This window comes from Bradyrhizobium elkanii WSM2783 (assembly GCF_000472865.1).
In the GTDB taxonomy this organism is placed as follows: domain Bacteria; phylum Pseudomonadota; class Alphaproteobacteria; order Rhizobiales; family Xanthobacteraceae; genus Bradyrhizobium; species Bradyrhizobium elkanii_A.
In genome coordinates, this window is sequence record NZ_AXAP01000041.1 from 1 (window position 1) to 55,958 (window position 55,958).

General features: G+C 62.3%; 56 protein-coding genes and 2 pseudogenes (1 of these 58 running past the window's edge). 32 read left to right on the forward strand and 26 right to left on the reverse strand.

The window, feature by feature from the left end; all coding sequences use genetic code 11:
- Positions 1-394 precede the first annotated feature (394 nt).
- A pseudogene (locus YY7_RS0129350) lies at positions 395-613 on the reverse strand (transposase); the annotation flags it as partial.
- Between the two features lie 208 nt (positions 614-821).
- Here YY7_RS0129350 and YY7_RS0129360 point away from each other — a divergent pair.
- The 3 genes from YY7_RS0129360 to YY7_RS56870 all read left to right on the forward strand — a co-directional run bounded on the left by YY7_RS0129360 (position 822) and on the right by YY7_RS56870 (position 4,618).
- Positions 822-2,411: a porin gene (locus YY7_RS0129360; protein WP_028166352.1), complete on the forward strand. Its 1,590-nt coding sequence runs from the start codon at positions 822-824 to the stop codon at positions 2,409-2,411.
- A 254-nt stretch (positions 2,412-2,665) separates the two neighbouring features.
- Positions 2,666-3,742: a SphA family protein gene (locus YY7_RS0129365; protein ID WP_080663900.1), complete on the forward strand. Its 1,077-nt coding sequence runs from the start codon at positions 2,666-2,668 to the stop codon at positions 3,740-3,742.
- Positions 3,743-4,021: 279 nt separating this feature from the next.
- Positions 4,022-4,618, forward strand: a complete 597-nt coding sequence (locus YY7_RS56870) for a nucleoside deaminase (protein WP_283807025.1) — start codon at positions 4,022-4,024, stop codon at positions 4,616-4,618.
- 137 nt (positions 4,619-4,755) lie between these two features.
- On the opposite strand, the gene YY7_RS0129380 is transcribed toward YY7_RS56870, so the two are convergent.
- The 6 genes from YY7_RS0129380 to YY7_RS0129415 form a co-directional block, all read right to left on the reverse strand.
- Positions 4,756-5,124 (reverse strand): hypothetical protein, encoded by a 369-nt coding sequence (locus tag YY7_RS0129380; RefSeq protein ID WP_028166354.1) that lies wholly within the window; start codon positions 5,122-5,124, stop codon positions 4,756-4,758.
- Positions 5,125-5,475: 351 nt separating this feature from the next.
- Positions 5,476-5,694: a hypothetical protein gene (locus YY7_RS0129385; RefSeq protein WP_051396991.1), complete on the reverse strand. Its 219-nt coding sequence runs from the start codon at positions 5,692-5,694 to the stop codon at positions 5,476-5,478.
- Positions 5,695-6,240: 546 nt separating this feature from the next.
- Complete coding sequence (locus YY7_RS0129395; RefSeq protein WP_028166356.1) at positions 6,241-6,468, reverse strand: hypothetical protein; 228 nt, start codon at positions 6,466-6,468, stop codon at positions 6,241-6,243.
- Positions 6,469-6,627: 159 nt separating this feature from the next.
- Complete coding sequence (locus YY7_RS53160) at positions 6,628-6,810, reverse strand: hypothetical protein (protein ID WP_035691218.1); 183 nt, start codon at positions 6,808-6,810, stop codon at positions 6,628-6,630.
- 167 nt (positions 6,811-6,977) lie between these two features.
- Positions 6,978-7,175, reverse strand: coding sequence for a hypothetical protein (locus YY7_RS0129410; protein WP_028166357.1), 198 nt, complete (start codon positions 7,173-7,175; stop codon positions 6,978-6,980).
- A 1,136-nt stretch (positions 7,176-8,311) separates the two neighbouring features.
- Entirely contained in the window at positions 8,312-9,460 is a 1,149-nt protein-coding gene (locus tag YY7_RS0129415; RefSeq protein ID WP_028166358.1) for an acyl-CoA dehydrogenase family protein, read from the reverse strand.
- Between the two features lie 112 nt (positions 9,461-9,572).
- Between YY7_RS0129415 and YY7_RS0129420 the strand changes: the two genes are divergently transcribed.
- From YY7_RS0129420 to YY7_RS53170, 4 genes and pseudogenes are all read left to right on the forward strand, one after another.
- Entirely contained in the window at positions 9,573-10,481 is a 909-nt protein-coding gene (locus tag YY7_RS0129420; RefSeq protein ID WP_028166359.1) for a LysR substrate-binding domain-containing protein, read from the forward strand.
- A 130-nt stretch (positions 10,482-10,611) separates the two neighbouring features.
- Positions 10,612-10,839: a hypothetical protein gene (locus YY7_RS53165; RefSeq protein WP_035691221.1), complete on the forward strand. Its 228-nt coding sequence runs from the start codon at positions 10,612-10,614 to the stop codon at positions 10,837-10,839.
- Between the two features lie 251 nt (positions 10,840-11,090).
- Positions 11,091-11,258, forward strand: a pseudogene (locus YY7_RS64500) (serine hydrolase); the annotation flags it as partial.
- Positions 11,259-11,325: 67 nt separating this feature from the next.
- Complete coding sequence (locus YY7_RS53170; RefSeq protein ID WP_051396992.1) at positions 11,326-12,387, forward strand: serine hydrolase domain-containing protein; 1,062 nt, start codon at positions 11,326-11,328, stop codon at positions 12,385-12,387.
- A 78-nt stretch (positions 12,388-12,465) separates the two neighbouring features.
- Here the strand turns inward: YY7_RS53170 and gcvA are convergent, their stop codons facing one another.
- A complete protein-coding gene (gcvA, locus tag YY7_RS0129435; protein ID WP_245287452.1) occupies positions 12,466-13,374 on the reverse strand; it encodes a transcriptional regulator GcvA in 909 nt (302 codons plus the stop codon).
- 89 nt (positions 13,375-13,463) lie between these two features.
- Between gcvA and YY7_RS0129440 the strand changes: the two genes are divergently transcribed.
- The gene (locus YY7_RS0129440) at positions 13,464-14,276 is read left to right on the forward strand and encodes an SDR family oxidoreductase (RefSeq protein ID WP_245287453.1); all 813 of its coding nucleotides are present in this window, start codon (positions 13,464-13,466) and stop codon (positions 14,274-14,276) included.
- Between the two features lie 52 nt (positions 14,277-14,328).
- On the opposite strand, the gene YY7_RS0129445 is transcribed toward YY7_RS0129440, so the two are convergent.
- Complete coding sequence (locus tag YY7_RS0129445) at positions 14,329-14,892, reverse strand: GrpB family protein (RefSeq protein ID WP_028166362.1); 564 nt, start codon at positions 14,890-14,892, stop codon at positions 14,329-14,331.
- Between the two features lie 389 nt (positions 14,893-15,281).
- Between YY7_RS0129445 and YY7_RS0129450 the strand changes: the two genes are divergently transcribed.
- Complete coding sequence (locus tag YY7_RS0129450) at positions 15,282-16,817, forward strand: L,D-transpeptidase (protein WP_028166363.1); 1,536 nt, start codon at positions 15,282-15,284, stop codon at positions 16,815-16,817.
- A 55-nt stretch (positions 16,818-16,872) separates the two neighbouring features.
- Here YY7_RS0129450 and YY7_RS0129455 read toward each other — a convergent pair whose 3' ends face one another.
- Together YY7_RS0129455 and YY7_RS0129460 are read right to left on the reverse strand one after the other, a co-directional pair.
- Positions 16,873-17,763 carry a DUF4239 domain-containing protein gene (locus YY7_RS0129455; RefSeq protein WP_155255367.1) on the reverse strand — a complete coding sequence of 297 codons (891 nt, stop codon included), beginning with the start codon at positions 17,761-17,763 and terminating at the stop codon, positions 16,873-16,875.
- A 448-nt stretch (positions 17,764-18,211) separates the two neighbouring features.
- Positions 18,212-18,493, reverse strand: a complete 282-nt coding sequence (locus tag YY7_RS0129460) for a hypothetical protein (protein WP_155255368.1) — start codon at positions 18,491-18,493, stop codon at positions 18,212-18,214.
- Between the two features lie 447 nt (positions 18,494-18,940).
- On the opposite strand from YY7_RS0129460, the gene YY7_RS0129465 reads away from it, so the two are divergent.
- Genes YY7_RS0129465 through YY7_RS0129475 form a run of 3 tightly spaced genes read left to right on the forward strand, consistent with a single transcriptional unit; the run spans position 18,941 to position 22,102 of the window.
- Positions 18,941-19,954, forward strand: coding sequence for a catalase (locus YY7_RS0129465; protein WP_028166366.1), 1,014 nt, complete (start codon positions 18,941-18,943; stop codon positions 19,952-19,954).
- Between the two features lie 4 nt (positions 19,955-19,958).
- Positions 19,959-20,675 (forward strand): hypothetical protein, encoded by a 717-nt coding sequence (locus YY7_RS0129470; RefSeq protein WP_155255369.1) that lies wholly within the window; start codon positions 19,959-19,961, stop codon positions 20,673-20,675.
- The gene (locus tag YY7_RS0129475) at positions 20,672-22,102 is read left to right on the forward strand and encodes a Dyp-type peroxidase (protein WP_028166368.1); all 1,431 of its coding nucleotides are present in this window, start codon (positions 20,672-20,674) and stop codon (positions 22,100-22,102) included. Before YY7_RS0129470 ends, YY7_RS0129475 begins: the two co-directional genes overlap by 4 nt.
- 219 nt (positions 22,103-22,321) lie before the next feature.
- On the opposite strand, the gene YY7_RS0129480 is transcribed toward YY7_RS0129475, so the two are convergent.
- Positions 22,322-22,786 (reverse strand): DUF3455 domain-containing protein, encoded by a 465-nt coding sequence (locus tag YY7_RS0129480; protein WP_245287455.1) that lies wholly within the window; start codon positions 22,784-22,786, stop codon positions 22,322-22,324.
- 187 nt (positions 22,787-22,973) lie between these two features.
- A complete protein-coding gene (locus tag YY7_RS0129485) occupies positions 22,974-24,188 on the reverse strand; it encodes an NADP-dependent isocitrate dehydrogenase (RefSeq protein WP_028166370.1) in 1,215 nt (404 codons plus the stop codon).
- A gap of 371 nt (positions 24,189-24,559) precedes the next feature.
- Here YY7_RS0129485 and YY7_RS0129490 point away from each other — a divergent pair, with 371 nt between their 5' ends.
- Complete coding sequence (locus tag YY7_RS0129490) at positions 24,560-25,771, forward strand: TrmJ/YjtD family RNA methyltransferase (RefSeq protein WP_028166371.1); 1,212 nt, start codon at positions 24,560-24,562, stop codon at positions 25,769-25,771.
- On the opposite strand, the gene YY7_RS53175 is transcribed toward YY7_RS0129490, so the two are convergent.
- Both YY7_RS53175 and YY7_RS53180 read right to left on the reverse strand, forming a co-directional pair.
- Complete coding sequence (locus tag YY7_RS53175; protein ID WP_080663903.1) at positions 25,669-27,087, reverse strand: diguanylate cyclase; 1,419 nt, start codon at positions 27,085-27,087, stop codon at positions 25,669-25,671. The genes YY7_RS0129490 and YY7_RS53175 overlap by 103 nt on opposite strands.
- 57 nt (positions 27,088-27,144) lie before the next feature.
- Positions 27,145-29,103: a sigma 54-interacting transcriptional regulator gene (locus YY7_RS53180; protein ID WP_051396993.1), complete on the reverse strand. Its 1,959-nt coding sequence runs from the start codon at positions 29,101-29,103 to the stop codon at positions 27,145-27,147.
- A 173-nt stretch (positions 29,104-29,276) separates the two neighbouring features.
- Between YY7_RS53180 and YY7_RS0129505 the strand changes: the two genes are divergently transcribed.
- The 5 genes from YY7_RS0129505 to YY7_RS62115 all read left to right on the forward strand — a co-directional run bounded on the left by YY7_RS0129505 (position 29,277) and on the right by YY7_RS62115 (position 33,528).
- Positions 29,277-30,659, forward strand: coding sequence for a CmpA/NrtA family ABC transporter substrate-binding protein (locus YY7_RS0129505; protein ID WP_028166372.1), 1,383 nt, complete (start codon positions 29,277-29,279; stop codon positions 30,657-30,659).
- Between the two features lie 28 nt (positions 30,660-30,687).
- Positions 30,688-31,527, forward strand: a complete 840-nt coding sequence (gene ntrB / locus YY7_RS0129510; protein WP_028166373.1) for a nitrate ABC transporter permease — start codon at positions 30,688-30,690, stop codon at positions 31,525-31,527.
- A 4-nt stretch (positions 31,528-31,531) separates the two neighbouring features.
- Positions 31,532-32,458 carry an ABC transporter ATP-binding protein gene (locus tag YY7_RS0129515; RefSeq protein WP_028166374.1) on the forward strand — a complete coding sequence of 309 codons (927 nt, stop codon included), beginning with the start codon at positions 31,532-31,534 and terminating at the stop codon, positions 32,456-32,458.
- A 64-nt stretch (positions 32,459-32,522) separates the two neighbouring features.
- Positions 32,523-33,011, forward strand: a complete 489-nt coding sequence (gene cynS / locus YY7_RS53185) for a cyanase (protein ID WP_051396994.1) — start codon at positions 32,523-32,525, stop codon at positions 33,009-33,011.
- Positions 33,012-33,369: 358 nt separating this feature from the next.
- Positions 33,370-33,528 (forward strand): hypothetical protein, encoded by a 159-nt coding sequence (locus YY7_RS62115; protein WP_245287454.1) that lies wholly within the window; start codon positions 33,370-33,372, stop codon positions 33,526-33,528.
- A gap of 17 nt (positions 33,529-33,545) precedes the next feature.
- Here the strand turns inward: YY7_RS62115 and YY7_RS0129530 are convergent, their stop codons facing one another.
- Positions 33,546-33,869, reverse strand: coding sequence for a DUF1476 domain-containing protein (locus YY7_RS0129530; protein WP_028166375.1), 324 nt, complete (start codon positions 33,867-33,869; stop codon positions 33,546-33,548).
- 334 nt (positions 33,870-34,203) lie between these two features.
- On the opposite strand from YY7_RS0129530, the gene purC reads away from it, so the two are divergent.
- The 5 genes from purC (at position 34,204) to YY7_RS0129555 (ending at position 38,584) form a co-directional block, all read left to right on the forward strand.
- Positions 34,204-34,971: a phosphoribosylaminoimidazolesuccinocarboxamide synthase gene (purC, locus tag YY7_RS0129535; RefSeq protein WP_008974302.1), complete on the forward strand. Its 768-nt coding sequence runs from the start codon at positions 34,204-34,206 to the stop codon at positions 34,969-34,971.
- Positions 34,972-34,987: 16 nt separating this feature from the next.
- Entirely contained in the window at positions 34,988-35,227 is a 240-nt protein-coding gene (gene purS, locus YY7_RS0129540) for a phosphoribosylformylglycinamidine synthase subunit PurS (RefSeq protein ID WP_028166376.1), read from the forward strand.
- Entirely contained in the window at positions 35,227-35,928 is a 702-nt protein-coding gene (gene purQ, locus YY7_RS0129545; protein WP_028166377.1) for a phosphoribosylformylglycinamidine synthase subunit PurQ, read from the forward strand. The genes purS and purQ overlap by 1 nt, the downstream gene beginning before the upstream one ends.
- Positions 35,925-36,893 carry a tripartite tricarboxylate transporter substrate binding protein BugD gene (locus YY7_RS0129550; protein ID WP_028166378.1) on the forward strand — a complete coding sequence of 323 codons (969 nt, stop codon included), beginning with the start codon at positions 35,925-35,927 and terminating at the stop codon, positions 36,891-36,893. Before purQ ends, YY7_RS0129550 begins: the two co-directional genes overlap by 4 nt.
- Positions 36,894-36,979: 86 nt before the next feature.
- Complete coding sequence (locus YY7_RS0129555; protein WP_028166379.1) at positions 36,980-38,584, forward strand: ABC transporter substrate-binding protein; 1,605 nt, start codon at positions 36,980-36,982, stop codon at positions 38,582-38,584.
- Between the two features lie 15 nt (positions 38,585-38,599).
- Here the strand turns inward: YY7_RS0129555 and YY7_RS0129560 are convergent, their stop codons facing one another.
- Together YY7_RS0129560 and YY7_RS0129565 are read right to left on the reverse strand one after the other, a co-directional pair.
- Entirely contained in the window at positions 38,600-39,595 is a 996-nt protein-coding gene (locus tag YY7_RS0129560) for a DMT family transporter (protein WP_028166380.1), read from the reverse strand.
- A gap of 70 nt (positions 39,596-39,665) precedes the next feature.
- Positions 39,666-40,145 carry a PaaI family thioesterase gene (locus YY7_RS0129565; RefSeq protein WP_028166381.1) on the reverse strand — a complete coding sequence of 160 codons (480 nt, stop codon included), beginning with the start codon at positions 40,143-40,145 and terminating at the stop codon, positions 39,666-39,668.
- Between the two features lie 180 nt (positions 40,146-40,325).
- Here YY7_RS0129565 and purL point away from each other — a divergent pair, with 180 nt between their 5' ends.
- Positions 40,326-42,533, forward strand: a complete 2,208-nt coding sequence (gene purL, locus YY7_RS0129570; protein WP_028166382.1) for a phosphoribosylformylglycinamidine synthase subunit PurL — start codon at positions 40,326-40,328, stop codon at positions 42,531-42,533.
- 49 nt (positions 42,534-42,582) lie between these two features.
- Here the strand turns inward: purL and YY7_RS0129575 are convergent, their stop codons facing one another.
- Positions 42,583-43,767 (reverse strand): acyltransferase family protein, encoded by a 1,185-nt coding sequence (locus YY7_RS0129575; protein ID WP_028166383.1) that lies wholly within the window; start codon positions 43,765-43,767, stop codon positions 42,583-42,585.
- 172 nt (positions 43,768-43,939) lie between these two features.
- On the opposite strand from YY7_RS0129575, the gene YY7_RS56875 reads away from it, so the two are divergent.
- Both YY7_RS56875 and YY7_RS58610 read left to right on the forward strand, forming a co-directional pair.
- A complete protein-coding gene (locus YY7_RS56875) occupies positions 43,940-44,305 on the forward strand; it encodes a hypothetical protein (protein ID WP_063623406.1) in 366 nt (121 codons plus the stop codon).
- A gap of 109 nt (positions 44,306-44,414) precedes the next feature.
- Entirely contained in the window at positions 44,415-44,588 is a 174-nt protein-coding gene (locus YY7_RS58610; protein ID WP_028166384.1) for a DUF1328 domain-containing protein, read from the forward strand.
- A 121-nt stretch (positions 44,589-44,709) separates the two neighbouring features.
- Here the strand turns inward: YY7_RS58610 and YY7_RS0129590 are convergent, their stop codons facing one another.
- Positions 44,710-45,069 (reverse strand): DUF427 domain-containing protein, encoded by a 360-nt coding sequence (locus YY7_RS0129590; protein WP_028166385.1) that lies wholly within the window; start codon positions 45,067-45,069, stop codon positions 44,710-44,712.
- 173 nt (positions 45,070-45,242) lie between these two features.
- Here YY7_RS0129590 and YY7_RS0129595 point away from each other — a divergent pair, with 173 nt between their 5' ends.
- Both YY7_RS0129595 and YY7_RS0129600 read left to right on the forward strand, forming a co-directional pair.
- Positions 45,243-45,488 carry a BolA/IbaG family iron-sulfur metabolism protein gene (locus YY7_RS0129595; RefSeq protein ID WP_028166386.1) on the forward strand — a complete coding sequence of 82 codons (246 nt, stop codon included), beginning with the start codon at positions 45,243-45,245 and terminating at the stop codon, positions 45,486-45,488.
- An 83-nt stretch (positions 45,489-45,571) separates the two neighbouring features.
- The gene (locus YY7_RS0129600) at positions 45,572-46,774 is read left to right on the forward strand and encodes a low temperature requirement protein A (protein WP_028166387.1); all 1,203 of its coding nucleotides are present in this window, start codon (positions 45,572-45,574) and stop codon (positions 46,772-46,774) included.
- Here the strand turns inward: YY7_RS0129600 and egtD are convergent.
- Positions 46,750-47,721, reverse strand: a complete 972-nt coding sequence (gene egtD, locus YY7_RS0129605; protein WP_028166388.1) for an L-histidine N(alpha)-methyltransferase — start codon at positions 47,719-47,721, stop codon at positions 46,750-46,752. The two genes, YY7_RS0129600 and egtD, sit on opposite strands and share 25 nt — an antisense overlap.
- A 109-nt stretch (positions 47,722-47,830) precedes the next feature.
- Positions 47,831-49,084, reverse strand: a complete 1,254-nt coding sequence (egtB, locus tag YY7_RS0129610) for an ergothioneine biosynthesis protein EgtB (protein ID WP_028166389.1) — start codon at positions 49,082-49,084, stop codon at positions 47,831-47,833.
- Between the two features lie 302 nt (positions 49,085-49,386).
- Here egtB and grxD point away from each other — a divergent pair, with 302 nt between their 5' ends.
- From grxD to YY7_RS0129625, 3 genes are read left to right on the forward strand one after another with little or no spacing between them, the layout of a single operon-like run.
- Positions 49,387-49,719 (forward strand): Grx4 family monothiol glutaredoxin, encoded by a 333-nt coding sequence (gene grxD, locus YY7_RS0129615; RefSeq protein WP_028166390.1) that lies wholly within the window; start codon positions 49,387-49,389, stop codon positions 49,717-49,719.
- Between the two features lie 5 nt (positions 49,720-49,724).
- Positions 49,725-50,270, forward strand: coding sequence for an O-acetyl-ADP-ribose deacetylase (locus YY7_RS0129620; protein WP_433994534.1), 546 nt, complete (start codon positions 49,725-49,727; stop codon positions 50,268-50,270).
- Positions 50,271-50,313: 43 nt separating this feature from the next.
- Complete coding sequence (locus YY7_RS0129625) at positions 50,314-51,597, forward strand: serine hydrolase domain-containing protein (RefSeq protein WP_028166392.1); 1,284 nt, start codon at positions 50,314-50,316, stop codon at positions 51,595-51,597.
- Positions 51,598-51,746: 149 nt separating this feature from the next.
- Here YY7_RS0129625 and YY7_RS0129630 read toward each other — a convergent pair whose 3' ends face one another.
- The 4 genes from YY7_RS0129630 to YY7_RS0129645 all read right to left on the reverse strand — a co-directional run bounded on the left by YY7_RS0129630 (position 51,747) and on the right by YY7_RS0129645 (position 55,524).
- Positions 51,747-52,814, reverse strand: coding sequence for a threonine aldolase family protein (locus YY7_RS0129630; protein WP_028166393.1), 1,068 nt, complete (start codon positions 52,812-52,814; stop codon positions 51,747-51,749).
- Between the two features lie 161 nt (positions 52,815-52,975).
- Positions 52,976-53,593: a 30S ribosomal protein S4 gene (gene rpsD, locus YY7_RS0129635; RefSeq protein WP_028166394.1), complete on the reverse strand. Its 618-nt coding sequence runs from the start codon at positions 53,591-53,593 to the stop codon at positions 52,976-52,978.
- A 211-nt stretch (positions 53,594-53,804) separates the two neighbouring features.
- Positions 53,805-54,578, reverse strand: a complete 774-nt coding sequence (locus YY7_RS0129640; protein WP_028166395.1) for a hypothetical protein — start codon at positions 54,576-54,578, stop codon at positions 53,805-53,807.
- A gap of 169 nt (positions 54,579-54,747) precedes the next feature.
- Complete coding sequence (locus tag YY7_RS0129645; protein ID WP_028166396.1) at positions 54,748-55,524, reverse strand: HpcH/HpaI aldolase family protein; 777 nt, start codon at positions 55,522-55,524, stop codon at positions 54,748-54,750.
- A 167-nt stretch (positions 55,525-55,691) separates the two neighbouring features.
- Between YY7_RS0129645 and bla the strand changes: the two genes are divergently transcribed.
- On the forward strand, positions 55,692-55,958 hold the start of the coding sequence (bla, locus tag YY7_RS0129650; RefSeq protein WP_028166397.1) for a class A beta-lactamase. 591 nt of this gene lie beyond the right edge of the window; only the first 267 of its 858 coding nucleotides appear in the window; it begins with the start codon at positions 55,692-55,694; its stop codon lies off the right edge, out of view.

Below are 55,958 nucleotides of genomic sequence, written 5' to 3' on the forward strand. Positions count from 1 at the left end.
GGGACCTATCCACTCTCGCACCTTTACGGGCACTTTGGGCTCGTACGTCTAACCGCGCTTGGCCGCGACCGGCCGTGGGCGAAGGCGTGAGGTCTTGTCCGAGAGCCGGATGCGGGAGATCTGCCTGTCCGGTTCGACGAGCGGGATGTGGAAACGGAGTCACGGCTACACCACTAAGGCACCGCCAGACGAAAGGGGCGGCAACAGATATGTGTAGCCTAAAGCCACCGCGCCACATCTCGACTCCACCTTGGTTGTGTGCAAAGGATAGGTCGGCACGCGGCCGTAGTCGCCAATCATTGCAGGCGGCCGATGTTCTCGCNTCGGATCGTCCAATGACGGCTAAAGTGGGTATGCGACGCGGTATTGCGCTTTTGGACGCACTTTCCGACCTTCAGGCAGNGCGGATGGCTGCAATCAGGCTCGGTTTGCCGACGATGTTCATCACCCGTGTGAGGTTATAGGCGAGAACATGCAGCGCCATCTCAGCGGCTACATTCCGTAGGCGCTTCATCAGGAAGTGGGTCACACCCATACGGGCTTTGATCGTGCCGAAGGGATGCTCGACCGTCTCGCGCCGCGTCCGCATGGCGTCGGGATTGGAATCGAGCCGGAAGCGGGGACCCGGGACCCGTAACCACAGGCGTTTGTCGCGTGTCCCCGCTTCGCGGGGACGACAGCGGGGATGCCGCCAGCGTGGCAGAAAAATCACAGCCGGCCAACCAGTTGCATGCGGCTCATCGGCACGTATTGCCTGCCGACCGTCTTGGATTCACTCTTGGTTGCACGCACCTGCATGAGTCACGGGAAGGAGCCCCGGAATGAAAAGGGCGCGGAATCTCGTTCTCGGAATAATGGCCGGCCTGATGGCCATCGGCGGCGCCCAGGCTGCGGATCTGCCGGTCAAGGCGAAGGCCGTCGAATATGTGAAGGCCTGCTCGCTGTACGGCGCGGGCTTCTTCTTCATTCCGGGCACCGACACCTGCATCAAGCTCGGCGGCTATGTGCGTGCCGACGTCACCTTCAACGGCGGCGCCGCCCACGGCCAGCCGGCGTGGAATGGCGATGCTGGGCAGCGGAACCGTTATTTCGATTATTTCGTCGACCGCTCGCGCATGGTGCTGACGGTCGATACCCGCACCGCCACCGAATATGGCGTGGTCCGCACCTTCGCTTCGAGCAAATTCCAGTTCACCACGCTGGGGGGCAGCACCTTCAACCCGAACTCGATCAACGGCTCGCTTCCTGTCGCGAACTCGAACCTGCTCGACACCCCCGGCGGCGGCTATGTCGCCATCTATGATCTCTTCGTCCAGTTCGCGGGATTCACCTTCGGCAAGTCAGCGTCCGCCTATGCGTCGCCCTGGCAGGGCACGCCGGGCAACAACTCGTCGTTCCTGCTGGGTGGCCAAAGCGGTGACAATAGCGGTGCCAACAACATCCAGTACACCGCGGACTTCGGCAACGGCGTGACCGGCAGCATCGGACTTGACGATCCTACCGTGTGGGACCGCACCGCCGTCTACAATCTGTCGCTGGCGCTGAATGCCACTTTGAACACCGGCAACGCCTATGCCGGCGTTCATGCCCCCGAGGTCGTCGGCAATATCCGCGTCGATCAGGCCTGGGGCCTGTTCCAGATTTCCGCAGCGGCGCATGAGGTGAACGCCTCCTACAACGTCCTCAACACCGCTGGCGCGCCGGCCGGCGCAGTCGGCTTGCCGGGTGCGGCGCCGACTGCGTTGTCGGAGATCAGCGGTCACCCCGACACCAGATGGGGTGGCGCGGTGATGGCCGCCCTGCAAATCAAGAACCTGCCGACCGGCACTGCCGATGACATCAAGCTCGATGCGAGCTACGCCAAGGGAGCCACGAAATACATCATCGGAACGGATTCGACCTCGCCGAGCTTTGCGATGTTCGGCGGCTCCAGCAATCCGGCGGCCTATCAGAGCATCGGCTTCGGCGCCACCACCGATGCGGTTTACCTGCCGGTCGCAGCCGGCGGCGACGGATCGCTGCATCTGACCGAGGCCTTTGGCGTCCGCGGCGCATTCAATCACAACTGGGATCCGTACTGGTCGACGAGCCTCTATGGCAGCTATTCGGTGGTCCGCTACGACGGCACGGCCAAGGCATTCATCTGCGCCAACTACACCACGCCGGCCAAGGCGGTGAGCGCCGACTATGTCTGCAATCCCGACTTCAACGTCTCGCAACTCGGCACGGTGACCCGCTGGACACCCGTCAAGAACCTGACCTTCTCGGCGGAAGTGCAGTGGTTTCACCTCGACCAGAAATTCCAAGGCTCTGCGGTCCTCGGGGCGGCAGCTCCGAAGCCTGCGACGCGCTACGAGTTCAAGGACCAGGATGCTGTCCATCTGGAGCTTCGCGTTCAGCGAAACTTCTGACGGTCATTCTTCAAACAGTTTTCGTAAGGCGCAAATCAGCGGCGCTATGCAGAATCGGCAAAACCACCAAGTATTTTCAGCCAGGAAATTGTGACATGGAAGGCACAGTCTCTCGCTAAGGATGCACAGGTTGCGAAAGCGTCGATCACACGTAGACGCGCTGTGGTAGCGTTTCCTCGTTTCCGGTCCCTCGCATGCCGGATCGTTCTTCGGCTGTGACGGAGGAGCGGTGGAATAAAAGGGGGGCTTGGCGGATGAAGGGCGGGAAATCGATATCGACGGCCGGTTTTGTCTGCCGGTTGAGTGCGGCAATTGCGACCTTACTTGTGCTTCCCTATGATGTGGCGCGGGCCGATGAAGGCGGCATCAGCTTTTGGATACCCGGCTTCTTCGGTAGCCTCGCGGCTACCCCCCAACAGCCGGGTTGGTCGATAACTTCGATTTACTATCGCACGCAGGTTTCTGCCGGCGGTGACGTGGCGCGGGCACGGGAGATCACGATCGGTGGCATTCCCGCAAATCTGACGGCCACCGTCAACGCCAGGGTCAACGCAACCGCCAATCTCGGCTTGGTGGCCCCTACCTACACTTTTGAGACACCCGTGCTGGGCGCGCAGGCCTCTGCCGTCCTGTTAACAGCTTACGGCAACAACTCGACATCACTTGCGGGACAACTCACGGGAACGCTGACGACGCCGGGCGGCGCGTTCCCCTTCTCGCGGTTCGACAGCATCGATAGCTCGCTAACCGCATTTGGCGATCTGATCCCGTTCTTCCAGTTGAAGTGGAATTCCGGCGTTCACAACTACATGACCTACATCACCGGGGACATTCCGGTCGGGGCCTACGAGTCATCCCGCCTTGCAAATCTGGGGCTCGGGCACTGGGCGATCGACGCCGGCGGCGGCTACACCTATTTCGACCCGAAGACTGGGCACGAAGCTTCGGCGGTGCTTGGATTCACCTACAACTTCATCAACCCCGCTACGCAATATCAGAGTGGCGTCGACATGCACCTCGACTGGGGCGTGTCGCAATTCCTGACCAAGCAGTGGCAGGTCGGCCTCGTGGGTTACGTCTACCAGCAGCTCGGCTGTGACAGCGGCTCCGGCAATCGTGTCGGCTGCTTCCAGTCGCGGGTGGTCGGCGCCGGACCGCAGCTGGGCTATATCTTTCCGGTCGGCGACATGCAGGGCTATCTCAATCTGAAGGCCTACGGCGAATTCGCCAATGAAAATCGGCCAGCGGGCTGGAACATCTGGCTGACGTTCAATCTGTCACCTGCGGCGCCAACGCCGCCTGCGCCCACAAGGCCGAGGATAACGAAATAGAAGCGCTGGTGCCAACCCATGACTCGTGCAAGCGCCGCGCAATTGGGGCTTGGACGTTCCGAATCTGCATAGTCAACACTGCGAACCTAACATTAGTTTTGCAGGGTTCGTGTAGTCAAAGCGGCCAACTACGCAATCAAGAGGCGGAGCATTCCTTTTTGGTGCAGCCTCGCGACAACCAAGTGAACGTTGCAGACACATCGTTCACGAGGTGGGAGAAAACTGCGCAAGCGTCTGCTGGCACCCATGAGCATGTCTGACCCAGAGTTAGATTCGATCATGATGCGTCGCTGCATCGCTCTCGCCCAATCCGCGGGTCAAAGCGGGGAATACCCGTTTGCGGCCGTCATCGCTCGGCGAGGCCAGTTCGTTTGCGAATCCCTCAACATGGTCAAGGTCGAACGTGACGTTACGCGACACGCCGAAATGGTTGCAATTGCCTTAGCCCAGAAGACGCTCCGTGCGACCAGCCTCGATGATTGCACGCTCTATTCAACCGTTGAGCCTTGTGCGATGTGTTCTTATGCGATCCGCGAAACCCGGATAGGGCGAGTGGTATTCAGCTTGCGGTCACCGCTCATGGGCGGACACTCGCGATGGAAAGTTCTGACCGACAGCAATTTGTCCGCGACATTGCCGGAAGTGTTCGCCCCGCCACCCGTCGTCCTGTCCGGATACTTGCAAGATGACGTTCAGATGGTGTTTCAAAAGCGAAATCCGCTGAGCTGGCGATTTATCAAAGCGCGAAAGATCTTCGTGGCGAGTTCGGATGCTGAAGACGTCAGCATTTTGCGCACCAAATCGCGGCTTGGCCGTTGGACCGGCGTCGGAAACTTGGTCAGGGCTATGGTTTTGGATCGCCTTTGGCGAAGCTAGAGCATGATCCGGAAAAGTGTGAAGCGGATTTCCGAGAAGATCATGCTCTCAAATAAAGAGCTAAAGCGGGATGACGATTCGAAGAAAAGTCATCCCGCTTTAGGGATCGACGTTTCCTCGCTGCCGCAATACACAGCCTAGTTCGGCGCCTTTTTCTTTCTGCTCGCGCCCCTCAAAGCAGTGGTCGAGGTCGTGATCGATCCATTGCTCATCTGCAGACAGGTCAAGAGATCGACATAGCTGGGGTCGCCGGCGGCCGTCGCCTCTCCCTCACACTGGACTCTGATGGTCGGGGAATACGAAAGCCAAATCGTGTCCAATTGCTGACGCGCTGAGTTCTCATCGCTCATACACTTATCGAAGGTTTGAGGTAAGGCTAAACCCATCGCCTTATCCGCTTCCACCGACCCTCTGCAGGTAGCTTCGACATTGAGTTTTGGGAAGGCCTCGGAAATGGGCGTCACCAATTGAGTAGCCGCCATCACGGCCATGATTGCTGGGTGCATGGGATGTCCTTTCCTTACAAGAACATTCGGATCGTACTGTGCATCCTCCGTGAAAAGTCGGGAGGCGCAGGTTCAGCAAGTTTACGTCATACGCTGGTCGCGGGGCGGCTGGGCGTCAGAATGCCGGCGACCTCCAACAGCGTCGGCATTATCAGAGTGCGGGCAGGCGACTATGCGAATTCGGCAGTCGAGCGATCGTCCAGGCTGGACCGCCGACCCGGTGCGCCAACTGACTGTCTTAAGAGCCCCGGTTGACCGCGCAACGAGCCGACGTCGCGATCTTCGGCCATGGGCCCAACAGGCGACATTCGCGAAATGGCGAAATGAAAGAGGCTGCCGACTGACGCGGCCTTACCGAAGGCCAATCCGGATAACAGCCAATTCCGCGATCTCTCGCGGCTCGCTAATGCCTGTCGCGCGGACGTCGATAACCTTGCGAGCGACCATATCGCAAAACGGGTCGTTACGATCAACCACGCCCAGCAAGTTGAGAGCGTGGTTGAAGGCCTTGTTCAAGAGCTCGATTTCTTCCGGCGCGCACTTGTTTTTCAACAGCCGATTGATTGGCATTGTCCCGCCCCACAGCCGACGCAAACAAAACCATACCCCTTCTTATAGCACTGGATTTTGGCTGACGGCCGGAGAAACGCGGAAGGAGCACTGACACTTCACGAAGATGTGCTGCGTTCCGTCACTTGGATCGACGTCAAAATAAGGATGGCTCGCCAAGCGACCGCCAGGCGCCCCTCGTATGCTGGGACGATATTCTTGTTGTGGCGTTCGCGATAGCAAATTCGCATTCCCAAGCGCATACTCGGAGCATGGCGACAATTGTTCAATGCAATTGCGGCGCCGAGTACAGGCGTACCGAAGAGAAGTTCTTGATGCCGCATACGGGTGCCGCGATCTGCGCGGTCTGCGGAGCCGCGCTGGAATCGTGGTCGGAATGCACCCACGTTCCCATATATGAACTTATTGAGCGTCCAGACAGAAAGCCGGAATCCCCAGCTTGACAGGCGAAATCCCCTCTCGTGTCCGCTCCTGGTCCAAGAAGATACATGGCTACAGCACTGAGGTGCGCGCCATGCCCGAGACGTTAACGAGGTTCGTTTCAGCTCAGATGACAGCTCCGGCCAGCAAGAAAGCACCGCCGAGCGCGACCAGCGCAAGTCCAGGCCAATTGGCTTTGATTTCGAAGCCGCTACCCGGTCTTTCTGGTTCCAGTGTGTCACGCCCGGAGCGAAGCAGCCTTCCGCCGCTTAATCGACCTCGCCAGATTGGCTGAAAGACCATCTGGAGCACGCCGCCGAAAACAAACAGCACACCAAGCCATATGAGGGTCATGCTAGTCTCCTGCACCAGTGAACGCCGAGAGGTCGCTCCGCCGAGAACCGTCGCCCATTTGTGTTGGTTGGTGCCCTGGAAGCCGAGGCCGCGCACCGCATATTGGTTGCGGATCATGCTCTCCGAAGTTCAGGCTATGCCAATACTAACGCATCCTGCTTAGTCTTCGTCTGGCTCGCGGATGACCGGCGATTCGTCGGCTCCGTTCTCTTCGTCATCCTGGTCGTCGTCCGCGTCCTCTTCGTCGTCATCAGGATCTCGGGGCGGCATCGTGTTGCCTATGATCGCGGAGACACACCAGTCGATCCTGGTCGGAACTAGCTCACGGATTTGTAGGATCATGTTGTTGCTCCTCGGATGTAACCCTGAGGCATTTTACCTCTTTCTCGGAGTTGGGTCAGGCGCGGCTCGCGTAGCGGCGGCTCTTGGTGCAAAGCGGACCCACGAGTCTGAGAAGGGCCAACAGGTAACATTCGAAATGAAGGAGGCCGCCTACTGAGGCGGCCTTCTTACTTCGGCGGCTGCAGTCCGGGCGACATTATCCAATCAATCATGTGAGAAGCTGTTTCGGCTTGCCGAGCTTTGCGAACAAGTCGCTGTCTCTTGTAGCCGGGCGGGATGCCCTGGGCCTGCCTCGCCAGACGCTGTGCCTGGTCCGCGAGCATTTCTTCCAAAGTCGTGTTCCTGAAGCGACGACGCTTGATCATGCGCTCCTCCATGTTGTGCAGGCGGGAGCGCAATCGGTCTCTCAGCCACCGGGCGCCTACGGAGCCCCCGTGTTTTTGCCGGTGATGCCAATATAACGGGCTGTCGTAGCGAAGGTTGCTAATCTCCTTCAAACCCCGTGGGTCATTTGCGGCGATTGGTTGCGTCTGGCCACGTCCGACCCACCCTTTGCAGCCGACGCTGGGTCGAGTGTTGCGTTGGTCGGATAGGAGCAAATAGGCGACGTAGCAGTGAAGCCGACGATACGGCCCGCTCCAAGCTCGGCCCGCTTTGCATCTGAAAGTGGACGTTGGCGGGTCCAAGCGGCTGAACCTTTGAAACCGGCATCCTGTTTTCGCTACGGCCTGCTTCGCTTCGAGCGCAACGACGATGTGGCCGCTTTGGGCGCGACAAATCAACCCGACGGGCAAATCACCGAAAGTCTGTCCATCCCTCGCACGAAAAATAATCCGCTTTCGCCGTCGGGCAAATCAGTGATTTAACTCCGCGCGTCTCACCCGAGAGAGGGGCGGGTCGCGATCGTCACGAACGTTGCGGTGAGATGCGGTGGACGCGGCTGTTGCGAGCGACGAACGCAACATCAGCGGACGGCGAAGTCGTGTGGTCCTGGCGCCCCGACGCTGGCGCTAAGCTTCTTGTGAAGTGACGGTGGCAAAAGAGCCCGGTCACCGGGGAGAGCACGAAGTAAGTCGTAAACCATCGCGCAGGGAAAGCCGGAATGCTTCGGTTGAACCTGTGGTCCTACCCCCGTGCTTTTTGTTGCACGGGACCCATGGGTGCAACCGGCACCCGGCTTTCCCTGCGCCCTCTGTTCGATGAGAGGGTGAAACGAACGCAAAGCTCGGGCGCAATGCGCCGCGAGAACGCGGACTCACATCCGCTGTTTGACTCAGACGTAGTATGGGTAGAGCGAAGCGAAACCCATCCTTGGTGCCGCTTGCTCCATCGCGATGGGTTTCGCTTCGCTCTACCCATCCTACAGGCCCGCTGTTTGAAATTTGAATCAGGCCTGCGCCGACGTCGTAGGGTGGGCAAAGCGACTTGTCTGCCGTAGCTCAACGAGTGAAGGTGGAAGCGTGCCCACCATCACGAGCGGTGCGCCAGCTCCTTGAGCACTTCAAAGTCTCGCCGTGCCGGGATCGAGGCCGAGGCGGATGCGGCCGGAGACGACGTAATTGTTCGGGCTCATCGCCACGTGCTGGCTTGCGGCCTGGATGTCGCGGAGCGCCCGCTCCAGCGGGCAGGATTCGAAGACTGAGATCGCGCCTGCCTCCGCCGCGAGCAGATGGACGATGCGCGATGCGCTCTCCGCCGCATTCGTGCATGCCGTGCGATAAGCGGCGCGTGCGCTCGTCGATGGTTCGCCACGCTCGGCGTCCGCCATGAGGTCCGTGATCGCGTCGGCAAGGAAGGCCCGCGCCGACCTGTACAGCGTTTCGACTCGCCCGACGCTGGCCTGCACCGTTTCGCGGTCGCGAAGCACGGCGGAGCTGCCGCTGCGGGATCTGCTTTCGGCGAGGGTGACGAAGGTCTCGATGGCGCCACGGGCGATCCCGAGCGGGACGGCCGCGATCGTCCAGGGAAACAGGGTTGCGGGCGGCAGGCGGAACATGAGGCCGGGCTGTGATGGGCTTGGCTCCAGAAAGCTGTGCGTGTGCGCGGCAGGCACGAACACATCCCGCGCCTGGAAGTGACAGCTTCCGGTGCCGCGCAGACCCGATACCTGCCAGGTGTCGTCAAGTTCGACGGCCTCGCGGTCCATGTAGCAACACAAGAGCCGGCTTTCGCCATTCGTCTTGTCAGCGGCAAGACCCATGAACAGCGTCGCTCCGTGGGCGCCGCTGCCGAAGGGCCAGCGCCCGGAGACGCGGTAGCCGCCATCTGACGGCAGCGCTTCGCCGATGGCGCCGGTCGCGCTCGCGATGAAGGCGCCAGGATTGGAAAACCAGCGGCGCGCGGTCGGCTCGGGGACGTAGCCGCCGATCCGGCTCATGCCTGCGCCATTGCCGACGATCCAGCCGAGCGAGCCATCCAGCATCGCGACTTGCTCGACCACCGCCATGAATTCGAGCGGCGACAATTCCGGGCCGCCCAATGCCTTGGGAAGCCACAGCCGGAACAGCCCGGCGGAAGCGAGTGCCGCGAACATCGCCGGAGAGAGCCGGCGGTCGCGATCGAACTGCTCGCGTAACTCGGCGACACCAGGAGCAAGGGCGGCAATGGCCTCCAGATAGTGCGCGATGACAGGAGAATGATCGATCCGCATGTTTGGGTCCGATTGATGAGGGCGGCGGCCATAATGCTCTCACGGCACTTTAGTCGCGGCAAAATCGAATATCTCAGTCGCTGGATGAATTGGATTCATCTAGACTGCGGGCATGAGAAAGCTTCCGCCGCTGGGATCCCTTCGCGCCTTCGAGGCCGCCGCCAGACGCCTGAGCTTCAGGGACGCGGCGGCCGAGCTCGGCGTCACGCCGACCGCCATCAGCCATCAGATCAGGATTCTCGAGGAGATCTGCGGACGGCCGTTGTTTCGCCGGCGCCCGCGACCGCTGGCGCTGACGGATGCGGGCGAGCGGCTATTTCCAGTAATCCGGAACGGCTTTGATACATTCGCGTCCGTGGTCACCGCGGTGTCGGCGAAGACCGCCAGGACCACGTTGCGCGTGACCAGTCCGAACGCGTTTGCGAGCCGCTGGCTGGTGCCGCGCCTGCCGCGATGGCGCAAGCTGTATCCGCAGATCCGGCTGGAGATCATCGGCACTGACGCCGTGCTCAATCTGCGCGCCGGAGATGCCGATCTCGCGATCCGCTACGCTCGGACGATGCCGACCGATCTGGCTGCGCGGGAAATCTTCCGCGACAGTTTCTTCCCGGTCTGCAGCCCGGCGCTATTGAGCGAAGGCGGCCCGGCGATCACGCGCGCCGCCGACCTCCTGCACTATCCACTGATCCATTACGACTGGCTGAACGGGGATCGCGAGGCGCCGAGCTGGTCGCGATGGCTCGCCGTCGCTCGCTCCGTCGATCCGGATATCCCTGCCGCGACCGAGCATTGGGACCTCAGCTTCCGCGAGGAGATCCACGCCATCGATGCGGTCGCAGCAGGGCAGGGGATCGCGATCTGCAGCGACGTCGTGGTGAGCCATGAGATCGAAAGCGGCGCGCTGGTGAAGGCGCACGATCTGGCGCTGCCCGGCTACGGCTTCTACGTCGTCCACGTCCCGGACCACCCGCGGCAAGCCAGCATCGAAGCGTTTGCAGCGTGGATGCGGTCGGTGGCGTAGAAGGACTTATCCCTGTTATGACTTTTCTGTAACTTGCGCCAATGGACACTTGTGAATTAGGCAAATTGCGATTGCTTCCAACGTCGTCCGCAATCGACTCAACCGCTTCCGCAATCGGCGCAGCGTCGTCTTGATCGGCGGCAATTTCTCCCACAACAATCGACGCATCGGCATTTCTGTCTTTATGACGGATTCGGACAATTCACATATCGAAGGCGCCATTCAGATGTTGCTCTGGGCCATCGAGGAGATTCAGAAGACTGGCAACAACAAGGCCGAACGCCACGCGCGCTCGGCGTTGAAGCATTTGCGGGCGGGCGCGCCGCCAAACGAACTGACATCTCGCCGACGTCCTTGACGATAACCGGAGAAAGTAAGGTCAGAAAATGACGGTCCGCGCGGCACCGCTGCGTCGTCGCCGCTAGAGATCAAGGTGTTGTTGACTATCATGAGTTCACCACTACAACCCTCGGTCGTCGCTACAATTTGGGAATGGGCCTCATGTCGACCTCAGCCCTGGAAGAACGAATCCATCGGGTGATGTCGGACTTGCGCGAGGAGACCACCATTCCGGGCCAGTATGGTTCGCCCTCTCCAGTAGATCAAAGAATGGCGCAAACTTGCACACCGGCGCTGAGCGCAGGAGTGATCGATAACTTCGAGGTGGCGTGGGCAAGCGGCTTCGGCACGCTCGCCGCGGCGGCCGACCCCGCAACAGCGAATACGCCCTTCCAGTCGGGTTCGATCAGCAAGCCGGTGTTCGCGCTCGCCGTGATGAAGCTGGCCGAGACCTGGGACCGTAGATCTCGACGTCGACGTCAACGACTACCTCAAATCGTGGCACTTGCCTGGCAAAGACGGATGGCAACCACGCATCACGCTGCGGCAGTTGTTGAGCCACACCGCCGGCACCACCGTGCACGGATTTCCGGGTTATCCGGCTTCGGGGCCATGGCCCACGGTACCTGAAAGCCTGCGCGGCATTCCGCCGGCGAACACTCAGCCGGTCGTGGTCGATATTCTTCCTGGTTCGCAATTCCGCTACTCGGGTGGCGGGACGACGATTGCCCAGCAGGTCGTCGTCGACGTGACGGGAACGCCGTTTCCGGAACTCATGCGCGAGCTCATTCTCGATCCGCTTGGAATGAAGGATAGCGGCTACGAACAGCCCGCGCGTTCCGTTTTCGTCAAACGAGCGGCCAGGGGGCACCCTTTGAACGGCACCGAGATAGAGGGAGGCTATCACGTCTATCCCGAGATGGCAGCGGCGGAACTCTGGACCTCTGCCGCCGATCTTGCGCTGCTCGGCGCGGAGGTCATGCGCGCGTTGCGCGGTGACGCTTCGAAACTCGCGCTCGCGCCGGAGACGGTGAGCAGCATGCTTCGGCCTCAGCTTCCGGACCAGGAGATAGGGCAGGAGTTCGTCGGGCTAGGTTGGTTTTGCGCAGGTAAAGAGCAGAATTTTCGATTTTTCCACGACGGCTGGAACCATGGGTATGTGGCCTCAATGCTGATGCTGCCCACAATTGGCAAAGGCGCGGTCGTAATGCTGAATTCCAATCAGGGCTGGATGTTGCGAGGCGAGGTTACGGCTGCCGTAGGCCGTGAATACGGCTGGCCTGCGCTCAAAGATATTCCGGAGATCAGCGATATCGTACCAAACGTAGCGTATCCCGGAACCTATGAGAGCGTGAACGGCAAGATCATGGTGGCACGTGACGGCAACCGCCTTCTCGTCGAGTTCGCGCATCAGCAGGCGCTTCCGGTGTATCCTGCGGCCGCCGGGGAATTCTTCGCAACAGCGATTGACCTGCGATTGCGATTTGCCGGCGGCGATCAGGCAAGACCGTCCGAGCTGACGGTTGTCAATGGTAACAAGACGGCGTCGTTCAAGCGCACCGACTGAAGTCATTGTCGTCCGGGTGGCCGCAACGCGAACATTCCGTCGTCAGTTCTGATATCGCCATCGCTGTTTCGAAAGCCACTAGCCGACCTTCGCTTGATCAGTTTCCGCTTCGGCGCAGATCCACTCCTTGAACGCCACGATTTCCGGGTCGCCGTCGGCGCCGGGACGATGGACAACATAGTAGGCAAGCTCACAGTTGAGTGCTTCGCCGAAAGGACGAACAAGGCGGCCCGTCTCCAAATCCAGGGCGACCAGTGTCGTCCGACCCAGGGCAACGCCACTTCCATTCATCGCCGCCTGGTAGGCTGCTGCTGAATCATTGATCTGCAGCCCACGGTCGCAGTTGATGTCCGGAAAGCCTGCTGCTTGCAGCCATGTCCGCCATGTCGGGAATGCATTTTCAAACGCCATCGAACGATCATGGATAAGCGTGTGATGCTTCAGGTCTTCAGGGCGTCGTAGCGGGTGCGGCCCTTCGAGCAACGCTGGACTGCAGACCGGAAAAAATGCGTCGCGCAACAGGAAGGTCGATTTGAGGCCTGGCCAGTGACCACTGCCGTAACGAATGCCGAGACTCATTCTCTCTGCCGCGAAATCAACGAGCCGGCCGCTGGTATCGATGCGCAGATCATACAAGGGATGATCGGCCGCAAAACGCTCGACGCGCCGCAGTAGCCACTTGTCCGCAAAGGCTGGCGGCACGGTGATATTGATCGTGACGATCCCGCGCGATGCTTTCAAACGTTCAAAGGCCGCGGTCAGGTGATCGAATCCGGCTTGAAGCTCGGGTAGCGCAGCTTGCGCGGCTTCGGTCAAAACAAGTCGTGCGGGGCCAGCCTGAGAGCGGTGAAAAAGTTCGACTCCGACAACCGCTTCGAGGGTCCGCACGAGGCTTCCCACCGCCGCTGGCGTCACGTTGAGTTCGTCTGCCGCCGCAACGTAGCTGAGGTGCCGGGCAGCCGCCTCGAAGGCGCGGAGTGCGTTCAAGTGGTTGGGAGCCCGCATAAATCTCCGAACAAGTTTTTCTCTGCCGCCCGCACAGATCATCTCTGTTGCGGCAGCGAGGGTCAACGATCATGTTTGCTGACAACGGAACGCGCGCTCCGGTCACAAACCCAAAACCTTTGGACCAGGAGAGAATCATGAAACTATCGAACAAGATCGCCCTTGTTACCGGCGGAACCTCTGGCATCGGCCTCGAAGCGGCAAGGTTGTTTCGGGACGAAGGAGCTACCGTGATCATCGTCGGGCAGAATCCTGCCCGGTTGCAGTCGGCGGCAAGTCAGCTCGGGGACGGCGTTGTCGCGTTGCGCGGCGACGTGAGCAAGCCGGCAGAGATTGAAAATATCGTTCGTCAGATCGGCGAGACGTTCGGCCGTATCGACGTGCTGTTCGCGAACGCCGGCATGGGCATAGCGGCCCCGCTGGAAGCCGTCACGGAAGATCAGGTCGACACGCAGTTCAACGTGAACTTCAAGGGCGTCTTCTTCACCGTTCAGACGGTCGCTCCACTGCTGGCCAAGGGTGGAAGCATTATCATGACGACGTCGTTCCTGAACGAAGTTGGCTCACCGGGCCTTTCCATTTTGGCGGCCACGAAAGCGGCAGTGCGTTCGCTGGTGCGGTCGTTGGGCGCAGAGCTTGCGCCACGTGGCATCCGCGTGAATGCCATAAGCCCGGGTCCGATCAGCACTCCGTTTCATGGCAAGCTCGGGCTTTCCGAGAAGCAACTCAATGAAGCGGCCGCGACAATTGAGGATGAGATCCCGCTGCATCGTTTCGGTGAAGCGGAGGAAATCGCCAGAGCGGCCCTGTTCCTGGCGAGCGAGGATGCCTCCTTCATGACCGGATCGGAACTGGTTGTCGATGGCGGCATATCGCAGCTTTGACATGCTCGATGCAAGAAGGCGGCGGCTGAGACATCGGCCGCCGACGCCGTGCTCAATTTGCGCGCTGGAGACGCCCAAGGCTCGCGCGCCATGCACGAGCCTTGGCCGTCGTCTCTTCGACGAAAATATCTTTGCCTGTTCGATAGGCTTCTATGTCGTCTTTTGAAGACGCAGCAAGGGCTCGCTTAACGCTGGCGTAGGCGCGTGCTGCGTCGGGATGTGCGCGAAGATAGTCGCGAAACACCAAACGTGCCTCCCAACGAGGATGGGACGGCTCCATCAAGTGCACATGGTGGGTCCACGGTCCCGGAGGCCCCTTACGGAAGAACAACTCACCGGGGAGCCATGACGCGTATTCCGGTATGTACTTGTAGCCAAGTGCCACAAACGGCTCGATGCAACGTTCCTTTGCCTCTTCAAGGCTAGGTACACCAACCAGCAGGTCAACGATGGGCTTTGATGGGAGACCTGGAACCGCTGTGCTCCCCATATGCTCGATGACCAGGACGAACGAGCCGAGAGCATGCTTGATCCTCATGCACTCCTGTTCGAACAACGCCGGCCAGTTGGGGTCATATTCGGAGACGACAATCGACCCGGCCCCGTATTTCTCCATGTTCGGCCCTCGATTGTGCCTTCATGCCAACATATCACGATGGTAGAGTTCGATGCATCACGACTGGGTCATCCAGCAAGATCCGGTTAGAGCATGATCCGGAAAAGTGGAAACCGGTTTTCCGAAAAGATCATGCTCAAACAAAGAGATGAGATCATGATCCGATTCCGTCTAATCGGATCATGATCCAGGGTCAGAAGCCGGCGTTATGGCCCGCCCCAAACTTGGCCCGCTTTACATCTGGGAGCGGAGCTTGCCAGCTTCAGCGGCCAAAATCGGTTACGGGCTGAGCAGCCGACATCGGGTCGGTCTAGCCGTATCGGGGTGAGTCAAATAAGCTGGTCGCCGATCTCGATGGACGCGGACAGGCATTTCAACCGGGACATGGCATGGCAAATCGGTTCATCACGACGCAATCCACCGTGGAGACGCGGCGCTGGGGGAGGTCCGCCATTGTGGCGCTCGTGGCGATGGCGGCGCTGACCGCCGACGCCGCGGCGAGACAGGCGCGCCCCGCGCCGCCCACCGAAGCGACAGCGCCGCGCGATGCGGGCGAGCCGATCATGGCGATCGTGTCGATCAAGTCCCAGCAGGTCACTTTCTACGACGCCGAGGGCTGGATCCTGCGCGCGCCGGTGTCGACCGGCACCAAGGGACGCGAGACGCCTGCCGGCATCTTCGCCGTCATCGAGAAGGACAAGGACCACCACTCGACGCTCTATGACGACGCCTGGATGCCGAACATGCAGCGCATCACCTGGAACGGCATCGCGCTGCACGGCGGGCCGCTGCCCGGGTATGCGGCCTCGCACGGCTGCGTGCGGATGCCCTACGACTTTGCGGAGAATTTGTTCGACAAGACGCGGATCGGCATGCGGGTGATCATCTCGCCGAACGACGCGGAGCCGGTCGAGTTTTCTCACCCGGTGCTATTCGTGCCGGACGCGAAGGCCGTCGCGGCTGCTCCGGCGCGTGCCGAGGCGCTCGCCCGCGAGGCGGACGAGGCTGCCAGGACAGCCGACGAGGCGAAGAAAGCCGCCGCGACAGCGGCGCGCGAAACAGCATCCCTCACAGCGTCGCTGCGCAAGCTGGAGGGGCTCAAGACTCGCGCCGACGCCGAGCTCGCATCCGCCGACAAGAAGCTCGCCGCCGCAAATACGGATCAGGCCAAGGCGCAGGCCAGTGAGCAGAAGGAGAAGGCCGCCCTTAAGGCCACGGAAGCAGGGACGCAGCTCGACACCGCCAGGGCCGACGCGAAGTCGAAGCTCGACGCCGTCGCCGCCGCAAAGGACGCCGCCAAAGCGGCCCAGACCAGGAAGGCCGACACCGCCAAGGCGGCGAGCGAGGCGAAGCTCGCGCTCGAGCCGGTCTCCGTCTACATCAGCCGCGCGACGCAGAAGCTTTACGTGCGGCGCAACACTCACAAGGAGTGGCCGGACGGAGGCGAGGTGTTCGATGCGACCATTGAGGTTCCGGTCACGATCCGTGATCCCGACAAGCAGATCGGCACGCATGTGTTCACCGCGATGGCGCGCAACGACGCGGGCCTGCACTGGACCGCGGTCACAATCGACAGCGGGGACGACGCCAAGCACGCGCTCGACCGCATCACCATCCCGCAGGATGTGCTCGATCGCATCGCGCCGACGGCATTGCCGCGATCCTCGATCATCGTCTCGGATGAGCCGCTGAGCCGCGAGACCAACTATCGCACCGAGTTCGTCGCGGTGCTGAACAACCAGCCCCAGGGCGGCTTCAAGATGCGCCGGCCTACGGTCGTCAACGTCCCGGTTGCGAGCGGCAACGACTGGGGCAACAACAATGGCTTCGGCTTCTTTTTCCAGCCCAATTGGAACCCCCAACCTGGCAATACGCGCCCGCGCGCCGGCCAATACTATCAACCGGTGCAACCGCGCTGGTGGTAAGACGCGGCCCACCGCACGCAGGCCGCCTAGAGCGTTTTCGAGCGAAGTGGAGAACTTACGAGTTCAGCGGCGGGAGCGCACTCCGCAGTGTCGAGCTTGAAATCCCCATCAGTCCCGTGAAGGGGTCATCCAGCTCCAAAACCAGAAAGATCGCGCCGGCAAACGACAGCGCGCATACGAACAGCGCGATCGTGACGACGATATTCGCTCGCACGAACAGAGTGGCGCTCACAAAGATCGCGCTCAGCCAAAATACCATGATGATCAGAAAAGGCGTCGGAATTGAACTTCCGGCCTGCGTAAACAACCGCAGTCGCATCTGCGCGCCTTCCGTGAAAGCGGCAATGGCGCGAGTCTGCAGGGAACGTTGCATATCGTTGTTCGGCGATAGCCGTTCGAGTTCATCATAGAATGTCCATGCCTCGACGCTGGACTCGAAGCGCGTGGGTTTCCCGTTTGAGTTCGCTTGCTCGTGCCAAATGCGATCAGCCATCGGCGGTATGCTCTGCCGCAGGAGCTTTCGGACAGGGGTTGCTTCCGATCCATATTGCGTAACCAGATCGTCCAGAAGGATGATCGTTGCGGTCAACTGCCGGACCTGGCTTGCTTTCTGGTCGAACGTGGTTTTTGCGGATGCGATCAACAGACCCAGTACGAGTGCGGTCAGTGTGCCAATCAGGCCTGCGGTCAGCTTTACGACGTCCTTGGAGTCCGACTGCAGGTGATGTTCCGACAACAACGGCCGAACCGCCATCCCAGCCAAGGCGCCGCCAAATATCAGCGCGAACACAAGCAACGAAATCAATAGGTTCATCATATTTGCGAATGCTCCATCATGTCGGTGAACATGCGGGTCCCAGCTCCGATTATTCGGGCTCATCCAAAGACCCGTTCTTGAGACCAAGTTCAAGCAGAACCGGACGAGGCGCGAATGTCCCAGCGCCAACGAGGGGGCGGCTCGCGATTGTCACGGGCACTGTGGTGAGATGCGGTGGAGGTAGAAATAGAGCAGGCCCGCCCGTCTCAGGCAGGGCTATCGCATCTGAAATAGAACTTGGTGGGCGATTCCTTCGCGGCCCATCCTTCAAGACGCCCGCCTTTGGCGGGCTCCTCAGGATGAGGTCTGATTTTGCGGCGAGATCTTAGACCCTCATGGTGAGGAGCGCCGCTTGCGGGCGTCTCGAGACGATGCTGCGCATCGCTCGGAGAACCATGAGGCCCGCCTCCCTCACAGCCATCAAACAACTATATGCATAGCCCGCCCGTCTAGGGCGGGCCCCCATAGGCTCTGGTTCAAACCGATGATGTCCGCTTGTCCTGAGTAGCGAAGCAAAAGCGGCTGGGCCGCTAAATGGCGATGCCTGGCTACGCCACCGCTGCTTCACGAGCTCTCATCAACCGCGATCTACAGGCGGCTTGAAAAGCCAGTCGATGTTCCATTGCAAAGGAGCGGAACGAAGTCGGCATGTCGGTTGCGCGCGGGCAAGGTTAAGTTCGCTCGGTTGGGCGGTTGCGAGCGTCCTCTCCATCGCGAGATCGAATGGGGTTGGAATAGAAGCTGCGATGCCGGCCCGAATGGGCTGGCCCAGGGATATCGCCGCAATCGTGATTATCGCTACAGATACCAGTGCTACAAGCACATCGGTCATGATGCGCGTCGAAAAGTACTTCGTCATGGCTTGAGCCCTCACGGCCGATAGAAGCGCATGCTCGCAATTTAGTTCGTATGCAAATGGCATATGAATGGGAGTTCACCGCGCGGAGCGGGTCATCCATTAGTAGTATGGCAGCGCCCAACTATGTAGCAGTGATCCAGACCTAAGGAGCCAATCCGTTCAGCCTCCTGTCGCTCGGAAATGGATGCGGCCACCGGATCGCGTTTGACGATCTCCGCTTGGCTCTGGACTCAGCCCATCGTTTTATCGGTGCGCGAGCACCGTCTGGAGCTATCAGATCCGAATTGCTTGGCACTTCGTTCGGCTAATTTGTGAACTACGTCACATATCCGACTTGCGATCAAATGTAAGGTTTGGGGAAGGGCGCAGGCTGAATTCGATCGACATCGCTAACGCATCAAGCGCCAACGGCATTCGGGATGGCGGTCCGTTCGCAATGGAGGGGGCATGGGCGATTCATCGGAAGCAAGGCGGCTCGTCGACGCCATCATTGCCAATTTGCCGGAGCCTGCCCCCGGGCAAAGGCCGGTGCACACGATCGGCGTGGGCGTAGACGGCTATTTCATGGCTTCGGACGTGGCGCGCAACTATTGCATCGCAGAGCACTTCAAGGGACAGCGCATTCGCGTGTCGGTGAGGTTCTCCAACGGACAAGGGGGGCCGAAGCAGCATGATGGATGGTCCGATGTTCGGGGAATGGCGACACGTTTCCACCTGCAGGATGGGACGGCAGCCGACCTGATCGCTACGACGCTCGCCGAATTTTTCGCCCGCAATGTTGAGGACTTTTTCGAGTTCACCAAGGTCGCGAGGCCGCAGCCGGTTCAAAGAGAATCCCCGTGGCGGAAGATTCTCGACATGCTGCAGCTCAAGGAGCCTGCTCACGACCCGTACCCAAGGCAAACCACGAGTGACGGTGCGGGAATACTCAGTTACGCCAATCAACACCGGTTCGCCCAGTTGGCAGTGTTCGAAGCCGGGGTGATCGGCGCCCCGGTGAGCTATGCCCGCGCGGCCTATCACGCCATCCACACCTTCATGGTGGAAGATCCCCATGGAGTATGTCGTCCCGTTCGCTTTTCCTGGCAGCCGGTTGCAGGCGTCCGTACCACCGATCCCACTGCCACGCCGGTTGATAAATATCTGCGCCATGAACTTGAAGAGCGCCTGCGGCGGTGGCCGGCCCGGTTCATGCTGATGATGACAATCGGCGAAGCGGGCGACGCGCTCGACGATCCCACAAAGCCTTGGCCGGCCAGGCGAGTCCGGGTCGTCATGGGCACCCTTACGCTCACCAATCTCGCCAAGGATCAGGTCGCGGACGGCGAACGCATCAGTTTTAATCCCTGGCGTCTCGTACCTGGCATCGAGCCCTCCGGGGATCCGATCCTCCACGCCCGCCGGTGCGCTTATGAAGTCTCGCGTGAAATGCGCGACGGGTGTCCCTTCAGGTGGAGTTAAGCTGGTGCCAAGTGCGGAAGGATGGTTCGATCGGTTTGTGAACGGGTTGCCCGAGACGCGCATATTCCAGCGCTTGGCGTCGTGGGTCCTGGTGCCTTACTGGGCGTGGCGCACGCCGGTGAAGCCGCTGCCCGGTGGTCCCCACCAATCAATTCAGCCTGGCGACAATCTCCAGTGCATGATGAACCTGATCATGCCGCTCAAGGAGAAGTCGCCGATCGGTCGAGCGAAGGCAGCGCTGGCGATCGCGCAAAACAAGGATGCGATATATGCCGGATTGGACAATGTCGGCACGGTGCACTTTGCGCGCTTCGTCATCGTCGGCGACAATATTTGCATGTTCTCCGTCTACGACGGAGACTTCACCAACTACATTCGTGACTTCATCGCCACGATCGGCAGCGTGTTCAACGCCGTGGTCGAACTTGTCGAAGGAGGGGAGGCCGTGATTCCCTGCGAGCATAATGTCGAGGCGTTCATCCAATGGGTGCACGAGCGCGACCTGTACCAGGTGCCGGACACGGCCACCGATCTTCTGAGAGACCAGGAAGCTTTGAACGGCGACAAGGCCGCATCCGGCAATGACGATCTGCGCCTGCTTCCGCGCAAGGTGGTGCTCCAGCTCCGCGCCAACGCGAACGTTTCGCTCGGCAGCGGCTACCGGGCCTATCCCGGATTTTCGGCGGCTCAGGTCCGCAACCAACTGGGGATAGGCTGGTGAGCGCAGCATTCGACGCCGCTGATATACAGGGCAATATTTTGCGTGGCTATCGCAAGCCTCGCGTGCGGTACCTCATTCTTGAAGTCGCCGATCGCATCGCGGCCCGGCGCTGGCTCGTCGCCTCGACGTCGGGCCGCGGCGACGATGTTCCGCAGATCACGACCGGGAATTGGGGGAGAACCAAGCCGGACACCTGTTTCAACATTGGCCTGACCTACGAGGGACTGCGCGCCTTCGGCACGCCGAATTCTTCCCTTGAAATGTTCCCCAACGAATTCATCGAGGGCATGAACGCCCGCGCCTTGAAGCTTGGCGATGTCGGGCCGAATGCGCCGGAAACCTGGCCAACCCCTTTCGACGCCCCCAAGCGGATCCATCTCATCGCCACGATCTACGCCGACGAGGTCGCGCAATTGAACCAAGTCCAGCAGCGCGCCCTCTCTGACGGAAAAGCCTTCAGGCTGCTCGGTGCTCTTGAGGGGTGCGCCTTCCCCAAGGACGTCGTTCACTTCGGGTATCGCGACAACATCATGCAACCGAGATTCGCGGAGGTTCACGACGGACAACGCTATGAAGACGGACAACCCAAGGCGCCGCTCGGCACCGTGTTGCTGGGGCATCCGACCAACTTCGAAGGTTTGACGTGGCGGGTGCCTCAACCCGAAGCATTGGGACACAACGGCACCTTCAATGCCTTTCGCGTGCTGGAACAGGATGTGGTCGGCTTCGAGGAGTATCTCGACCGAGCCGCAAGCGATTTGATCAAGCATCCGCAGGTCGACGAGTTGCTGCCACCCGGTGCTGAAGCGAAAATCGGCAAAGCCTTGTCAATCGAAGGCATGTCACGTCACGCGGCCTTGCGCGAGGTCGTCGCCGCCCATTTGTGCGGCCGGTGGCGCGATGGCACGCCGATGGCACTGTCCCCGGATGCGCCTGATCCCAAAGTGGACCAGGCGAATTTTGACTACGTTGGCGACTCCCGCTGCCCCTACGGAGCCCATATCCGGCGGTGCAACCCGCGGGGCGGCCAGATCGTGCAACGGGTGGCGAACAACAGTCGGCGTCTTGTTCGGCGTGGGATGCCTTATGGACCACTCTATGATCCGCAGAAGCCTCGTGATCCGAGCAAACCCGAACCGGAACGGGGGCTGCTCGGCAACTTCATTGGGGCGAGTCTCGGCGCACAGTTCGAGGCCATGTCCTGTGATTGGCTGAATCTTGGCCTGCAGGACCCACGCATCACCGGCTCGAACGATCCGATCACAGGCGCCAACGATCCTGGCACCAGTTGGTTCGACCTGCCGCTCAAATCCGGCACGACGATCCGCCTGCAGGGGTTGCCGCGGTTCGTCCGGACTCGGGGCGGCGCCTATGCGTTCCTGCCGAGCATCCCGGCGATCCGTTTTCTGGGATCGCTGATGGCGTGACTTGCCCACAGGCGCTTGTGGCGTGCTCCGCTGCAACGGTTGCTCGCTCCACAATACCTCCCTGTGGTTATGGATCCCTGCTTTCGCAGGGACGACATCGATGTGAGATTCGAGGGAATCGTAGGATGGGTAGAGCGAAAGCGAAACCCATCATCGCGCGGCTTGCTCCGAAGCTGATGGGTTACCCATTCCACGGCACCGCCCTTGCCGACGGGCCGCTCAGCCCTTGCGGAGAAACACGTAGTCCGCGGAATAGGGCGCGCTGTGGGTCGCGCCGGCCTTGTCGCAGGGGCCTTCGAGAATGCCACCCGCGGTGTTGATCCGCTGCACCGTGGTGACGCCGGACAGCGTGCCGCTGCCGCGCCGTGAGATCACATCAAGCTTGAGCCAGGGAATGTCGTTCGGTGTCGCGCCGGGCGCATTGCTGGAAGTCCGGCCGAGTACGACGCTGCCGTCGACATGCTCCCAGTTCGGTCCGGCATAGTGGCGGCCAACGGTCTTGCCGTCGGCCATCAGCGTTGCGATCGGTTCGCGAAAGGCCCAGGCCAGCTTGCCTTCGAGGCCAGCCTTGCATTCGTAGACCTGCGCGCCTTCGGCGTGAACGCTGAGCACGATCGCTTCTCCCGGTGCAGCGATAGCCTCGGGAAGGGGGTCTGCGACGCAAGCTTCCGTCGCGGAACCCATTACCAGAAGGGCGATCGTGGCTGTCCTGAGCGACGGCATAAGATCCCCTTATTGGAGCGGCGCTTGCCAAATTCCGTCATTGCGAGGAGCAAAGCGACGAAGCAATCCATGGTGCCGCAGGGGGTAGATGGATTGCTTCGCTACGCTCGCAATGACGGGTGATAGAGCTTCGCGAGTGGAAGGCGGCTTAGGCCGCCATCGCCTTGGTGAGGTTCTCGGCGACCTTGTCGAGGAAGCCGGTCGTGGACAGCCAGCGCTGGTCGGCGCCGACGAGGAGCGCGAGGTCCTTGGTCATGTAGCCGTCCTCGACCGTCTGGACGCAGACCTTCTCCAGGGTGTCGGCGAACTTCGCAAGCTCGGGGTTGTTGTCGAGCTTGGCGCGGTGAGCGAGGCCGCGCGTCCAGGCGAAGATCGACGCGATCGAGTTGGTCGAGGTCTCCTTGCCCTTCTGGTGCTCGCGGTAGTGCCGGGTCACGGTGCCGTGGGCGGCCTCGGCTTCCACGGTCTTGCCGTCGGGGGTGAGCAGCACCGAGGTCATCAGGCCGAGCGAACCATAGCCCTGCGCCACGGTGTCGGACTGGACGTCGCCGTCATAGTTCTTGCAGGCCCAGACATAGCCGCCGGACCATTTCAGCGCCGAGGCCACCATGTCGTCGATCAGGCGGTGCTCGTAGGTCAGGCCCTTGGCGTCGAACTCCTTCTTGAATTCGCGGTCGAAGACATCCTGGAAGATGTCCTTGAAGCGGCCGTCATAGACCTTGAGGATGGTGTTCTTGGTCGAGAGATAGACCGGATAGTTCCGCATCAGGCCGTAGTTGAAGGAGGCGCGGGCGAAGTCGATGATGGAGTCATCGAGGTTGTACATCTGCATCGCGACGCCGGAGCCGGGCGCCTTGAACACCTCTTTCTCGATCACGGTGCCGTCCTCGCCGACGAACTTCATCGACAGCGTGCCCTTGCCCGGGAATTTGATGTCGGTGGCGCGGTACTGGTCGCCATAGGCGTGGCGGCCGATGATGATCGGCTTGGTCCAGCCGGGAACCAGCCGCGGCACGTTCTTGCAGATGATCGGCTCGCGGAAGATCACGCCGCCCAGGATGTTGCGGATGGTGCCGTTCGGCGACTTCCACATCTCCTTGAGGCCGAACTCCTTCACCCGGGCTTCATCGGGGGTGATGGTCGCGCATTTGACGCCGACGCCGACCTTCTTGATCGCTTCCGCCGCATCGATCGTGACCTTGTCATTGGTCTTGTCGCGGTACTCCATCCCCAGGTCGAAATACATCAGGTTGATATCAAGGAACGGGTGGATCAGCTTGTCCTTGATGTACTGCCAGATGATCCGGGTCATCTCGTCGCCATCGAGTTCGACGACGGGGTTGGTCACCTTGATTTTTGCCATGGGAATAGGGCCTCTTGGGGGAACAGCACGCTTTGGGGCGCGACTAGCGGATTATCCTCGGGGCTATAGCACCGGGAAAGCGCCGGCGGAAGCCAAGGGGTTATGCAGTTTCGGCTCATCTTTTAGCCGAGAATGCCGCCGCTATGTCTCATGCTTCAGGCGGCAGCGGAAGAGTGGAAGTGGGGTTGCGACGCTTCGCATCTCAGGTTTCGGATGAAGATCCAAGAACAGCCGTAAAGCCATTATTCCGCTTGAGAAATTTGCGCCCACGGGGCAATCCGGGCGTAGCAGGAAACTTGGCACTCTGATTCAACTCCTTCAGGACCTGAATCAGATTGTTCAGAGATTGAATCAGGAAGCGAAGTTTTAAGATGTCCGGCACCGACAAGACCAAGACCGGCCGCGACCTCAGGGGGCCCGTGGTGATCCTGGTCGAACCGCAGCTTGGCGAGAACATCGGGATGGCTGCGCGCGCGATGGGCAATTTCGCGCTGTCTCGGCTCCGGCTGGTCAATCCGCGCGACGGCTGGCCGAACATCGCCGCGCAGCGCGCCGCAGCGGGCGCCGACCACATTCTCGACCATGTCGAGCTGTTCGACACCGTCACCGAGGCCGTCGCCGATCTCGACCTGTTGTTCGCCACCACCGCCCGCGCCCATGACCAGGCCAAGCCGGTGGTCGGGCCGGAAGCGGCCGCACGCGAGATCGTGGCGTATGTCGCCGCCGGCGGCGGGGCCGGCATCCTATTCGGCCGCGAGCGCGCCGGCCTGACCAACGAGGAGGTCGCGCTCGCCGACCGCATCGTCACCTTCCCGGTCAATCCCGGCTTTGCCTCGCTGAACCTCGCTCAGGCGGTGCTGCTGATGGGCTATGAGTGGTTCAAGCTCGCGACCGCGGGCGTGCTGCCGTTCGCGATGCCTGAGCGATCCGAGCGCGCCTCCCAGCACCAGGTTCAGGCGTTCTTCGACAATCTGGTCGCCGAGCTCGACAAGGTCGAGTTCCTGCGGCCGCGCGAGAAGCGCGACACCATGCTGGTCAACCTGCGCAACATCTTCACCCGGATGGAGCCGACCAAGCAGGACATGCATACCCTGCACGGTGTGATCATGGCGATCGCCGAGGGACGCAAGGGGCCGGCCAAGGGCGGCGTGCTCGACGGCGAGCAGGCGACCCGGCTGCGGGCGCTCCTCGCCGAGCAGGGGCAGGGCGGCGGCGCCTCCGCCGATGCCAGCAGCACGGTGCGCGGACTGGCGCGGCTGCTCCGGCGCAACCCGACCGATGCGGAGCGCATCCTGTGGCAGGCGCTGACCAAGGATCGCCGCTTTGCCGGCCTGTTCAAGCGCCAGACCCCGGTGGGGCGTCATATCCCCGATTTCGTCTCCTTCATCCACCGGATCGCGATCGAGCTGGAAAACCCTGACGAGAGCGAGACCATCGTGGCCGACCGGGCCAAGCGACGGGAATGGCTGGAGGAGCGGGACTATCGCGTGCTCAACCTGCGCGCGGCCGAAGTCGAGCGCGATCTGGCCGGCGAACTGGACCGGCTCGCATCGAACCTGCCAGCCCGGCGAGACGCTCCGTAGCCCGGGCGGAGCGCCAGCGTAACCCGGGACATCGGCGTCAGCGTTTGCAAGCGGCCCCGGGTTGCGCTGCGCTCCACGCGGGCTACGAGACCCTTCAAATTCAAGGCCGCCATGCCGGCGGCCTTGGCCGCGCTGCTGTGTTGGAGCCGCTGCAGGGCGGCGAGGTTGATCTCGAAGGAAGCGAGACAGCAGCGGGACTTGCCGGTGGATTTCGCTTCATAGAGCGCGGTATCGGCGGCCGAAAGCAGCTCCTCGGCCTCGGTGCCGTGCTCCGGCGACATCGCAACGCCGACGCTGACGCCGACCTGGACGCAAATCTCCTCGCCTAGCCGATAGGACATCGCGACCTCGTCGATGATCCGATGTCCGATGGCGAGCGCCTGCTCTGCGGTGATGCTGTCGGCCAGCACGACGAATTCGTCGCCGCCCATGCGCGCGATGACGGCGCTATTGGGCAGGGCGCGGCGGAGCCGGTCGGCGACCAGTTGGAGCACCTTGTCGCCGGCCGCATGCCCGAAGGTGTCGTTGATCGGCTTGAAATTATCGAGATCGAAGAACAGCACGGCAAAGGAGCCGTCGTCGCGACTGGAGGCCTCCAGCTTCCTGTTGAGAGCATCGACGATACCGGCGCGATTCCACAGCCCCGTGAGCGCATCGTGGTGGGCCATGTGGCCGTTCTCGCGCTCGGCGCGCATCGTCGCGATCAGCATCCTGTTGAGCCGGAAGGCCGCGTCCGTCATCGCCGCGAGATAGAGCGGCACCTGCAGGAACACGAGGTAAAGCAGCGGCTCGCCGGCAAGCGCGGCGCCGGGGACGATCGGGCCGAGGGCGAGCAGGATCATCGTCCCGGCCAATCGCGGTGCGCTGAAATTGCGGAAGCAGATGCCGCCGACCATCGCCGCCGCCGACAGGCAGGCGAGCAGTGCGACGACCCGGTCGCCGCTGGCGAGGCTGACGGCCACGTCGAACCCGACGCTGGCGCTCCAGGCGACCGCGAGCAGCACATGCAGGTCGGTCGGGGTCCGGCGCCGGCCACGCGCCCGGCGATGGGCGACGACCAATACCGAAAGGCGGGCGAGGCAAATCGCGACTTCGAGGATGAACCAGGCGATGAACAATGCGGTCGGTTGCCGGATCGCGATCACGCCTGCCACCGCCATCGTGTTGACCGCGCCGGCCGCAAACACCGGTAGCGAGCCGTGGAGGTCGGCGATCAGCGCCGCGCGGATATCCTCAGGCGCGCCGGGACCGGCGTCGGCCAGCCAGCGCGTCACGCCCCAGCGCGGCCGGCTGTAAGGTCCCTTGTCGGACTTCATTGCAGAGCACCCCTGTCTTCCCGGGGTACAACAACACCGCGCCCGCCTAACAGGCTTTTAAGGCGCGCCCCGATCTCTTGCCGTGCTTGACGGGGGGTAAACCGGTCGCTGCCGCCCGGCGATTCCGAGCGCCTTGATCCGCGAGGCCAGCGTGGTCGGCTTCATGTCGAGCATTTCGGCCGCACCGCCGGGGCCGAACACCTTGCCGGCGCAGGCTTCGAGCGCCGCGACGATGTTGGCGCGCTCGTGATCGCGCAGCTCCGCTGCCGTCATTACCACGGGACGCGCGTCGGCCTTGGAGCGGCTCGAGCCCGGCGAGGCCTGGTTGCCGGGCATATCGGGCAGGTCGATGCGCAGCCGGCCGTTCTGGGCGAGGATCGCCGCGCGTTCGATCACGTTCTGCAATTCGCGGACATTGCCCGGCCAGTCGTAGCGGGCAAGGCGCCTGGCGTCGCCCTCCGACAGGCGCAGATCGGATCTCGGCGCCTTGCTTTCGCTGCTCAGGAAATGCTGCGCCAAGAGCGGGATGTCTTCGCGCCGCTCGCGCAAGGGCACCGATTCGATCGGAAACACGTTGAGACGGAAATAGAGATCCTCGCGAAACCGGCCGCGCTGCACCTCCTGCTTGAGGTCGCGGTTGGTGGCGGCGATCAGCCGCACATCCACGGTGCGGGTGCGCTCTTCGCCGACCCGCTCGAAATTGCCTTCCTGCAGCACGCGCAGCAGCTTGCCCTGCAGCTCCAGCGGGATTTCGCCGACCTCGTCGAGAAACAGCGTGCCGCCGTCGGCCAGCTCGAACCGGCCGATGCGGTCGCGCGTCGCACCCGTGAAGGCGCCGCGGACATGGCCGAAGAATTCGCTCTCGAACAGTTCGCGCGGGATCGCGGCGCAGTTGACGCGGATCAGCGGGCGGTCGGAGCGGCTGCTCGCTTCATGGATGGCGCGCGCGATCAATTCCTTGCCGGTGCCGGACTCGCCTGTGATCATCACCGCCGCCGACGTCGGCGCCACCAGCTTGACCTGGCGCAGCGTCTTCTGGATCGCCTCGCTCTGGCCGATGATGCCGCGCGGATTGGTCTCGATGCGGATTTCTTCTTGCAGGTAGGCGTTTTCCAGCTCCAGCCGCTCCCGCAGGCGATCGACCTCGGCAAGTGCGGCGTGCAGCTTCTCGTCCGCTTCGCGCCGCTGGCTGACGTCACGAAACACCACGACGGCGCCGACCACCACGCCGCGATCGCGGATCGGCGTCGAAGTATATTCGACCCAGACCGGCGAGCCGTCCTTGCGCCAGAACACTTCGCCATCGACCTGGTGCACGGCGCCGTCGCGGAACGCCGCATAGATCGGGCAATCATGATCGGGATAGTGCCGCCCGTCATGATGGGTGTGGTGGACGACAGGGTGGATCTCCTTGCCGACCAGCTCCTCGGCGGTCCAGCCCAGCATCCGTTCGGCGGCTGGGTTGACGAAAGTGGTCTTTCCTTCCGCGTTGACCCCATAAATGCCTTCGCCGGCGGCGCGCAGGATCAACTGGTTCTCGCGCTCGATGTCCTGGAAGACGCGCTCGACCCGCTGCCAGGTGGCAATGCCGCTGCGCATGTGGTCCTCGGCGGCGGCATCGACATAGCGCCGGCGGCGCGCGTCGAGGTCGCTCATCGTCAGCAGCATCAGCGTGCGCCCGTCATGCGGCACCACGCAGCCGGCATATTCGATCCGCAGATTCTGTCCGGTCGCATGCCGCGGTGTCAGCGCATCGGTCCAATATGCGCCTCTGTCGAGCACCGCCTGGGTGAAGACGATCAGGGCCGGCAATTGGCCTGCATGTAGCGCGCTCACCTTGGTCTGGCGCAGCAGCGCGCGGTCATAGCCGAGCAGGGAACAGGCGGCGGGGTTGGCGTCGAGGATCACGTCGGCATGGGGATCGAGCAGCAGCGTCGGCTCGATCGAGCACTCGAAGGCGGCGGCACGCAGGTCTGCATCGTGCGCGCTCGCCGTTGCGCTGAGAGCCAGGTCCATTGTGCAGATCGCCCCGAAAAATCGTAATTTGATTACGATTTTTCGTTTATCACGAGTTTTGGTAGTCGCCAAGGCGCCGATAAAAGCCTGCGACATCAATGCTATCGGCTCAAAAAAGGGGCTGGCATGGACCTTGCGTAAATCCACGGCAAACGCCGCGCGCAGGAGGCCCGATGTCCATCTTCGACAATCCATTCGATCCCGATCGCCATCTCCGCACCGGTTGCAGTTGCGGCCGCCATATCAATGAAGCCGAGCACCGGCATGCCGAGCTGGCGCTGCGCTGCGAGCCTGCGGCAAGCGAGGACAGGCGTTACGAGGGCGTGGTCGCCTCAGCCGTAATGCGCGCGGTGTTTCCGCAGGACGCGACCCGGCGGGCGTTCCTGAAGTCGGTCGGTGCTTCGACGGCGCTCGCGGCGTTGTCGCAGTTCTTCCCGATCAAGGCGGCGACCGAGGTGTTCGCGCAAGGCGCTGCGCCCGAGAAGAAGGACCTCAAGGTCGGCTTCATCCCGATCACCTGCGCGACACCGATCATCATGGCCGCGCCGATGGGCTTCTACGCCAAGCACGGATTGAACGTCGAAGTCATCAAGACCGCCGGCTGGGCCGTGATCCGCGACAAGACCATCAACAAGGAATACGACGCCGCGCACATGCTGTCGCCGATGCCGCTCGCGATCACCATGGGCGTCGGCTCCAACCCGCTGCCCTACACGATGCCGGCGGTCGAGAACATCAATGGGCAGGCGATCACGCTTGCGATCAAGCACAAGGACAAGCGCGATCCCAAGGATTGGAAGGGCTTCAAGTTCGCCGTACCCTTCGACTATTCGATGCATAATTACTTGCTGCGTTACTATCTCGCCGAGCACGGCCTCGACCCCGACGTCGATGTGCAGATCCGCGCGGTGCCGCCGCCGGAGATGGTCGCCAATCTCCGCGCCGACAATATCGACGGCTTCCTCGGGCCCGATCCGATGAATCAGCGCGCGGTCTATGACGGCGCCGGCTTCATCCACATCCTGACCAAGGACATCTGGGAGGGCCATCCCTGCTGCGCCTTCGCGGCATCGAAGGAGTTCGTCACGTCGATGCCGAATACCTATGGCGCGCTCCTGAAATCGATCATCGAGGCGACCGCGTTCGCGCACAAGGCCGAGAACCGCAAGCAGATCGCGGAAGCGATCGCGCCGGCGAACTACCTGAATCAGCCGCAGATCGTGCTCGAGCAGATCCTGACGGGCACCTTCGCCGACGGTCTCGGCAACGTCGTCACGCAGCCGGGCCGCGTCGACTTCGATCCCTTCCCCTGGCAGTCGTTCGCGGTCTGGATCATGACGCAGATGAAGCGCTGGGGGCAGATCAAGGGTGATGTCGATTACAAGGCGGTGGCCGAACAGGTCTATCTCGCCACCGACACCGGCAAGCTGATGGCCGAGATGGGGCTGACGCCGCCGACGACCACGTACAAGTCGTTCGCGGTGATGGGCAAGACGTTCGATCCCGCCAAGCCGGACGACTATCTCGCAAGCTTCAAGATCAGGAAGGCGTCGTGAGGGCGCTCCCGCTTACGGGGAGAGGGAGATGATGAACTCCCTTCGCCTGCGCGCGGCGATCGTCTCGATCGTGCTGTTCGCCGCCTTCATCGGCGTCTGGCATCTTGCGACCCGCAGCACCGGTCCGGCCACCAACATGAGCCCGGAATACGCGAAGCTGATGGGGCTCACCGCCACGCAAGGCAAATCGGCGATGCCGGGTCCGCTCGATGTCGGCGCCAAATTGTGGGAGCACTTGAGGCGCCCGTTCTACGACAACGGGCCGAACGACAAGGGGCTTGGCATCCAGCTCGCTTATTCGATCGGCCGCGTCGGGCTCGGCTATCTGATTGCGGTCCTGGTCGCGATCCCGCTCGGCTTCCTGATCGGCATGTCGCCGCTGATCAGCCGGGCGCTCGACCCGTTCATCCAGGTCTTGAAGCCGATCTCGCCGCTCGCCTGGATGCCGCTCGCGCTCTACACCATCAAGGATTCGTCGATTTCAGCGATCTTCGTGATCTTCATCTGCTCGGTGTGGCCGATGCTGCTCAACACCGCGTTCGGCGTCGCCGGCGTGCGCAAGGAATGGATCAACGTCGCGCGCACGCTCGAAGTCGGCACCGTCAGGCGCGCCTTCACCGTGATCCTGCCGGCCGCGGCGCCGACGATCCTGACGGGCATGCGGATCTCGATCGGCATCGCCTGGCTCGTGATCGTCGCTGCCGAAATGCTCGTCGGCGGCACCGGCATCGGTTATTTCGTCTGGAACGAGTGGAACAACCTCTCGATCACCAATGTCATCATCGCTATCCTCATGATCGGGATCGTCGGCATGCTGCTCGACCAGATCCTCGCGCGCTTCACGCGCATGGTCACGTTTCCGGAGTAGGGCGATGACCGACAAATTCATCTCGATCGAAGGCGTCGCGCGGCGTTATCCGGGCGCGGGAGGCGGCACCACCACCGTGTTCGAGGACTTGTGGCTCTCGATGGCGCGCGGCGAATTCGGCTGCGTGATCGGCCATTCCGGCTGCGGCAAGACCACGGTGCTCAACATCCTGGCGGGCCTCGACGAGCCGAGCGAGGGCGCCGTGATCGTCGACGGGCAGGCGATCGAGGGCACAAGCCTCGACCGCGCCGTGATCTTCCAGAGCCACGCGCTGCTTCCCTGGCGCACCGTGCTCGGTAATGTCGCCTACGCCGTCAGCTCGAAATGGCGCAAATGGGACCGCGCGAAGGTCAAGGCGCATGCGCAGAAGTTCATCGATCTCGTCGGTCTCACCGGTTCGGAGCACAAGCGTCCGTCCGAACTGTCGGGCGGCATGAAGCAGCGCGTCGGCATCGCGCGGGCGCTGTCGATCACGCCGAAGATCATGCTGATGGACGAGCCGTTCTCGGCGCTGGACGCGCTGACGCGCGGCACGCTGCAGGACGAGGTGCGGCGCATTTGTCTCGAGACCGGACAGACCGCGTTCATGATCACCCACGACGTCGACGAGGCAATCTATCTCGCCGACAAGATCTTCCTGATGACCAACGGCCCGGGCGCCGTGCTGGCCGAGATCGTCGAAAATCCGTTGCCCAAGGATCGCGGCCGCATAGATCTGCACCGCCATCCCTATTACTACGCGCTCCGCAACCACATCATCGATTTCCTGGTCAGCCGCAGCAAGAGCTTTGCGGCTGATGCCACCGACCACGACCCGCGCAACGTGCCGACGGTGCGGCCGGGTTTGCCTGAATTGGCGATCGCATCGGACGCCGAGCCGCCAACAGACACGTCGTGGCCGGGCCTGGCCCGGCCATCCACGTCGTCCTGAATCCGATCAACAATTTGGATGCCCGGGACAAGCCGGGGCATGACGAGCAGAAGGAGACCATGACATGAAACGTTCCGACCTCACCGAAAAGCTGCTCGACATCAAGCGCGAGAAGGGCTGGAGCTGGAAATATATCTGCGAAGAGATCGGCGGCTATTCCGAGGTGCTGATAACAGGCGCGATCCTCGGCCAGATGAAATTGACCAAGCCGCAGGCCGCGAACGCCGGCGAGCTGTTCGGCCTGTCCAAGTCGGAAATCGCGATGCTGAACGAGACGCCGATGCGCGGGGAGGGCGTGCCGATGCCGCCGACCGATCCCCTGATCTATCGCTTCTACGAGCTCGTGATGGTCAATGGCCCGGCCTGGAAGGCGCTGATCGAGGAGGAATTCGGCGACGGCATCATGTCGGCGATCGACTTCGACATGGTGATGGAGCGCTTGCCGAATCCCAAGGGCGACCGCGTCAAGTTCACGATGTCCGGAAAATTCCTGCCGTACAAATATTACGGCGCCAGCGGCAACGTACCGGAGTACGGGTTCAAAGAGGGATAGACAATACGGCGGTTAACGCGGGATGAAGTGGTGCATCGATTTTTCGCGGCATGGGTTCGTCTTGTTGCAATCCAAGGTCGCTATAGACCGGCGCGTCACTTCAACCGCAAGGGTCCGCCATAATGTCGCCGATGCGCCTTCTTCTCCCGGCAGCTATAGGCCTGCTGTTCCTGATCGCTCCTGCTTTCGCCCAGACGCGCCGGGGCAGCGGATCGTCGTCGAGCAATCCGGCAGCTCTCCGCGCCAGGAGGGGGCGGTGCGGGTTCAGAGCTCGATCAATTTCTTTATCGCCGGTCCGACCGGAGAGGGGGATGAGGCGTAGAAGCTCCGTGAAAGCGCGCGCCGCATCGTCTATGAGATGGCGGCGCGCGAATGTGATCTGCTGCGGGAAGTGCTGGCCAAGGACTGCCGGATGGAATCGGTGACCAGCAACATCAACATCAACCGGCAATTTGGTCAGCAGCAGGAGGGCTTGACCATCAACGGCTCGATGAGCTTTCAAATCACGTTGAAATAGCCCCGAGCAGCAGGGGCCTATGCCCCCGCCTTCACCTGCGCCACGGCCTGGACCAGCAGTTCGTCCATCTTGGCGCGGATTTGAGCTTCCGTGATGGCCTCGCCCTTCGCGGTGAGGTCCTTGAAGACCTTCTGCAGCACGTCCTGGTCGCCGGCTTCCTCGAAATCGGCGGCAACCACTTCCTTGGCGTAGGTGTTGGCGGCATCGCCCGCGAGGCCAAGCTTTTCCGCCGCCCACATGCCTAACAACTTGTTGCGGCGCGCCTCGGCCTTGAATTTCTGCTCCTCGTCGAGGGCGAATTTCTTCTCAAAACCTTCCTCGCGCTTATCGAATGTGGTCATCGGTGGTTCCAATTGCTGCTGACGGACGGATGGAGCTTGCGTTGCGGCAGCCCCAGCGGATGCCTAGATAGAAGGGACGAATCGGCAAGACAACGAGCCGTTAAGCCGCAGGCAGAATGGCAGATTTTGGCGCCCTAATCCAAGGCGGATAAGTCGGCCATAAAGGGTCCGGGTCGATTGTGCTGGATGGGCCAATCGGATAGGTTGCCATACGGCTTGGTTCTTGTTCTGTTTGGGGTTCCAGGCTTCCGCGGCAGCTCCGTCGTGGGTCGCGATCCCTAGTCAACCGGAGCACACCAGATTCATGGATTTCAACAAAACACGGTACATCCCAATGAGCCGTCGACGCCGCATTTATGAAGGCAAGGCCAAGGTCCTTTACGAAGGTCCCGAGCCCGGAACCCTCATCCAGCACTTCAAGGACGACGCGACCGCGTTCAATGCCAAGAAACACCAGGTGATCGAGGGCAAGGGCGTCCTCAACAACCGGATTTCGGAGTACCTGTTTCAGCACCTCAATGACATCGGGGTGCCGACGCACTTCATCCGTCGCCTCAACATGCGCGAGCAATTGATTCGCGAGGTCGAGATCGTGCCGCTGGAAGTGGTGGTGCGGAACGTCGCCGCCGGCTCGCTGTCGCAGCGCCTCGGCATCGAGGAAGGTACGCAGTTGCCGCGCTCGATCATCGAATTCTACTACAAGAACGACCAGCTCAACGACCCCATGGTGTCGGAAGAGCATATCACCGCCTTCGGCTGGGCGACGCCGCAGGAGATCGACGACATCATGGCGCTCGCTATCCGCGTCAACGACTTCCTGACCGGGCTGTTTTTGGGCATCGGCATCCGCCTTGTCGACTTCAAGATGGAATGCGGGCGGCTGTTTGAGAACGAAATGATGCGGATCATCGTCGCCGACGAGATCTCGCCCGATTCGTGCCGGCTGTGGGACATTAAGTCGAACGAGAAGCTCGACAAGGACCGTTTCCGCAGGGATCTCGGCGGGCTGCTGGAAGCCTATACCGAGGTGGCAAAGCGGCTCGGTATCCTCATGGAGAACGAGCGGCCGGCGGGCTCCGGTCCGGTGCTGGTGAAGAGCTGAGAGGGGCTAGGTTTAAGTGAAGGCACGCGTCACCGTTACGTTGAAATCCGGCATCCTCGATCCCCAAGGCAAGGCGATCGAGGGCGCCCTGAAATCGCTCGGCGTCGACGGTGTCGCCAGCGTCCGCCAGGGCAAGGTGTTCGACATCGAGCTCTCCGGCTCCGACCGCGCCAAGGCGGAAGCCGCGCTGAAGGAGGCGGCCGACAGGCTGCTCGCCAATACCGTGATCGAGAATTATCGGGTCGAACTGCTCTGATGAAATCCGCCGTCCTCGTCTTTCCCGGCATCAATCGCGAGCGCGACATGGCGCGGGCGCTCAAGCTCATCTCGGGCAAGGAGCCGGCGATGGTCTGGCATGCCGAGACCTCGCTGCCTGAAGGCACCGACCTCGTCGTGGTGCCCGGCGGCTTCTCCTATGGCGATTACTTGCGCTGCGGCGCGATTGCAGCGCGGGCGCCGATCATGAACGCGGTGCGCGACTACGCCAGCAAGGGCGGTCTCGTGCTCGGCGTCTGCAACGGCTTTCAAATCCTCTGCGAATCCGGCCTGCTGCCGGGCGTGTTGATGCGCAATGCGGGATTGAAGTTCATCTGCCACGACGTGCATCTGCGCGTCGAACGCTCCGACACGCCGTTCACCCGCGGCTACAATGCCGGCCAGGTGATCCGCGTCCCGGTCGCCCATGGCGAGGGCAATTACGAGGCGGATGAAGAGACGATCAAGCGATTGGAAGGCGAGGGACGGGTGCTCTATCGCTACTGCTCGCCGGACGGCGTGGTCGACGAGCGCCACAATATCAATGGCGCCGCGCAATCAATCGCCGGCATCGTCAACGACGGCGGCAATGTGCTCGGCATGATGCCCCATCCGGAAAATCACGTCGAGGACATCATGAGCTGCACCGACGGCCGCGGCCTGTTTGCTGGCCTGGTCCAGCATCTGGAAAAGGCCGCGTGAAGTCGGTCGTCGCGAGGTGGCTCGCGGCGATTGCGTCGCTTTGGCTTGCGACTACGGCGCACGCCCAGGATTTCCCGAAACACCCCATCACCATGATCGTGCCGTTCGCGGCCGGCGGCACCTCCGACGTGATTGCGCGCGTGGTTGCCGAGCAGATGAGCGTGGCGCTAGGGCAGCCGATCGTGATCGAGAATGTCGCGGGCGCCGGCGGCTCGACCGCGCTGTCCCGGGCCGCGCGTGCGGAGCCGGATGGCTACACGATTGCGATCGGCAACGCCGGCACCAGCGCCGCCACCTACACGATCTATCCGAAACTGCCGTTTACACCGGACTCCTTTGTGCCGTTCGCGGTGGTCGCAAAGACCTTTGGCATCATTGCTTTGCGCAAGGATTTTCCCGCCAAGGATCTGCAGGAGTTCATCGCTTACGCGAAGAAGAATCCCGGCAAGATCAATCTTGGCCATGCCGGCGTCGGCTCCTCGAATTACCTGATCTGCAAGAATTTTGTGAACGCCGCCGGAATCGACGTGACGCTGGTCGGCTATCGCGGCGCTGCGCCAGCGCTGACGGATGCGATCGGCGGCCAGATCGACGGCGTTTGCGATGCGGCGGCCTCAGTGTCGCAGGCGATCAACGAGAAGCTGGTGAAGGGACTCGTGGTCGGCTCGACCGTGCGGCTTGCGACGCTGCCTGATCTGCCGACCTCGGCAGAAGCAGGCCTGCCCGAATTCGAGGCGCAGGGCTGGAACGGGTTATTCGCGCCAAAGGGTACGCCGCCCGAGATCATCGCCAAATTGAACGCCGCGGCGCGGACCGCCGTGGAGAGCGAGGCGGTGAAAAAACGCTTCACCGATCTGTCGACGGTTGCGCCCGACGCCAACGAGCATGCGCCGGACGTGCTGCAACAGCTCGTCGCGCGCGATGTCGAGAAATACAAAAAGTTGCTCGCCGACGACCAGAAATAATCGGCTCAGCACTGCTGGCCTGAAACTTGCCCGTAACTCCCCGATCCAGGCACGGATCTTTCCGATCGTTGGGCGGGAGGAGTTTTATGCTCATTCGCAAGGCTTGCTGCACGTTCACGCTCGCCGCCGCGCTGCTTTCGTCGCATGCGGTAATGGCCGAAACCACGCTGCGCATTGGTATGACAGCATCCGATATCCCCACGGCTACGGGGCTGCCGAACAACGGCTTCGAAGGAATGCGCTTTCTCGGCTACCCGATCTTCGAGGGATTGGTGCTGTGGGATTTGACCAGGACCGACAGATTGGCCGGTTTGCGTCCGGGGCTAGCAGAGAAATGGGAACAGGATCCCGAGAACAACAAGACCTGGATCTTCCATCTGCGCCATGGCGTCAAATTCCACGACGGCACGGATTTCAATGCGGATGCCGTGATCTGGAATCTCGAGCGCTATTTCAACACGTCCAGCCCGCAATTCGAGGCCGCGAGTTCGGCGATGTCGCGAGCGCGCGTTCCCGTGATGGGCAGCTACAAGAAGATCGATGACTTCACGGTCGCCATCACCACGACCAAGCCGGCGTCCTATTTCCCCTACATGGCGGTCTATCTTCTGTTCACATCGCCGGCGTCCTTCGAAAAGGCGGGGCGGGATTGGGCCAAGGTCGCGACCTTGCCGGCCGCCGGTACCGGACCGTTCCGCATCACCAAGGTCGTGCCGCGCCAGGAGGCGGATCTCGCGCGCTGGGATGGGTATTGGGACGCGAGCAAAAGGGCGAAGGTCGACAACGTCGTGCTCATGCCGATCCCTGAAGCGAACTCGCGCTTGGCCGCGCTTCGCTCCGGTCAGGTCGACTGGATGGAGGTGCCGCCGGCCGACGGCGTCGCTTCGCTGAAATCGGCGGGCTTCACCATCACCACCGGCTCCTATCCCCATGTCTGGCCGTGGTTCTACAATATCGGCGCGACCAACAGCCCCTTCAAGGACGTGAAAGTCCGCCAGGCCCTGAACTATTGCATCGACCGCGATGGACTCGTTGCACTGCTGAACGGCACCGCGGAGCCTTCGGTGGGCTGGCTCAAGGCCAGCGACCCCGATTTCGGCTCGCCAGCGAACCGCTACAAGTTCGACCCCGCCAAGGGCAAGGCGCTGCTCGCCGAGGCCGGATACACGGCGGCGAAGCCATTGTCCTTCAAGATGCTGATCTCGAATTCCGGCTCGGGCCAGATGCTGCCTTTGCCGATGAACGAATTCCTGCAGCAAAACCTGAAAGAGGCGTGCGGTGTGAACGTGGCCTTCGACGTGATCGAATGGCAGGTTCTGTTGACCGCCGCGCGGGCGACGCCGGATAGTCCCACTTTGCAGGGCGCCATGGGGCTCAATATCTCCTCGCCATCCTCCGATGCCGGCATCATGGCGCGCTATTTCTCGTCCGAGAATTTTTCGCCGAACGGGTTCAATTTCGAGCAGTGGAAGGACCCTGAGTTCGACGATGCGCTCAAGACGATCTCGGAGGCCACCGACCCCAAGGTGATCGCGGCCGCCTATCGCAAGGCGCATGAACGCCTCGTTGACAACCCGCCCTGGCTCTACATCGTGCACGATCTCAACCCGCGCGCGATGAGCCCGAAGGTCAAGGGATTCGTCTCGCCGCAATCGTGGTTCGTTGATCTGACCCTGGTGAGCCTGCAGTAAAGGTTTTCGAGGCCCTCAGCCCCTCAGCCGCATCCGCAGCCAGTTTACGGCGAGCCTGTAACGGTCGCCCGGAACGGTCATCGCGGCTACGCCCGCCATGACGAGCACAAGCCCGAGGGCGAGGTTCGAGGGTACGGCTTCGCCGAGCAGCACCACCGACAGGCCAACGCCGATCGGGATGCGCAGGTAGCCTTGCGCATTGGTGGTCAGCGTGCCGAGGCGGGAGAGGCACATGTAGAACAGCATCAGGCCGATCGCGCTGGAGAAGATGCCCATGGTGGTGACGGCGGCGAGCGCCTGCGGCGTCGGATGCAGCGTCCAGGGATGTTCGACGACGATGGCGGCTGGCAGCAGCACGAGGCCGCCGAACAACAGCGAGCCGGCGGCAACCACCATCGGGTCGTAATCGGACAGGCGCAGACCGAAGATCGTGGCACACGCGAAGGAGATGGTGGCGAGCAGGATTGCCGTCTCGGCAAAGATCTCGCTGCCGAGGCCACCGAGCGCATCGAGGCCGATGATGACGGCGGTGCCGGCGAGGCCAAGGATCGCCCCAGCGAGCTTCAACAGCGTCGCCGGCTCATGCCGCGTGATGGCCCAGGTGATCAGGAACGCAAAAATCGGCGTGGTCGAGGCGAGCACCACGGTGGGAGCCGCCGCCACATATTGCTGCGCCCAGGTGATCACCAGGAACGGGACCGTCGAGTTGATGGTCTGCTGGAACGCGAAGAGCTTCCACGCCTTGGCGTCGGTCGGAATGCGAAGGCCGCGGATGCGCAGGATCACCAGGAGGAACAGCGCCGCGATCAGGGAGCGGGCGGAGATGAAGGTGATCGGCGGGATCGAGCCGAGACCGATCTTTGTCAAGGGATAAGTCGAACTCCAGCAGCAAGCGAGCGCGAGCAGCAGCGCATAATCCTGCCAGCGATGGTGCGGCCGCTTCAGCGCTGATCGTGCCGACGTCTCCACGGCAGCCGTCACGCTACCCGTCCTTGATGTGCTCTTCGGCACCTCTTGCTCCCGGCGCATTGGCGCGCTGGAGCCAGTCTTAGCCTGAGAGCGCAAAAAGGAAAGGCGGGAGCTATGCGCTGGCCTCAAGCGGCGCCTTCAGCTTCACCCGCTTGATCGTCCCGGAGAAGGTGAACAGCGAGCGCTCACCCGTTTTCAGCATGCCGCGCAGGAAGATCAGCGAACCGCCCGCGCGGGTCACTTCGCCCATGCATTCGACCAATTCGCCCTCGCGTGCCGCGTCGAGGAATTCGCAGGAGAATGCCACCGTCACGCCCGGGCCTTCCAATTCGGCCGAGGCGATCGCGAACAGGCAGTAATCCGCAAAGGCCATGAAGCAGCCGCCATGGACGTTGCGCATGCCGTTGAGATGCTTTTTCTCCACCCGGAACGCGCACTGCACGCGGCCGTTCTCATCCATCCGGTGCCAGAACGGGCCGATATGGCTCTCGAAACTGTCCCGGATCCAGGTGCGCCAGCCCTTGAATTCGCCGTCGGTCGCGACATGCAGGTCGGGGCGGCGGAGGAATGCAGTCTTGGAGAGGTCGTTCACGGTCGCAGGCTTTCAAAATTGAGTTCCGGTCCTTAAATCCGATCCTGTCCGTTTCTGCAAATTCGCAAGCCTGCGGCCAGCCGCAAAACCCGCGGCCCGCCGCCGCAAAGCTCTGGACAGGGCGGAAAAGCGCCATAAAAGGCCTTTGCCCGCACCGCCGATCTACCTAATAAGGGACCCATGAACGAGCCCCAGATCACCCCCGAACTCGTCGCCGCCCACGGGCTCAAGCCTGACGAGTATGAGCGCATCCTGAAATTGATCGGGCGGGTGCCGACCTTCACCGAGCTCGGGATATTCTCGGCGATGTGGAACGAGCACTGCTCGTACAAGTCCTCGCGCATCCATCTGCGCGGACTGCCCACGAAAGCGCCATGGGTGATCCAGGGGCCCGGCGAGAATGCCGGCGTGATCGACATCGGCGACGGCCAGGCCGTGGTCTTCAAGATGGAGAGCCACAACCACCCGAGCTATATCGAACCCTATCAGGGCGCGACCACTGGCGTCGGCGGCATTTTACGCGATGTGTTCACGATGGGCGCGCGCCCCATCGCCTGCCTCAATGCGCTGAGCTTTGGCGCGCCGGAGCATCCGAAGACCCGGCACCTCGTCTCGGGCGTGGTCGCCGGGGTCGGCGGCTATGGCAATTCCTTCGGCGTGCCGACGGTCGGCGGGCAGGTCCGCTTCCACACCCGCTACGACGGCAACATCCTGGTCAACGCCATGGCGGTCGGTCTCGCCGACGCCGACAAGATCTTCTATGCGGCGGCCTCCGGCGTGAACATGCCGATCGTCTATCTCGGCTCGAAGACCGGGCGCGACGGCATCCATGGCGCCTCGATGGCCTCGGCCGAGTTCGACGACAATTCCGAGGAGAAGCGGCCGACCGTGCAGGTCGGCGATCCCTTCGCGGAGAAGCTGTTGCTCGAGGCCTGCCTCGAGATCATGGAAAAGGGCTGCGTGATCGCGATCCAGGACATGGGCGCGGCGGGGCTCACCTGCTCGGCGGTCGAGATGGGCGCCAAGGGCGATCTCGGCGTCGATCTCGATCTCGACGCGGTGCCGACACGCGAGACCGGCATGAGCGCCTACGAGATGATGCTCTCGGAAAGCCAGGAGCGCATGCTCATGGTCCTCAAGCCCGAGAAGGAGCAGGAAGCCGAGGCGATCTTCCGCAAATGGGGCCTCGATTTCGCGGTGGTCGGCTACACCACGCCGACCAAGCGGTTCGTTGTCAAGCATGGCGGCGACGTCATGGCCGATCTGCCGATCAAGGAGCTTGGCGACGAGGCGCCGGTCTACGACCGCCCGCACACGGCTTCCGCCGCGCAGCCGGTGATCCATGCGCGCGACGTCGAGGCGCCGCTTGGCATTCCGCAGGCGCTGGAGAAGCTGATCGGCACGCCCGAGCTGTGCTCGAAGCGCTGGGTGTGGGAGCAATACGATCACGTCATCCTGGGCAACACCGTGCAGCGCCCCGGCGGCGATGCGGCTGTTGTCCGCGTGCAGGATGGGCCGAAGGGGCTTGCGATGACGGTCGACGTGACGCCGCGCTATTGCGAGGCCGATCCTTATCAGGGCGGCAAGCAGGCAGTGGCGGAAGCCTGGCGCAACATCACCGCGGTGGGCGGCAAGCCGCTCGCGATCACCGACAATCTCAATTTCGGCAATCCTGAGCGGCCCGAGATCATGGGCCAGTTCGTCGGCTGCCTGCAGGGTATTTCGGAAGCCTGCCGCGCGCTGGACTTCCCGGTCGTCTCCGGCAACGTCTCGCTCTACAACGAGACCAACGGCCGCGCCATTCTGCCGACACCCTCGATCGGTGGCGTCGGCGTGCTCGACGATTTCGCCAAGTCCGCGACGCTCGCGTTCAAGGCGGAAGGCGAGGCGATCCTCTTGATCGGCGAGACCCATGGCTGGCTCGGCCAGTCCGTCTATCTGCGCGACATCTGCGGCCGCGAGGAAGGCGCACCGCCGCCGATCGATCTCGCCGCCGAGAAGCGTAACGGCGATGTCGTGCGCGGGATGATCCACGGTGGTACCGCGACCGCTGTGCACGACATCTCTGACGGCGGGCTGTTGATCGCGCTCGCCGAGATGGCGATCGCAAGCGGCATCGGCGCACGCCTGCTCGCGGCGCCGACGGCGCTGGTGCCCCACGCCTACTGGTTCGGCGAGGATCAGGCGCGCTATATCGTTACCGTGCCGGAGGCTGACGCCGGGCGTGTGCTTGCGAAGATGCGGGGTTGCGGCATGCCGTGCGCGCGCATCGGCACCACCGGCGGCGACGCGATCTCAATCGTGGGCGAAACGCCGGTGGCGATCACGACGCTGAACGAAGCGTTCGAGCGCTGGTTGCCGGCCTATATGAGCGGCAAGGCGGCGTAAGTTTGCTTTCGCAGCCCGGGTTGCGCGGCGCTCCACCCGGGCTACCGCATCAAAGCACGTGCTTCGCGCCCGGAATCTTCCGCAAGCCCACCGTCGCCGCCCAGCTCAGCAGCACCGTCAGCACAAACGCGATGGCCGCCTTCACGATCGCCGGCCAATTGAAATCAAACATCCAATATTGCAGCCAGAGCACGATCGGATAGTGCACCAGGAACATGCCATAGGCATCTGGCTGCATCGGATCGAGGATGCTCCAGCCGGATTGTTTGAATCGCAGGAAATAGGCCAGGATCACGAACATGATGGCGACGCTGAAGGAAGCGAAGAAGAGACCGTAGGTCGCCTCATACCAGTCCGGCAGCCGCACCGGATTGCCCAGGATTTCGCGCTTGATGTAGATCAGCCCCCACATCAGGCAATACGGAACCAGCGCCGCGACCGCCCAGCCCCAGCTACTCTTTGCAAGCCGGCCGTCTGCAGCCAGCAGACCGCGATCCAGATACATGGCGCCTATGCCTGCACCGAAAAAGAAGTAGGTCGCATAGAGCAGCACGCGGCCGTGCTGGACCGAGAACGGTCCGAACTCGAACCAGCTCCCTGCCCCAAAGTGAACGCGCCCCGGAATGTAGAGCACGGCGGTGACCGCGAGCATGACCACGAAGAACAGGGTGGGCCGTTCGCGCCCCTGCAGCGACAGGCGATTGATCGGATGGATGATTTTGGGTGACAGCAGATACGCCGCGCTCGCAACGAGGTCGAAGGCGAGCAAGATCCAAAGAAACCAGATCGGGCCGCTCGGCCACGGCCCGACGGTGATTGTTTTCCACCAGAACTCGGAGAAGCTCAGATCCGGAGTTTGACGCAGCGCAAAGGAGTAATAGGCCAGCGGAATGAGCGTGAACCCGCAGATCACGAAGGGCAGGCCAAGCCGAACCAGGCGATCGAGCAAGTATTGCACCGGCCCCTTCCGAGACAGGCCCGGCCACACGAACAGTCCCGACAGGAAGAAGAACATCGCCATGAAGAAGCTGTCGGTGGCGAGCACGATCATGTCGAAAACGATCGAGTACTTGGGATCGGTGTGTCCGAAATACGTGTAGGGAATCACCGAGTGGTGCAGCAGCACGACCAGCGTCAGGAACGTGCGCGTACGATCGAGCGCGGCGTTGCGCGCTTTTGCTTTCGGTGCAGCGTGAGCTTCCGCGGTCGCCATGGTATGGGAGATCGAGCTCATATGCGCCCCCTCTCAGAGGTGATCGGTTGTGATGTTGCAATCCGGAACCGGATTGGGCAAGGCCCAATCGCTGCAATCCGGAAACGTCGATGTGATTGCGCGGTCGCCGAAACAACGGAACGAGGCGATTCACGGCACGTTGGTGCGGCCGCATGCAACGCGGAGAGTTATCATGCGACACAAATTGCATCTATCGGCCGTCATCGCGATGTCATTGATGACGGTGTCATCGGCCGCCTTCGCGCAAGCTCCAGGCGGCGGCGGCACCGGGGCAGCGCAGCAGGCCGGTGGCAGCACGCCTCCACCGGCGGCCACACCGACCAACCCGGGATCGGCCGGCATCTCGGCGGCGCCCGGCGGGCAGTCGAGCTCCACCACCGGAATGGGCACCGGCGGAACGTCCACCACGAATCCATCCCTGCACCAGCCAGGCACGCGCAGCACATCGCCAGGTGCAACCGGGACCGGTCTGCCGCCGAACGGCATCCCGGAAGACGATGCCATTCCGTCCGGTTCTTCCGGGTCCATCGAACGCTAGAGGAAGCTTGCAAGGTCAACTGGGGCGGCGATCAATTCGCCGCCTCACTGATTTGGAACTCGCGCCATCGCCCGAGGTTACCCCCGCGAAATAGCTGGAGAAGAGGGCGATGACGTTACTGAAATGGGCGCTGATTTTTCTTGTGGTGTCGATTATAGCCGGCTTGCTCGGCTTCACCGGCATATCGGCAGCCTCCGCCGATATCGCGCGGGTATTGTTCTATATTTTTGTCGTGATCTTCCTGGTGCTCCTGATACTCGGGCTCACGATATTCAGGGCGTAGTATTGAGCAGCTTCGTCGTCATGCCCGGGCTCGTCCCGGGCATCCACGTCCTCTTGTCGGGGAGGCGGCAGCGTGGATGGCCGGGTCAGGCCCGGCCATGACGAGACCTTGTCTTCCGCGCTTACGCCACTTCCTCGATCGTGACCTTGTCCGGATAGAACGCCAGGTGACCGGCGATTTCCTTCATCGCCGGGAAGGGCGTCTCATAGGTCCAGATCGAATTCTCCAGCGTCTTGCCGTTGGCATTGATGCTGAAATAGTTCGCATCGCCCTTGTAGGGGCAATGTGTGGTCCGCTCGGTCCGGGAGAGCAGGGCCATGTTGGCGTCTTCCCGCGGGATGTACTGCACGGCAGGATAGCTTGCTTCCTTCAGGGTCAGCACATGGGTGGAGTCGGCGATGACGACGTCCCCCGCCCGGACGCGGATGCGCTTGGGATTGGGGGCAATCGTGATCGGATGGTCGGGACCTGGGAGTTTCATGATTCTGCGCCTTTTTTGGTCAGTTCGTTGTGACCGAATGATGCAGCTAAAACGATTGGAAGCGGTATATAGTGGCTGATAGGATGACCTAGAAGAGCGCAATCGCTAGGTTTTGCTCCGTGTGGCCGGCCATGCCGGCTGCGATTTGAACGTCGAAATGGAGGTGTACTGGGATGCCGATGGACGCCCGCGATATCGAATCCATGATCAAGGCAGCCATTCCCGATGCCGTGGTGACGATCCGCGACCTGGCCGGAGACGGCGACCATTACGCGGCAACGGTGATCTCGGAATCCTTCCGCGGCAAGTCCCGTGTCCAGCAGCACCAGATCGTCTACCAGTCGCTCAAGGGACAGATGGGCGGCATACTGCACGCATTGGCGCTGCAGACCGGGGTGCCTGGCGGGCCCGAGGCCTGATCATCTCGTTAGGTCATGATCCGATTGGACGGAATCGGATCATGACCTCATCTTTTTGTTTGAGCATGCTGTAGGGGGCACCGATGGCTGCGGAGAACCGACGCGGCGCGATGTTTCGCGTCGTCGTGCCACATCAGCATAGCCGCGTCACCTATGTCGAACTGTTCTTCGATCTGGTGTTCGTGTTCGCGGTCACGCAGATCTCGCACACGCTGCTGCATCATTTCACGCCGATCGGCGCGGTCCAGGTCACGCTGCTGTTCCTCGCGGTCTGGTGGGTCTGGGTCTTCACGGCCTGGGTAACCAACTGGCTCAATCCGGAACTGACGCCGGTCCGCATCCTCTTGTTCGTGATGATGCTCGGCGGCCTCGTGCTGTCGACCACGATTCCGACGGCCTTTGAAGGCCGCGGCCTGTGGTTTGCCATCGCCTATGTGGTGATGCAGGTCGGGCGTACCGCCTTCTGGTTCGTCTCCACGCCGCGTCACTGGACGGCGGTGCGCCACAATGCCATCCGCATCCTGGCCTGGCTCTCCACGTCCGCCGTGTTCTGGATCCTCGGCGGCCTTGCCGAGGGTGAGTCCCGGTTATGGCTGTGGATCATCGCGGTCGTGATCGAATATGTCTCGCCGGCAGCGCGGTTCTGGATCCCGGGGTTGGGGCCGTCATCGCTCGAGGCTTGGGCGGTCGAAGGCGGCCATATGGCCGAGCGCTGCGCCCTTTTCATCATCATCGCGCTCGGCGAGGCTGTTGTCGTCAACGGCGCGACCTTTGCCGAGCTGAGCTGGACCACCGGAATCGTGCTGGCCTTCGTGTCCTCGCTGGTCGGCAGCATCGCGATGTGGTGGATCTACTTCCACAAGGGCGCCGAGGCCGGCTCAGAACTGATCTCGACATCGGCCGAATCAGGGAAACTGGCGCGCCTTGCCTACACTTATCTGCACATGCCGATCGTCGCCGGCATCATCCTGACGGCGGTGTCGGACGAGTTGGTGCTGAAGCATCCCAGCGGTCATTCCGATCTCAAGACAATCTTGAGCACGATCGGCGGCCCGCTTCTGTTCCTGGTCGGGACGATCCTGTTCAAGCTGTCGATCCGGGGCTTTCTGCAGCTGTCCCACATCGGCGGCATCCTCGCGCTGCTCGTGCTGGGCTGGTTTGCAAGCGAGCTGTCGCCGCTATGGCTCTCGCTCCTCACGACCGCGATCCTGATCTTGGTCGCGGTGTGGGAATCGGTGTCGCTGGGCTCGGCTTCGGAAGCTCATTCCGAAGCCACCAGCGCATGAACCGAGAACATTTTTGCCGCATCGGTCCAGGACTGCCGCACCGTCCAGCCCGAGCTTCGGGCCAGCTCCGTGAACCGTTCCAGCGAATATTTGTAGCTGTTCTCGGTGTGAATGCTCTCGCCGGGTCGGAACGAAAAGGTGTTGCCGAGGACCCGTACGCTCTGCGCCTTGCGGCTGATCAGGTGCATCTCGATCCGGTGGCGGTCGCGGTTGTAGATCGAGCGATGGGAGAAGGCGGAGAGATCGAAATTGCCGCCGAGTTCGCGGTTGATCCGCACCAGCACATTCAGATTGAAGCGCGCCGTGACGCCGGCTGAATCATTATAGGCGTTGTACAGCACGCGCTCGTCTTTCTCGAGGTCGACGCCGATGATCATCTGCGCGCCCGCACCTAAGATTTCGCGCGCGGTGCGCAGGAGATCGGTGGCTTCGTGAGGCTCGAAATTGCCGATCGTCGATCCCGGGAAGAAGCCGACTTTCGGCATCTCGGCGATCTCGGCCGGCAGCGTGAACGGGGCGGTGAAGTCGGCCGCGACCGGATAAACGCGCAGGCCGGGAAAGTCCTTGCGGAGGCCTTCCGCCTGCGCATTCAGGAAATCGCCTGATATGTCGACGGGCACGTAGGCGCCGAATTCGCAGTGCTCGAGCAACAGGCGCACCTTGGTGGTCGCACCCGCGCCGAACTCGACCAGCGCGGCGCCCGCAGGGATGATCGCGGCGATCTCGGCCCCGCGATCGCGCAAGATGCCGAGCTCGGTGCGGGTCGGGTAGTATTCCGGCAGCACCGTGATCTGCTCGAAGAGCTCCGAGCCTGTCGCGTCATAGAAATATTTCGGCGACAGGTGCTTGGGATGTTGCGCGAGATGTCCGATGACATCTTCGGCAAAGGCTGCGGTCTGTTCGTCAAAGGCATAGGCCTTGGCTAAAGCGCGGGTATGCACATTCATGATACTCTCCTGAACGCGCCTTCCCGCGCGCTATGATTTTTGGTTGTTTTTGCGCATGATCGTTTCGGAAAACCGGCATCCGCCTTTCCGGATCATGCTTGAGAACCGATCAGGCGTAATCTGCGAGCCGTAATCCCGTGAATTGCCAGCGGTGGTGCGGATAAAAGAAGTTGCGATAGGTGATACGGCTGTGACCGTTCGGAGTTGCAAGCGAGGAGCCGCGCAGCACCAATTGATTGACCATGAACTTGCCGTTGTACTCGCCGAGCGCGCCCTCGATCGCCCGATAGCCGGGATAGGGTGAATAGGAGGAGCGGGTCCACTGCCAGACGATGCCGAAGGCGTCGTTGAGCTGCCCGGCGCGCGCGGCGACCTCCCATTCCATCTCGGTCGGCAGGTGCTTGCCGGCCCAGCGGGCGAAAGCGTCGGCCTCGTAATAACTGACGTGGGAGACCGGAGCTGCCGGATCGATCGGCTGCAGTCCGCCCAAGGTCATGATCTGCCATTGGCCGTCGACGTTGCGCCAGTGGCCGGGCGCGTCCCAGCCTTCCTTTTCGACGGTCGCAAAACCGTCCATCAGCCACAGCGTCGCTGTCGAATAGCCGCCGTCCTTGATGAAGGCGAGCCACTCCGCGTTGGTCACGAGATTCCGCGCCAATTTGACCGGGCCGACCAGGGCGCGATGCGCCGGCTTTTCATTGTCGAAATGAAAGCTGTCGTCCGCATGCCCGATGGTGTGGATGCCCTCGTTCAGCGTCACCCATTCCTCGCCGCTGCGGTTAGAGGCCGGAAAGCGCCAGGCCGGATCGTATGCCGGTGGGATCGGGTTCTGCGCGAAGGCATGCAGGATGTCGGTCCACATCAGTTCCTGATGCTGCTGTTCGTGATTGAGTCCGACCTCGACCAACGGGACCAGCTTGGCCAGCTTCTCCTCACCCGCAGCCCTGAAGAATTTCACCACGGCATCGTCGACATAGCGGCGATAGGCGGTGACTTCATCGGCACTTGGCCGGGTCAGATGACCGCGCTGGGCGCGGGCATGGCGAGGGCCGGCGCTGACATAATAGGAATTGAAGAGATAGGCGTAATCGGGATGGAAAGGCTTGTAGCCGTGCTGGTGCTCGCCGAGCAGAAACTGCTCGAAGAACCAGGTGGTATGGGCGCGGTGCCACTTTGCTGGGCTCGCGTCCGGCATGGACTGGATCAGTTGGTCCTCCGCGGACAGGGGAGCGGCCCGGCGTTCAGTTTCATCCCGCACCGCGAGAAACGCCTCCACCAGACCCCGGGACAGGGGACCGGAATCAGAAGCGCGTGATGGGGAAGGGGTGGCAAGGGTGGCGGCAGCGGATGCTGGTTTCGTCACGGGTGTCTCCGAATGCTGGAGAGAACGTTGCTCTGCCAAACTGGTTCCCTACGGACAGTCCGTCCTAGATAGGGGCTCCCGTTCGGGAAAAAAGCCTCCCGGGGCCATGATATTAGTGTCGTCAGACTATGGACCCGGAGCCCGGCCGCCGCCCGAAAAGGGCCTCATGCATGCCAGCCCACCGCCATTTTGCTTTGGATGCACAACGGTTTGGGCTACATATATAGGTAGTCGCGGGGTAAGCGGGTCGAGCCGGCCCACCAGCAAAGCCGCAAGGGGCGGAGCCCCAAAGGGAAACGAAAATGAGCATCGAACAATTCATCGACAACGAAGTGAAGTCGAACGACGTCGTGCTGTTCATGAAGGGCACGCCGCAATTTCCGCAGTGCGGTTTCTCCGGCCAGGTGGTGCAGATCCTCGACCACATCGGCGTCGGCTATAAGGGCTTGAACGTGCTGGAGTCCGCCGAGCTGCGCGACGGCATCAAGGTCTATTCGAACTGGCCGACCATTCCCCAGCTCTACGTGAAGGGCGAGTTCGTCGGCGGCTGCGACATCATCCGCGAGATGTTCCAGGCCGGCGAGCTGCAGCAGCTTTTCGCCGACAAGGGCGTTCCGGTCGGCGCCGCCGCCTGAGCCTGATGGCGCGCCAATTCGGCAACGCGTGCCTCGAAGTCATCGTTGCCGACATCACCACGTTACGCGTTGACGCCATCGTCAACGCGGCCAATTCGTCCCTCCTGGGTGGAGGCGGTGTCGATGGCGCGATCCATCGCGCCGCCGGACCCGAATTGCTCGCCGAGTGCCGCTCCTTGCGCGGCTGTGCGACCGGCGATGCCAAGATCACACATGGTTATCGGCTTCCCGCCCGGCATGTGATCCACGCCGTTGGCCCGGTCTGGCACGGCGGCGGCCAAGGCGAGGATGGATTGCTCGCCTCCTGCTATCGCCGCGCGCTCGAGCTCTGTCAGGCGAACGGGCTTGCCACATTGGCGTTTCCGGCCATTTCGACTGGTGTCTATCGCTTCCCCGCCGACCGTGCCGCCGGGATTTCGGTTGGGGCGGTCGCGGAGGGACTTAGCTATGCGCCGGCGGTCAACCGGGTGATCTTCTGCTGCTTCTCCGAGGCCAGCGCCCGGCTGCATGAGCAGGCTTTGGCCGGCCTTGACGGCCCTTGTGCTGGTTGACGCGCCGCCGCTACACTCCCTGTCGAATTCGGGAGGGGTCCAAATGAATTCGTTTAAATCGCTGCGCCTGCTGGCGACAGGCGCGCTGATGCTTGTTGCATGGCCTGCCGCTGCTGCGGAAGAAACCTTCGATATTCCTGCAGGCGCGCATTTCAACCAGGACAAGCTTGCGAAGATCGGGGCGTTCTTCGACAACGAGGTGGCGACCGGAAAAATCCCGGGCGCGATCGTCCTGATCCAGCAGCATGGCAAGCCGGTCTATCACCAGTCCTTCGGCGTGCAGGACGTGGCGAGCAAGGCGCCGATCACCGACAAGACGATCTTCCGCCTGTTTTCGATGACGAAGGCGATCACCGCCGTCGTCTCGGTGCAGCTCCTCCAGGAGGGCAAGTTCAAGCTGGATGATCCGGTTGCGAAATACATCCCGTCCTTCGCTAATGTGAAAGTCGGCGTCGAGAAGAAGAACGAGGACGGCAGCAAGACGCTCGAACTGGTGCCGCCGGACCGGCCGATGACCGTGCTCGACCTGATGCGCCACACCTCCGGCATCACCTATGGCTTCTATGGCGACAGCCTGGTGCGCAAGGCCTATGCATCCTCCAATCTCTATGCCGGCGATTTCGATCTTGCCGAATTCGCCGAGCGGATCGCCAAGCTGCCGCTGCACAATCAGCCGGGCGCGCTCTGGCAATACGGCCACTCCACCGATGTGCTGGCGCGCATCATGGAGATCGTGTCCGGCAAGCCGCTGCTCGCGATCGAGCGCGAGAAGCTGCTCGATCCGCTCGGTATGAACGACACCCGCTTCCTCGTCATCGATCCGGAGAAGCAGAAGCTGCTGGCGCTCCCGATGCCGAACGACAGCGATTTCCGGGTCGGCCGCATCAACGATCCGACCGTTGTCAAGAAAATGGAGTTTGCCAGCGGCGGCATGGTCTCGACCATGGCAGATTTCTCCCGGTTTGCGCAGATGCTGCTCAATGGCGGCACGTTCGATGGCCGGACCTATCTGACCCCCGAGGCCTTCAAGCAGCTGACGACCGATCAGGTCGGTCCCGGCTCGGGAGTGGGGCGGGATTACTTCTATTTTCCCGGCGATGGCTTTGGCTTCGGCCTCGGGCTCGCGGTTCGGACCGATCCTGGCAACGCAAAGCCGCCACCACCGGGCTCGCTGGGCGAACTGAAATGGGACGGCGCCAGCGGTTGCTATTTCGTGATCGACCGCAAGCAGGATATGTTTTTCGTGCTCCTGGAGCAGACGCCGACCGAGCGGCAACGTATCCAGCGAACGCTGAAGCAGCTCGTCTATGAAGCGATGGAGAACTGAAGCCTTTCCGCGCCGCCTCGTTCTCGTGGCGGCGCTCGCGCGCATCAGCGACTACATCAAGAACGAGATCGCGACCGGCAAGATTCCCGGCGCGATCCTCTTGGTCCAGCGTAGCCCGGATTTCGCTGCGCTCCATCCGGGCTACAGATCTACGCTCCGCGCACGATTTCCCGCACCAATCCGACCGTTTCCTCGATCATGCCGGCCGTCACGTCGAGATGTGTGCAGGCCCTGATGCGACCGTCCATCATCGCGAGCAGGACGCCGCGTTTGCCTAGTTCGGCGACCATGTTGTCGCCGGAGACGCCCGCACCATCGGGCTTGAAGAAGACGAGATTGGTTTCCGGCTGTTGCACCTCAATGCCCGCGATCTGCGACAGCCCGCGCGCCAGCGCCCTGGCATTGGCGTGATCGTTGGCGAGGCGGTCGACGTGATGGTCGAGCGCATAGGTGCAGGCGGCGGCGCAGATGCCGGCCTGGCGCATGGAGCCGCCGAGGCGCTGCTTCCATCGCCACACCTCGTCGATGAAATCGCTGCTGCCCGCGATGACGCCGCCGATCGGCGCGCCCAGTCCTTTCGAGAAATCGATCCAGGCGGAATCCCAACCTGCGGCCATGTCGCGTGCGGAGATGCCGGTAGCAACGCAGGCGTTGAGCAGGCGGGCGCCGTCCATATGGGTGGCAAGCCCGTGGGCTTTTGCGATACTGACGATCTCGTCGAGATCGGCCTTCTTCCAGATCGTGCCGCCGCCGATGTTGGCGGTCTGCTCGACGCTGACCAGCACCTGCGGCGGCTGGTAGCGCGAGCGCGGATGCAGTGCCGCGCGGAACGTCTCCGGCGCGAACTGGCCGTCGTCGCCGGGCAGAGGTGTGATCTGGAAGCCGCCGAGCGCGGCATGCGCGCCGCCTTCACGGGCGATGATATGGGCGGTAGCATGCGCCAGGATTTCATCGCCGGGCCGGCAGTAAGCGAGCGTTGCGGCGACGTTGCACATCGTGCCCGAGGGCATGAACACCGCAGCTTCCTTGCCGAGCAGGTCGGCAACGCGCTCGCAGAGCAGATTCACGCTCGGATCGTCGCCGATCTGCTCATCGCCGACCTCAGCCCGCGCCATCGCCTCGCGCATCGCCGGCGTGGGACGTGTTTGGGTGTCGGATAAAAGATTGATGCGGACGGGCGGAGCCTTGGGATCGCGCGGGGCAGGGGTGTAGGACATGGCTTTTCTCTTCACTGACCGCGTCATGGCCAGGCTTGTCCCGGCCATCCACGTTCTTCGTTCCGCGATGACCATAAGGTCGTGGATATCAGGGACAAGCCCGGGCAAACAAAAAGGCCCCGGGATCCCGGGGCCTTCGATACCTCGAACTTTCCGTCCGATCAGCGCGAATAGAATTCGACGATCAGATGCGGCTCCATCTGCACCGGGAACGGCACATCAGACAGGCCGGGAATGCGGATGAACTTCGCGGTCATCTTGCCGTGATCAACCTCGATGAAGTCGGGCACGTCGCGCTCGGGAAGCTGCGAGGCTTCCAGCACGGTCACGAGCTGCTTGGAGGCTTCCTTGACCTCGATCACGTCGCCGAGCTTGAGGCGGTAGCTGCCGATGTTGACGCGGCGGCCGTTCACCTTGATGTGGCCGTGGTTGATGAACTGGCGGGCGGCGAACATCGTGGGCACGAACTTGGCGCGGTACACGACGGTGTCGAGACGGCGCTCGAGCAGGCCGATCAGGTTCTCACCGGTGTCGCCCTTCAGGCGGCCGGCTTCGACGTAGATACCATGGAACTGGCGCTCGGAAATATTGGCGTAATAACCTTTAAGCTTCTGCTTGGCGCGGAGCTGCACGCCGAAGTCGGAGAGCTTGCCCTTGCGGCGCTGGCCATGCTGGCCGGGGCCGTATTCGCGGCGGTTCACAGGGCTCTTCGGGCGGCCCCAGATATTCTGGCCCATGCGGCGATCGATCTTGTATTTCGCCTCACTGCGCTTTGTCATCGCGGTCCTCTTCAGGTCAAAGTTGGGTTTGAGGAGACGCGCCCTCCTGTGCAGCCTGCCATGTGGCCGGTGCCGACAGGTCCGCCTCGAAAGCTCGAGGACGAACCACGGGTCGCGAAACGCTTCGCGGGCCGAAACCGGCCCGCGAGCAGGGGGCTTTTAGGGGAAAGATGGCCGTCCTGTCAACGAAAGAGGTGGCTTTTTAGTGCTGTCACGTCGCGATTGCCGGGACCGCTCGCTCGGTTTGCTGCCGATTCACCCGCAGTTCCGCTGCTATTTCGGTGTTCAGTACCTGTTCCAGCCGGCACAGCGTCCGGGCGACCAGGGCGGCGTCAGTAATCCGATGGTCCCAGCGCAGCACCACGCTGATCGTGCCGTCCTCCTCCACCCCATAGCTGAGGATGAACGGCCCCGGTGTGACGGCGTGCAGTTCCCCAGGTCCGATGGCCGCCACCGACGTCACGGAAAAACTGCCGAAGTAATTGGCGCGCTGGCGTCCGGAATTCAGCCCGATCCACCAGAGCAGGCGGCGCAGCGGCAGCGGCAGCCCGGTCGCCCTCAGCGCCTTCCTGAACGCCGCCACGTCCTCGACCGGCGCCTCCTTGGCGTGGTGGATCAGGGCGTCGATCTCGGCGAGCGGCTTGATTTCGGGCGTGCCGATCTTTTGCGGCAGTACGCAATCCTCGCCGTCCACGACACGGGCGATTGCGACGGTGGCGGCGCTGCGCGGCAGCTCGTAGAAGCCGGGCCAGGGCCATTTGACGTAGAGCGTCCGCAAGGCCGGCTCGTCCTTCGCAACCAGGGCAAAGGCTTTCACGAAGATCGCCGCCCAGCCCGGCGGTCGGACGGCCTCCGCGCGGGCTTCCACCAGGTCCCGGATGTTGAGGAGGCGCGTGAGCGACACGAAGGGGATGTCGAGCGATGCCCGCATCAGGTCGGCAATGAAACAGCGCGGGATAGAGATTTTTCGGGCCGTTCCGCGCATCACTCCGCCGGAGATTCCAGATTCAATAAAAGGCTGGCGAGCCGGACTATGCGCTCGCCAGCCCTGAACCGAGCATGAACCAACGGCCGGTTTCGGCGCCGGGTTGGGTGTGGCGTCCCGCCGCACCGCCAGCGAGCGTGGCAGGCGGCTCGTGGCGGGAGGAGCAACCCTAGCGCCTGATTCCTGCGAAGCTGGCGGCAATGCCGCGCTGGAGCAGAGACCAGTCGAAGCCGAGCGCGAGGGCCACATAGCCGCGCTCGATCATCGCGTTGGCCTGCTCGGTGGACCGCGCCACCCCGCCGATCGGCACGCCGCTCTTCAGGATGCCTTCCTCGGCGCGCTGCATCAGCGCCACCACTTCGGGATCATCCACGAGGCCACGCTTGTTGATGGAGGTGGCGAGGTCGCCGGGACCGATCACCGCGATGTCGATGCCGGGCGTGGCCATGATCTCGTCGATCCGCTCGACCGCCTCGACATGCTCGATCGTGATCATGCAGATCATGTCGTCATCGACAGTGGCCATGTAGTCCGCCATCGAGACGCCCCAGCGGAACGGCGCGTGGAACGGTCCCCAGAGCCGGTCGCCCTTCGGCGGATAACGCACGCTGCGCGCCGCCTTCTCGGCCTCGGCGCGGCTGCAGATCATCGGGAAATTGATGCCGAGCGCGCCAATGTCCATTGGCGCCTTGGCAAGCCAGGGTTCGTTGGCGGCAATGCGCGCCATCGGTACGCATGCTGTGCCGGAGGTTGCCACGATCATCGCATGCGCGGTGCCAAGGTCGATCGGACCGTGCTCGAGGTCGACGATGATCCAGTCGAGCGACTGCGCCATGATCTGCACGGTCTGGATGCTCGGGATGGTGGCGATCGCGCCGAAGGTCGGGCGCCGCTCTCGCCATTGCTGTCGCAGCCGGTTAAGGGGAGTTGGCGTAGGTGAGGACAAAGCGGGTCTCCACAGTCTGTGTTGAGGGCGCGCCGGTCGATCGCCGATATCATAAAGACAAAATCTGCACGCATCGAGTGCTCGACCCCTCATCTTGGCGCTATGTCTCGTTGGCGGACGCGGCAACGGATGCCCACCCGAAGAAGCCTAAATTCGAAGGACGCCCAATGATTTTCACCAGACGCTCGCTGCTGGCCACTCTGTCGTGTCTGGCGATCTCGCCCGTGCGAGCGCAGGAGCAGCCGTCCCTGTTTGAAGCCTATGAGCGCGAGACCGGTGGGCGAATCGGCCTCTATGCCGAGGATGTCGCCACAGGTGCCAAGGTCACTTGGCGAACTGACGAGCGCTTCGTCATGTGCAGCACGTTCAAGGCCTCGCTTGCCGCGTGCGTGCTGGCCCGCATCGATCGCGGCGAAGACCAGCTTGAGAACGTG

Excerpts from the sequence above, each read along its gene's own strand:
- YY7_RS53180 (WP_051396993.1), bottom strand. The coding sequence starts at position 29,103 with ATGGACCTGGCTCTCAGCGCAACGGCGAGCGCGCACGATGCAGACCTG.
- YY7_RS53175 (WP_080663903.1), bottom strand. The coding sequence starts at position 27,087 with ATGAAGTCCGACAAGGGACCTTACAGCCGGCCGCGCTGGGGCGTGACG.
- YY7_RS0129360 (WP_028166352.1), top strand. The coding sequence starts at position 822 with ATGAAAAGGGCGCGGAATCTCGTTCTCGGAATAATGGCCGGCCTGATG.
- YY7_RS0129445 (WP_028166362.1), bottom strand. The coding sequence starts at position 14,892 with ATGGAGAAATACGGGGCCGGGTCGATTGTCGTCTCCGAATATGACCCC.
- cynS (WP_051396994.1), top strand. The coding sequence starts at position 32,523 with ATGAAACGTTCCGACCTCACCGAAAAGCTGCTCGACATCAAGCGCGAG.
- YY7_RS0129505 (WP_028166372.1), top strand. The coding sequence starts at position 29,277 with ATGTCCATCTTCGACAATCCATTCGATCCCGATCGCCATCTCCGCACC.
- purL (WP_028166382.1), top strand. The coding sequence starts at position 40,326 with ATGAACGAGCCCCAGATCACCCCCGAACTCGTCGCCGCCCACGGGCTC.
- YY7_RS0129440 (WP_245287453.1), top strand. The coding sequence starts at position 13,464 with ATGTTTGCTGACAACGGAACGCGCGCTCCGGTCACAAACCCAAAACCT.
- egtD (WP_028166388.1), bottom strand. The coding sequence starts at position 47,721 with ATGAATGTGCATACCCGCGCTTTAGCCAAGGCCTATGCCTTTGACGAA.
- YY7_RS0129395 (WP_028166356.1), bottom strand. The coding sequence starts at position 6,468 with ATGACCCTCATATGGCTTGGTGTGCTGTTTGTTTTCGGCGGCGTGCTC.
- YY7_RS0129415 (WP_028166358.1), bottom strand. The coding sequence starts at position 9,460 with ATGCGGATCGATCATTCTCCTGTCATCGCGCACTATCTGGAGGCCATT.
- YY7_RS0129530 (WP_028166375.1), bottom strand. The coding sequence starts at position 33,869 with ATGACCACATTCGATAAGCGCGAGGAAGGTTTTGAGAAGAAATTCGCC.
- YY7_RS53160 (WP_035691218.1), bottom strand. The coding sequence starts at position 6,810 with ATGATCCTACAAATCCGTGAGCTAGTTCCGACCAGGATCGACTGGTGT.
- YY7_RS0129630 (WP_028166393.1), bottom strand. The coding sequence starts at position 52,814 with ATGTCCTACACCCCTGCCCCGCGCGATCCCAAGGCTCCGCCCGTCCGC.
- YY7_RS0129485 (WP_028166370.1), bottom strand. The coding sequence starts at position 24,188 with ATGGCAAAAATCAAGGTGACCAACCCCGTCGTCGAACTCGATGGCGAC.
- grxD (WP_028166390.1), top strand. The coding sequence starts at position 49,387 with ATGAGCATCGAACAATTCATCGACAACGAAGTGAAGTCGAACGACGTC.
- purC (WP_008974302.1), top strand. The coding sequence starts at position 34,204 with ATGAGCCGTCGACGCCGCATTTATGAAGGCAAGGCCAAGGTCCTTTAC.
- purQ (WP_028166377.1), top strand. The coding sequence starts at position 35,227 with ATGAAATCCGCCGTCCTCGTCTTTCCCGGCATCAATCGCGAGCGCGAC.
- YY7_RS0129555 (WP_028166379.1), top strand. The coding sequence starts at position 36,980 with ATGCTCATTCGCAAGGCTTGCTGCACGTTCACGCTCGCCGCCGCGCTG.
- ntrB (WP_028166373.1), top strand. The coding sequence starts at position 30,688 with ATGATGAACTCCCTTCGCCTGCGCGCGGCGATCGTCTCGATCGTGCTG.
- YY7_RS0129460 (WP_155255368.1), bottom strand. The coding sequence starts at position 18,493 with ATGACGAAGTACTTTTCGACGCGCATCATGACCGATGTGCTTGTAGCA.
- YY7_RS0129480 (WP_245287455.1), bottom strand. The coding sequence starts at position 22,786 with ATGGGTTCCGCGACGGAAGCTTGCGTCGCAGACCCCCTTCCCGAGGCT.
- YY7_RS0129515 (WP_028166374.1), top strand. The coding sequence starts at position 31,532 with ATGACCGACAAATTCATCTCGATCGAAGGCGTCGCGCGGCGTTATCCG.
- YY7_RS0129575 (WP_028166383.1), bottom strand. The coding sequence starts at position 43,767 with ATGAGCTCGATCTCCCATACCATGGCGACCGCGGAAGCTCACGCTGCA.
- YY7_RS62115 (WP_245287454.1), top strand. The coding sequence starts at position 33,370 with ATGGCGGCGCGCGAATGTGATCTGCTGCGGGAAGTGCTGGCCAAGGAC.
- YY7_RS0129465 (WP_028166366.1), top strand. The coding sequence starts at position 18,941 with ATGGGCGATTCATCGGAAGCAAGGCGGCTCGTCGACGCCATCATTGCC.
- YY7_RS0129450 (WP_028166363.1), top strand. The coding sequence starts at position 15,282 with ATGGCAAATCGGTTCATCACGACGCAATCCACCGTGGAGACGCGGCGC.
- YY7_RS0129640 (WP_028166395.1), bottom strand. The coding sequence starts at position 54,578 with ATGCGCGGAACGGCCCGAAAAATCTCTATCCCGCGCTGTTTCATTGCC.
- YY7_RS0129385 (WP_051396991.1), bottom strand. The coding sequence starts at position 5,694 with ATGCCAATCAATCGGCTGTTGAAAAACAAGTGCGCGCCGGAAGAAATC.
- YY7_RS0129600 (WP_028166387.1), top strand. The coding sequence starts at position 45,572 with ATGGCTGCGGAGAACCGACGCGGCGCGATGTTTCGCGTCGTCGTGCCA.
- YY7_RS0129420 (WP_028166359.1), top strand. The coding sequence starts at position 9,573 with ATGAGAAAGCTTCCGCCGCTGGGATCCCTTCGCGCCTTCGAGGCCGCC.
- YY7_RS0129410 (WP_028166357.1), bottom strand. The coding sequence starts at position 7,175 with ATGATCAAGCGTCGTCGCTTCAGGAACACGACTTTGGAAGAAATGCTC.
- YY7_RS56870 (WP_283807025.1), top strand. The coding sequence starts at position 4,022 with ATGATGCGTCGCTGCATCGCTCTCGCCCAATCCGCGGGTCAAAGCGGG.
- YY7_RS0129590 (WP_028166385.1), bottom strand. The coding sequence starts at position 45,069 with ATGAAACTCCCAGGTCCCGACCATCCGATCACGATTGCCCCCAATCCC.
- YY7_RS0129365 (WP_080663900.1), top strand. The coding sequence starts at position 2,666 with ATGAAGGGCGGGAAATCGATATCGACGGCCGGTTTTGTCTGCCGGTTG.
- YY7_RS56875 (WP_063623406.1), top strand. The coding sequence starts at position 43,940 with ATGCGACACAAATTGCATCTATCGGCCGTCATCGCGATGTCATTGATG.
- YY7_RS0129380 (WP_028166354.1), bottom strand. The coding sequence starts at position 5,124 with ATGCACCCAGCAATCATGGCCGTGATGGCGGCTACTCAATTGGTGACG.
- YY7_RS0129595 (WP_028166386.1), top strand. The coding sequence starts at position 45,243 with ATGCCGATGGACGCCCGCGATATCGAATCCATGATCAAGGCAGCCATT.
- YY7_RS58610 (WP_028166384.1), top strand. The coding sequence starts at position 44,415 with ATGACGTTACTGAAATGGGCGCTGATTTTTCTTGTGGTGTCGATTATA.
- rpsD (WP_028166394.1), bottom strand. The coding sequence starts at position 53,593 with ATGACAAAGCGCAGTGAGGCGAAATACAAGATCGATCGCCGCATGGGC.
- YY7_RS0129625 (WP_028166392.1), top strand. The coding sequence starts at position 50,314 with ATGAATTCGTTTAAATCGCTGCGCCTGCTGGCGACAGGCGCGCTGATG.
- YY7_RS0129490 (WP_028166371.1), top strand. The coding sequence starts at position 24,560 with ATGTCCGGCACCGACAAGACCAAGACCGGCCGCGACCTCAGGGGGCCC.
- YY7_RS0129620 (WP_433994534.1), top strand. The coding sequence starts at position 49,725 with ATGGCGCGCCAATTCGGCAACGCGTGCCTCGAAGTCATCGTTGCCGAC.